At 68.8% G+C, this 57,671-nt stretch carries 45 protein-coding genes and 1 tRNA gene (1 of these 46 cut by a window edge); 25 read left to right on the forward strand and 21 right to left on the reverse strand.

Annotation, left to right across the window (positions count from 1 at the left end; all coding sequences use genetic code 11):
* Window positions 1–1,723: the final stretch of a translocation/assembly module TamB domain-containing protein gene (locus DM480_RS12255; RefSeq protein WP_232833988.1), read on the forward strand. The gene continues 2,405 nt to the left of window position 1, outside the view; 1,723 of the gene's 4,128 nt are visible here — the last part of the coding sequence; the start codon falls outside the window, past its left edge; its stop codon occupies window positions 1,721–1,723.
* On the opposite strand, the gene DM480_RS12260 is transcribed toward DM480_RS12255, so the two are convergent.
* Window positions 1,717–2,256, reverse strand: a complete 540-nt coding sequence (locus tag DM480_RS12260; protein WP_115379410.1) for a TetR/AcrR family transcriptional regulator — start codon at window positions 2,254–2,256, stop codon at window positions 1,717–1,719. The genes DM480_RS12255 and DM480_RS12260 overlap by 7 nt on opposite strands.
* A gap of 63 nt (window positions 2,257–2,319) precedes the next feature.
* Between DM480_RS12260 and DM480_RS12265 the strand changes: the two genes are divergently transcribed.
* A complete protein-coding gene (locus DM480_RS12265; RefSeq protein WP_232833989.1) occupies window positions 2,320–2,772 on the forward strand; it encodes a monooxygenase family protein in 453 nt (150 codons plus the stop codon).
* A gap of 4 nt (window positions 2,773–2,776) precedes the next feature.
* Here DM480_RS12265 and DM480_RS12270 read toward each other — a convergent pair whose 3' ends face one another.
* On the reverse strand, window positions 2,777–4,201 hold the full coding sequence (locus DM480_RS12270; protein ID WP_115379412.1) for an aldehyde dehydrogenase family protein: 1,425 nt from the start codon (window positions 4,199–4,201) through the stop codon (window positions 2,777–2,779).
* A gap of 117 nt (window positions 4,202–4,318) precedes the next feature.
* On the opposite strand from DM480_RS12270, the gene DM480_RS12275 reads away from it, so the two are divergent.
* The 7 genes from DM480_RS12275 to DM480_RS12305 all read left to right on the forward strand — a co-directional run bounded on the left by DM480_RS12275 (window position 4,319) and on the right by DM480_RS12305 (window position 13,923).
* Window positions 4,319–5,293, forward strand: coding sequence for a quinone oxidoreductase family protein (locus DM480_RS12275; protein WP_115379414.1), 975 nt, complete (start codon window positions 4,319–4,321; stop codon window positions 5,291–5,293).
* A gap of 119 nt (window positions 5,294–5,412) precedes the next feature.
* A complete protein-coding gene (locus tag DM480_RS12280; RefSeq protein ID WP_115379416.1) occupies window positions 5,413–8,787 on the forward strand; it encodes a glycosyltransferase in 3,375 nt (1,124 codons plus the stop codon).
* A 92-nt stretch (window positions 8,788–8,879) separates the two neighbouring features.
* Entirely contained in the window at window positions 8,880–9,950 is a 1,071-nt protein-coding gene (locus DM480_RS12285) for an aspartate-semialdehyde dehydrogenase (protein ID WP_115379418.1), read from the forward strand.
* On the forward strand, window positions 9,947–10,393 hold the full coding sequence (locus tag DM480_RS12290; RefSeq protein WP_115379420.1) for a GFA family protein: 447 nt from the start codon (window positions 9,947–9,949) through the stop codon (window positions 10,391–10,393). The genes DM480_RS12285 and DM480_RS12290 overlap by 4 nt, the downstream gene beginning before the upstream one ends.
* Before the next feature lie 44 nt (window positions 10,394–10,437).
* The gene (locus DM480_RS12295) at window positions 10,438–11,199 is read left to right on the forward strand and encodes an alpha/beta fold hydrolase (protein WP_405053296.1); all 762 of its coding nucleotides are present in this window, start codon (window positions 10,438–10,440) and stop codon (window positions 11,197–11,199) included.
* A gap of 56 nt (window positions 11,200–11,255) precedes the next feature.
* On the forward strand, window positions 11,256–13,103 hold the full coding sequence (locus tag DM480_RS12300; protein ID WP_115379422.1) for a M2 family metallopeptidase: 1,848 nt from the start codon (window positions 11,256–11,258) through the stop codon (window positions 13,101–13,103).
* Window positions 13,104–13,149: 46 nt separating this feature from the next.
* Entirely contained in the window at window positions 13,150–13,923 is a 774-nt protein-coding gene (locus tag DM480_RS12305; RefSeq protein WP_115379424.1) for an SIMPL domain-containing protein, read from the forward strand.
* Between the two features lie 312 nt (window positions 13,924–14,235).
* Here DM480_RS12305 and DM480_RS12310 read toward each other — a convergent pair whose 3' ends face one another.
* The 3 genes from DM480_RS12310 to DM480_RS12320 form a co-directional block, all read right to left on the reverse strand.
* The gene (locus tag DM480_RS12310) at window positions 14,236–14,826 is read right to left on the reverse strand and encodes a hypothetical protein (protein ID WP_115381275.1); all 591 of its coding nucleotides are present in this window, start codon (window positions 14,824–14,826) and stop codon (window positions 14,236–14,238) included.
* A gap of 113 nt (window positions 14,827–14,939) precedes the next feature.
* The gene (locus DM480_RS12315) at window positions 14,940–16,391 is read right to left on the reverse strand and encodes an AMP nucleosidase (protein ID WP_115379426.1); all 1,452 of its coding nucleotides are present in this window, start codon (window positions 16,389–16,391) and stop codon (window positions 14,940–14,942) included.
* Window positions 16,392–16,565: 174 nt separating this feature from the next.
* On the reverse strand, window positions 16,566–17,045 hold the full coding sequence (locus DM480_RS12320) for a peroxiredoxin (protein WP_115379428.1): 480 nt from the start codon (window positions 17,043–17,045) through the stop codon (window positions 16,566–16,568).
* 104 nt (window positions 17,046–17,149) lie between these two features.
* Between DM480_RS12320 and DM480_RS12325 the strand changes: the two genes are divergently transcribed.
* The 9 genes from DM480_RS12325 (at window position 17,150) to trxA (ending at window position 30,923) form a co-directional block, all read left to right on the forward strand.
* On the forward strand, window positions 17,150–17,710 hold the full coding sequence (locus DM480_RS12325) for a YqgE/AlgH family protein (protein WP_115381277.1): 561 nt from the start codon (window positions 17,150–17,152) through the stop codon (window positions 17,708–17,710).
* A 137-nt stretch (window positions 17,711–17,847) separates the two neighbouring features.
* Window positions 17,848–19,269 (forward strand): adenosylhomocysteinase, encoded by a 1,422-nt coding sequence (ahcY, locus tag DM480_RS12330; RefSeq protein ID WP_115379431.1) that lies wholly within the window; start codon window positions 17,848–17,850, stop codon window positions 19,267–19,269.
* Between the two features lie 294 nt (window positions 19,270–19,563).
* The gene (locus tag DM480_RS12335; RefSeq protein WP_115379433.1) at window positions 19,564–21,912 is read left to right on the forward strand and encodes a PAS domain-containing sensor histidine kinase; all 2,349 of its coding nucleotides are present in this window, start codon (window positions 19,564–19,566) and stop codon (window positions 21,910–21,912) included.
* A 106-nt stretch (window positions 21,913–22,018) separates the two neighbouring features.
* Entirely contained in the window at window positions 22,019–22,465 is a 447-nt protein-coding gene (gene tsaE / locus DM480_RS12340) for a tRNA (adenosine(37)-N6)-threonylcarbamoyltransferase complex ATPase subunit type 1 TsaE (protein WP_115379435.1), read from the forward strand.
* On the forward strand, window positions 22,462–23,427 hold the full coding sequence (locus DM480_RS12345) for an aminoglycoside phosphotransferase family protein (RefSeq protein ID WP_198665959.1): 966 nt from the start codon (window positions 22,462–22,464) through the stop codon (window positions 23,425–23,427). Before tsaE ends, DM480_RS12345 begins: the two co-directional genes overlap by 4 nt.
* A complete protein-coding gene (locus DM480_RS12350) occupies window positions 23,424–24,179 on the forward strand; it encodes a nucleotidyltransferase family protein (protein WP_115379439.1) in 756 nt (251 codons plus the stop codon). The genes DM480_RS12345 and DM480_RS12350 overlap by 4 nt, the downstream gene beginning before the upstream one ends.
* A complete protein-coding gene (gene addB, locus DM480_RS12355; protein WP_115379441.1) occupies window positions 24,172–27,126 on the forward strand; it encodes a double-strand break repair protein AddB in 2,955 nt (984 codons plus the stop codon). The genes DM480_RS12350 and addB overlap by 8 nt, the downstream gene beginning before the upstream one ends.
* Complete coding sequence (addA, locus tag DM480_RS12360; protein WP_115379443.1) at window positions 27,113–30,538, forward strand: double-strand break repair helicase AddA; 3,426 nt, start codon at window positions 27,113–27,115, stop codon at window positions 30,536–30,538. The genes addB and addA overlap by 14 nt, the downstream gene beginning before the upstream one ends.
* A gap of 61 nt (window positions 30,539–30,599) precedes the next feature.
* Window positions 30,600–30,923 (forward strand): thioredoxin TrxA, encoded by a 324-nt coding sequence (trxA, locus tag DM480_RS12365; RefSeq protein ID WP_115379445.1) that lies wholly within the window; start codon window positions 30,600–30,602, stop codon window positions 30,921–30,923.
* A 151-nt stretch (window positions 30,924–31,074) separates the two neighbouring features.
* On the opposite strand, the gene DM480_RS12370 is transcribed toward trxA, so the two are convergent.
* Window positions 31,075–31,869, reverse strand: coding sequence for an inositol monophosphatase family protein (locus DM480_RS12370; RefSeq protein ID WP_115379447.1), 795 nt, complete (start codon window positions 31,867–31,869; stop codon window positions 31,075–31,077).
* Between the two features lies 1 nt (window position 31,870).
* Window positions 31,871–33,103: a bifunctional glutamate N-acetyltransferase/amino-acid acetyltransferase ArgJ gene (gene argJ / locus DM480_RS12375; protein WP_115381279.1), complete on the reverse strand. Its 1,233-nt coding sequence runs from the start codon at window positions 33,101–33,103 to the stop codon at window positions 31,871–31,873.
* A 62-nt stretch (window positions 33,104–33,165) separates the two neighbouring features.
* On the opposite strand from argJ, the gene DM480_RS12380 reads away from it, so the two are divergent.
* The 3 genes from DM480_RS12380 to secA all read left to right on the forward strand — a co-directional run bounded on the left by DM480_RS12380 (window position 33,166) and on the right by secA (window position 37,105).
* Window positions 33,166–33,831: a TonB family protein gene (locus DM480_RS12380; protein ID WP_115379449.1), complete on the forward strand. Its 666-nt coding sequence runs from the start codon at window positions 33,166–33,168 to the stop codon at window positions 33,829–33,831.
* 111 nt (window positions 33,832–33,942) lie between these two features.
* A complete protein-coding gene (locus DM480_RS12385; protein WP_232833990.1) occupies window positions 33,943–34,233 on the forward strand; it encodes a hypothetical protein in 291 nt (96 codons plus the stop codon).
* Window positions 34,234–34,348: 115 nt separating this feature from the next.
* Window positions 34,349–37,105 (forward strand): preprotein translocase subunit SecA, encoded by a 2,757-nt coding sequence (secA, locus tag DM480_RS12390; protein WP_115379453.1) that lies wholly within the window; start codon window positions 34,349–34,351, stop codon window positions 37,103–37,105.
* 126 nt (window positions 37,106–37,231) lie between these two features.
* Here secA and DM480_RS12395 read toward each other — a convergent pair whose 3' ends face one another.
* The 6 genes from DM480_RS12395 to moaA all read right to left on the reverse strand — a co-directional run bounded on the left by DM480_RS12395 (window position 37,232) and on the right by moaA (window position 41,095).
* Window positions 37,232–37,813: a CC0125/CC1285 family lipoprotein gene (locus DM480_RS12395; RefSeq protein WP_115379455.1), complete on the reverse strand. Its 582-nt coding sequence runs from the start codon at window positions 37,811–37,813 to the stop codon at window positions 37,232–37,234.
* Between the two features lie 113 nt (window positions 37,814–37,926).
* Entirely contained in the window at window positions 37,927–38,343 is a 417-nt protein-coding gene (locus tag DM480_RS12400; protein ID WP_115381281.1) for a secondary thiamine-phosphate synthase enzyme YjbQ, read from the reverse strand.
* Window positions 38,344–38,518: 175 nt separating this feature from the next.
* Window positions 38,519–38,725, reverse strand: coding sequence for a hypothetical protein (locus tag DM480_RS12405; protein ID WP_115379457.1), 207 nt, complete (start codon window positions 38,723–38,725; stop codon window positions 38,519–38,521).
* Window positions 38,726–39,111: 386 nt separating this feature from the next.
* Window positions 39,112–39,186, reverse strand: a tRNA-Asn gene (locus tag DM480_RS12410).
* Between the two features lie 113 nt (window positions 39,187–39,299).
* Window positions 39,300–40,079 (reverse strand): NAD kinase, encoded by a 780-nt coding sequence (locus tag DM480_RS12415; protein WP_115379459.1) that lies wholly within the window; start codon window positions 40,077–40,079, stop codon window positions 39,300–39,302.
* The gene (gene moaA, locus DM480_RS12420) at window positions 40,076–41,095 is read right to left on the reverse strand and encodes a GTP 3',8-cyclase MoaA (RefSeq protein WP_115379461.1); all 1,020 of its coding nucleotides are present in this window, start codon (window positions 41,093–41,095) and stop codon (window positions 40,076–40,078) included. Before moaA ends, DM480_RS12415 begins: the two co-directional genes overlap by 4 nt.
* A gap of 77 nt (window positions 41,096–41,172) precedes the next feature.
* On the opposite strand from moaA, the gene DM480_RS12425 reads away from it, so the two are divergent.
* On the forward strand, window positions 41,173–42,855 hold the full coding sequence (locus DM480_RS12425; RefSeq protein ID WP_115379463.1) for an EAL domain-containing protein: 1,683 nt from the start codon (window positions 41,173–41,175) through the stop codon (window positions 42,853–42,855).
* Window positions 42,852–43,274: a YybH family protein gene (locus tag DM480_RS12430; protein ID WP_115379465.1), complete on the forward strand. Its 423-nt coding sequence runs from the start codon at window positions 42,852–42,854 to the stop codon at window positions 43,272–43,274. The genes DM480_RS12425 and DM480_RS12430 overlap by 4 nt, the downstream gene beginning before the upstream one ends.
* Before the next feature lie 33 nt (window positions 43,275–43,307).
* Here DM480_RS12430 and mfd read toward each other — a convergent pair whose 3' ends face one another.
* Both mfd and DM480_RS12440 read right to left on the reverse strand, forming a co-directional pair.
* Window positions 43,308–46,787, reverse strand: coding sequence for a transcription-repair coupling factor (gene mfd / locus DM480_RS12435; RefSeq protein ID WP_115379467.1), 3,480 nt, complete (start codon window positions 46,785–46,787; stop codon window positions 43,308–43,310).
* A gap of 109 nt (window positions 46,788–46,896) precedes the next feature.
* Window positions 46,897–47,160 carry an FAD assembly factor SdhE gene (locus DM480_RS12440; RefSeq protein WP_115379469.1) on the reverse strand — a complete coding sequence of 88 codons (264 nt, stop codon included), beginning with the start codon at window positions 47,158–47,160 and terminating at the stop codon, window positions 46,897–46,899.
* A gap of 74 nt (window positions 47,161–47,234) precedes the next feature.
* On the opposite strand from DM480_RS12440, the gene recG reads away from it, so the two are divergent.
* A complete protein-coding gene (recG, locus tag DM480_RS12445; protein WP_115379471.1) occupies window positions 47,235–49,286 on the forward strand; it encodes an ATP-dependent DNA helicase RecG in 2,052 nt (683 codons plus the stop codon).
* A gap of 6 nt (window positions 49,287–49,292) precedes the next feature.
* On the opposite strand, the gene DM480_RS17950 is transcribed toward recG, so the two are convergent.
* The 6 genes from DM480_RS17950 to serS all read right to left on the reverse strand — a co-directional run bounded on the left by DM480_RS17950 (window position 49,293) and on the right by serS (window position 56,253).
* Window positions 49,293–50,252 carry a hypothetical protein gene (locus DM480_RS17950; RefSeq protein ID WP_125471525.1) on the reverse strand — a complete coding sequence of 320 codons (960 nt, stop codon included), beginning with the start codon at window positions 50,250–50,252 and terminating at the stop codon, window positions 49,293–49,295.
* Between the two features lie 239 nt (window positions 50,253–50,491).
* Entirely contained in the window at window positions 50,492–51,682 is a 1,191-nt protein-coding gene (locus DM480_RS18310; RefSeq protein WP_198665824.1) for a YXWGXW repeat-containing protein, read from the reverse strand.
* A gap of 406 nt (window positions 51,683–52,088) precedes the next feature.
* Window positions 52,089–52,403: a PilZ domain-containing protein gene (locus DM480_RS12455; protein ID WP_232833992.1), complete on the reverse strand. Its 315-nt coding sequence runs from the start codon at window positions 52,401–52,403 to the stop codon at window positions 52,089–52,091.
* 79 nt (window positions 52,404–52,482) lie between these two features.
* Window positions 52,483–53,712: a tyrosine--tRNA ligase gene (tyrS, locus tag DM480_RS12460; RefSeq protein WP_115379475.1), complete on the reverse strand. Its 1,230-nt coding sequence runs from the start codon at window positions 53,710–53,712 to the stop codon at window positions 52,483–52,485.
* A 53-nt stretch (window positions 53,713–53,765) separates the two neighbouring features.
* On the reverse strand, window positions 53,766–54,971 hold the full coding sequence (locus tag DM480_RS12465) for a M23 family metallopeptidase (RefSeq protein WP_115379477.1): 1,206 nt from the start codon (window positions 54,969–54,971) through the stop codon (window positions 53,766–53,768).
* A gap of 1 nt (window position 54,972) precedes the next feature.
* Complete coding sequence (gene serS, locus DM480_RS12470; protein ID WP_115379479.1) at window positions 54,973–56,253, reverse strand: serine--tRNA ligase; 1,281 nt, start codon at window positions 56,251–56,253, stop codon at window positions 54,973–54,975.
* A 109-nt stretch (window positions 56,254–56,362) separates the two neighbouring features.
* On the opposite strand from serS, the gene DM480_RS12475 reads away from it, so the two are divergent.
* Window positions 56,363–56,794 carry a host attachment family protein gene (locus DM480_RS12475; protein ID WP_115379481.1) on the forward strand — a complete coding sequence of 144 codons (432 nt, stop codon included), beginning with the start codon at window positions 56,363–56,365 and terminating at the stop codon, window positions 56,792–56,794.
* Window positions 56,795–57,671 lie beyond the last annotated feature (877 nt).

The raw sequence follows: 57,671 nt of genomic DNA on the forward strand, positions 1-57,671 counted from the left end.
GGTGCTGACGCGCGACGGCGATGCGTGGCAGCTTGCGCCGACGAAACTCAGTTTCGCGGGCGGCGCCGCGAGCGTCGGCGGCCGTTTCGGCGGCGAAGCGATGGCGATCGACGCGACGCTGGCGGCGATGCCGCTCGCGATCCTCGACATCGGCTATCCCGGGCTGGGGCTCAGCGGGCAGGCGTCGGGGTCGCTGCGCTACGCCTACACCGCAGGCGCACCGCCGACGGGGCGTGCCGACCTGACCATCCGCGGGCTCAGCCGGGCCGGGCTGGTGCTGTCGTCGCGGCCGATCGACGTCGGCCTCGCCGCCGCGTTGTCTGCCGACCGGCTGGGCGTGCGCGCGGTGATGGCGGCGGACGGGCGCACGATCGGGCGGGCGCAGGCGCTGGTCCGGCCGCTCGGCAGCGGCGATCTCGTCACCCGGGTTACCCACGCACCGCTGTTCGCGCAGCTGCGCTATCAGGGACCGGCGGACACCCTGTGGCGGTTGACCGGGGTCGAGCTGTTCGACCTGTCGGGCCCGGTCGCGATCGGCGCGGATCTGGGCGGCAGCCTGGTCGCTCCCGTCATCCGCGGCGCGGTGCAGGCGAACGGCGCGCGGATCGAAAGCGCGACGACAGGCACTGTGCTGTCGGGCGTGCAGGCGAGCGGCCGGTTCGCCGGATCGCAGCTCAACATCGATCGCTTCGCCGCGGATGCCGGCAAGGGCGGCCGCGTGACCGGCACCGGCCGCTTCGATTTCGCGACCGGTCATGGCGTCGGGTTCGACCTTCGGCTGCAGGCGGATCATGCGGTGATGATCGCGCGCGACGACATCGGCGCCACCGTCACCGGGCCGCTGACCTTCGTGTCCGACGGCAAGGGCGGCCGGATCGCCGGCGACGTCGTGCTCAACCGCAGCCGTTATCGCCTGGGCAAGGCGAGCGCCGCCGCCGCGCTGCCGCAGCTCAACGTGCGCGAGATCAACCTGCCCTTTGGCGGCGACGAGGACGAGGCGCCGTCCGTCCCCTGGACGATGGCGGTCAAGGCGCATGCGCCCAACAGCCTGATGGTCAGCGGCCTTGGCCTGTCGAGCGAATGGTCCGCGGACCTGACGCTCGGCGGCCAGCCCAACAATCCCGCGATCCAGGGGCAGGCGACGCTGATCCGCGGCGATTACGAATTTGCCGGGCGCGAATTCAACCTGCAGCGCGGCATCATCCGTTTCGGCGGCGAGGTTCCCGCCAATCCCGCGCTCGACATCGCGGCGGACGCGAACACCACGGGGCTGAACGCGTCCATCCGCGTGACGGGCACCGCGCTGAAGCCGGAGATCGGCTTTACCAGCACGCCTGCGCTGCCGCAGGACGAGCTGTTGTCGCGCCTGCTGTTCGGCACGTCGATCACCAATCTGTCCGCGCCGGAGGCGTTGCAACTCGCCGCCGCGGTCGCGGCGCTGCAGAACGGCGGCAACGGCCTCAACCCGATCAACGCGGTGCGGCGTGCGGCGGGGCTCGACCGGCTGCGCATCCTGCCCGCCGATCGCCAGACGGGGCAGGGTACCTCGATCGCCGCGGGCAAATACGTGACGCGGCGCTTCTATGCGGAAATCGTCACCGACGGGCAGGGCTATTCCGCGACGCAGGTCGAGTTCCAGGTGACGCGCTGGCTGTCGCTACTGTCCAGCATCTCGACGCTCGGCCGCCAGAGCGTTAACGTCCGGGTGTCGAAGGATTATTGATCGAGGCCGGCGACGAGGATGCGCAGCGCCGCCTCGTGCGCGGGCGTATCGGCCATCTCGCGCCCGTCGAGCTCGAGCGTGGCGAGCCCATGGACCAGTCCCCAACAGGCGAGCGCCGCCGCTTCCGGTGCATGCGTAGCGATCCCCGCGACGCGCCGGGACAGGACCGTATAGCCGCTGGCCTTGCACGCCGTGTCGATCGTCGCCTCCGCCGGTCCGGCGAACATGAGGCGGAACAGCGCGGGCCGGCTCCGCGCGAACGCGATATAGGCAAGGCCCTGCGCGACGAGCGCCTCGCGCGGAGGCTCGGCGACATCGGCTTCCATCAGTCGCTCGCGCAGCAGCGCAAAGCCGCGTTCCGCCACCGCGCCGAGCAGCGCCGCCTTGTCCGGAAAGTGACGATAGGGCGCCATCGCCGAGACGCCGGCCGCACGCGCCACCGCGCGCAGGCTGACGTCACCGACGCCATGCTCGAGCAGATCGAGCGCAGCCTCGACCAGGGTCGCGCGCAGGCCGCCATCCGTAACAGACATGTTTACACCGTAAGCAAGGCAGGGTAGATTACGGTGTAAACATGATGGAGATGTGCAGTGCAAGTGCAACGGACGACCGTCGATCTCGCCGCCTATCCGGACATGATGGTGGTGATGCTCGGCTTTCGCCTGCGCGGCTGGCGCGCGATTCCTGCCATGATGGCGATCGGGAAGGGACTGGGCGACATCGCCCGGCGGCGCCCTGACGGCCTGCTCCATCACGAAGGATTCCTGTTCGGCTGGAACCATGTGGGCATCCGCCAATATTGGCGCGACCCGGCGGCGCTCGCGACCTTTACGCGCAGCGAGCCCCACAGCGGCTGGTGGCGCAATTTCCTGCGCGATCCCCGGCAGGCCGGTTTCTGGCACGAGGCCTATAGCATGCGCGGCGGCATGGAGGCGATCTACGTCAACATGCCCGGCGCGCCAGTCGGTATGACGGCCTTCGCGCCCGCACGCGACGCAGCCGGCGCGTTCATGACCGCCGCCGGACGGATGGCGGCGGCCCGGGGGTGAGGCATCAGTCCGGCAAGCCGGTGATCGTCTTCACCTCCATGAAGTCGACGATCCCGTATTTGCCGCCTTCGCGTCCGTTGCCCGACTGTTTGTAGCCGCCGAACGGCGCGCCGGGTGCGGGCGACCAGCCGTTGATCGTGACGAGACCGGCACGCAGCCGCGGTGCGACCCTGGCTGCCGCCGCGGGATCGCCGGAAATCGCGGCGGATAGCCCGTATTCGGTGTCGTTTGCCAGCCGCACGCCCTCGTCGAGGTCGCCATAGCGTGTGATCGTCGCCACCGGGCCGAACGTCTCCTCCCGCGCGATGCGCATGTCGGGCGTCACGTCTGCGAACAGGGTCGGGCGTACGTAGAAGCCCGCGTTGCGGCCGTCGGGCCGGCCGGTGCCGCCGGTGACCAGCGTCGCGCCCTCGTCGATCGCCGACTGGATCAGGCCCTGGATCTTGTCGAACTGGGCCTTGTTGACGACCGGTCCGATGTGCGCGCCGACCTCCGCCGGGTCGCCGACGCCGACTCCTTCGAAGATCGCCCTTGCGACCGCCGTCGCCTCCGCCACCTGGCTGTCATGGACGAGCAGCCGCGTCGGTGCGATGCAGCTTTGTCCCGAATTGGCGATCACCCCCTGCAACGTCGGAGGCAGCGTCGCGGCAAGGTCCGCGCCCTCCAGCACCAGGTTCGGCGCCTTGCCACCCAGTTCCTGATGGACGCGCTTGACCGTCGCGGCGGCAGCCTGCGCCACCGCGATCCCCGCGCGCGTCGATCCGGTGAAGCTGACCATATCGACCTGCGCATGCGCCGACAGCGCCGCGCCCACCCCGGGTCCGTCGCCGTTGACCAGGTTGAAGACGCCCGCCGGCACGCCAGCATCGTGCAGGATGTCGGCAAGGATCATCGCACACCGCGGCGCTTCCTCCGACGGTTTCAGCACCATCGTGTTGCCCGCGGCGATCGCGGGCGCGATCTTCGCGCAGATCTGGTTGAGCGGCCAGTTCCACGGCGTGATCATCGCCACGACGCCCAGCGGCTCATGGACGACGCGCGCCTTGCCGATTCGCTCCTCGAACGTGAACTCGCGCAGCGCCCGGGCGGTGGCGAGGAAATGGCCGATTCCCGCGGGCACCTGCGCGGCCTGCGCGAAGGCGATCGGTGCACCCATTTCCTCGCTGATCGCCTTGGCGAGATCGGCGGCGCGCGCCTTCATGCCGTCCGCGATCCGGTCGAGCAGCGCCGCGCGCTCATCGACGCTGGTCTGCGCGAAGGCGTCGAACGCGCGCCGGGCGGCGGCGACCGCGCGGTCGACGTCCGCCGCGCTGCCCAGCGTGATCTCGGTCACCGGCTGCTCGGTCGCGGGGTCGGTCACCGCATGGGTGCGGCCGCCGTCGCTGTCGACCCAGGCGCCGTCGATGAAATGCTGAAGCTGGCGATGCACGGCGTCTCTCCTTGATCCGGTTTTGCCGCCAGATTGCCCGCGAAGCCCGGCGCGTTGCAACCGGAAACCGGCGCAGGCGTTCGCGGCACGCGATCACGAGAGGAAGGCCCGCAGCATATGGAACGCGCCGCACGCATCACCCGCACCGGCGGGCCCGACGTGATCGAATGGGTCGACGTCGACCTGCCGCCGCCTGCCGCGGGCGAAGTGCGGATGCGCAACCGCGCGGTCGGCCTCAATTACATCGACACCTACCACCGCAGCGGCGTCTATCCGATCGACCTGCCGTCGGGCCTCGGCAGCGAGGCTTCGGGCGTGGTCGAGGCGGTGGGCGAGGGCGTTCAGGGGTTCGCGGTCGGCGACCGTGTCGCGACCTTCGGCCCCGCCCGCGGCGCTTATGCGACAGCGCGCAACCTGCCCGTCGCGCAGCTGGTCCACCTGCCCGACGAGGTCGAGGACTGCACCGCCGCCGCGCTGATGCTCAAGGGCTGCACCGTCGAATGCCTCGTCGAACGCTGCGCAAAGGTGCAGGCGGGGCAGGCCGTTCTCGTCTGGGCGGCCGCAGGCGGCGTCGGCCAGTTGCTCACCGGCTGGCTGAGGGCGATCGGCGCGAAGGTGATCGGCGTCGCCGGATCGCCCGAAAAGATGGAGCATGCCCGCGCGGCGGGCGCGGAGCACGTCATCGACCACATGCAGGAGGATGTCGCCGACCGCGTCCATGCGCTGACCGATGGCACGGGCGTCGCGGTCGTGTTCGACGGCGTCGGCATGGCGAGCTGGAACGCGTCGCTTGCCGCGGCGGCGCGGCGCGGGCTGATCGTCAGTTACGGCAATGCCGGCGGCGCGGTCACCGGCGTGCACCTGGCGACGTTGGCGGCAAAGGGGTCGTTGTTCGTCACGCGGCCGACCTTGTTCGATTATTATGTTACGCCTGAGGAACGGCAGCACGGCGTCGGCCGCGTCTTCGCGATGCTGCGATCCGGCGCGATCCGGCCGCAGATCGGCCAGACATTTCCGCTCGAACGCGCCGCCGATGCGCATCGTGCGCTGGAAGCCGGCGAGACGCGGGGCAGCACCGTCCTGCTACCGTGACGGAGCCTTGCCGGTGCGCTTGTGGCGGGTGATGGGATCATGCTGGTCATTATTGTTGCGCGGCCGTCTTGATCCCGTCCGGGCGAAGCGGGCATGGAGGGAACCGGAGTTCCTGATCGATGTCGCAAAGCCCCGTTTTCTACGACGCCAGCGGCCGGCGCAAGCGTCGCTTCACGTTCGCGATCATCGCGTTCGTGCTGCTGGTCGTGCTGGCGGTGGCGGTGTTCGTGACCTCGATCGGGGCGGTGCCGACCGCCCCGTTGCTGCCCGTGCAGGCCGAACGGGCGACGCTGCGCAAGCTGCCGCCGCCGCACGGCCTGCTCAGGCGTACCGAACGCAGCGTCGATTACTGGGCGCGGCGGCTGTTTGGCCAGACCGGGGGCAAGACGCCCGGCAACGATAACCCATCGCTCGCGATCGGCTTCTACACGCCCTGGGACCAGTCGAGCACCGCCAGCCTGTCGCGCCATATCGACCAGCTCGACTGGGTGATCCCGGGCTGGATTTCGATCACCGGAACCGATCATCACATCACCGTCTTCCGCGATACGGCGGGGCGGGAAGTGATCAACCGCGCCGCCCGCCGTCCGATCGTGACGCCGATGGTGCAGAACGTGCTGAACGGTCAGTGGGACGGGCCGGGCATCGCCGCGATGCTCGCCGACCCCCGGGCGCGGGGCGCATTCCTCGACAAACTGGTGCCGTGGCTGGCGCAGAACAACACGCGCGGCGTCTTCTTCGACTTCGAGGAATTGCCGCCCTCCGCGCACGCCAACTATCGCGCGTTCCTGGCGGAGACGCAGCGTCGCTTCGCCCCGCGCGGCTGGACGGTGTCGATCGCCGCGCAGCTCGGCAATCCCGACTGGGATCTCGCCGCTTATGCGAAGGTCACCGACAAGATCTTCCTGATGGCCTATGACGAGCACGAGACGAGCGGACCGCCGGGCCCGATCGCGTCGCAGCAGTGGTTCGCGCGCATCGTCGCCGATTCGGTGCGCGGCGTGCCCAAGTCGAAGCTCGTCGTCGCCTTCGCCTCCTACGCCTACGATTGGCACGACGGCGGCGGCGATGCGCTCGACGTCGAGGAAGCGTGGCAGGACGCGTCCGACAGCGGTACGAAGCCCGCCTACGACCGGGCGAGCGGCAACACCAGCTTCGCCTATATGGAAGGCAGCAGCCGCCATATCGTGTGGCTCGCCGACGCCGCCTCCGCCTACAACCAGTTGCTGCTGCTTCAGCGTGCCGGCGTGCGCAGCGTCGCGCTGTGGCGGCTGGGCTCGGAAGACCCCGGCGTGTGGTCGATCTTCGGTCGCGAGCATCGCCAATTACCGCCGCCGTCCGCGATCGACGCGGTGCCCGCGGGCACCAACGTCGATATCGAGGGCAATGGCGAAATCCTGAAGATCACCGCCGAACCCGTCACCGGCACCCGCCGCGCGGTCGCCGGGCCGGACGGGCGGATCGCCGACGTCGTCTTCGATCGCATGCCTTCGCCTTATGTGGTCGAACGCACCGGCTATCGCCCTGGCCTGCTCGCGCTGACCTTCGACGACGGGCCGGACCCGACCTGGACGCCGCGCATCCTCGACGTGCTGAAGCGCGAACATGCGCCCGGCACCTTCTTCATGGTAGGCGAGAATGCGCTGACGCAAAGGTCGCTGCTGCTGCGCATGATCGCCGAGGGGCATGAGATCGGCAGCCACACCTACACCCATCCCAATCTCGCGACGGTCGGCCCGGCGCAGGTTCGTTTCGAGCTCAACGCCAACCAGCGCTTGTTCCAGGCGTTCACCGGCCGATCGCTGCGGCTGTTCCGCGCACCCTATTTCGGCGATGCCGAGCCGAGCACCGCGGACGAGATCGCGCCGGCGCTGATGGCGCAGCGGCGCGGCTATATCTCCGTCGGCCTCCACGTCGACCCCGACGACTGGAAGCGGCCGGGGACGCAGGCGATCATCGACCGGACGATCGACAAGATCGTCAACGGACCAAAGGTCTGCGACGACGAATCCGACGCCAATTGCAGCCGCAACATCATCCTGCTGCACGATGCCGGCGGCAACCGGCAGGAGACGGTGGAGGCGCTGCCCGTCATCATCGAGCGGCTGCGCGCGATGGGCTATCACTTCGTGCCGGTGTCGACGCTCGCGGGCCTGTCGCGCAACCAATCGATGCCGCCGATCTCGGCGAGCGACCAGCTGGCGGCGCGCGCCGACCTGGCGCTGTTCTCGACGCTCGGCGGCCTCGTCATAGCGCTACGCTGGCTGTTCGGCATCGCCATCACCGTCGGCATCCTGCGCGCGGTGACGCTGTCCGCGCTCGCGCTGATCCAGGCGCGGCGCGAGGGGCGTGAGGTCTTCCCGCCGATCGATGCCGGCCGCTTCGTGACCGTGATGATCCCCGCGTACAACGAAGAACGCGTGATCGAGCGCGCCGTGCGTGGCGTCCTTGCCTCGACCGATGTCGAGATCGAGGTGATCGTGATCGACGACGGGTCGAAGGACGCGACCAGTGCGGTCGTCGAGCGCGCCTTCGCCGACGATCCGCGCGTCCGCCTGCTGACGCTGGAGAATGGCGGCAAGGCGCGCGCGCTCAACCACGGGCTGGAGCTTGCGCGCGGCGAGATCGTCATCGCGCTCGATGCCGATACGCAGTTCGAACCGACGACGATCGCGCGTCTCGCGCGCTGGTTCGGCGACCCGGAACTCGGCGCGGTCGCGGGCAATGCGAAGGTCGGCAATCGCGTCAACCTCGTCACCAAGTGGCAGGCGCTCGAATATATCACCGCGCAGAATCTCGAACGGCGCGCGCTCGCCCGGCTCGATGCGATCACCGTCGTGCCCGGCGCGGTCGGCGCGTGGCGGCTGGACGCGATCCGCAGCGTCGGCGGCTATCCCGACGACACGCTCGCGGAGGATCAGGATCTGACGATCGCGATTCAGCGCGCCGGCTGGAAGGTGCGCTACGACCAATATGCCGTCGCCTGGACGGAGGCGCCCGAAAGCTTCCGCGCGCTCGCCAAGCAGCGCTTTCGCTGGGCGTTCGGCACGCTGCAATGCCTGTGGAAGCACAGCGGCGCGATCGGCCGCTCGCACCCGCGCGGGCTCGGCTGGATCGGCCTGCCGCAGGCGATCGTCTTCCAGGTGCTGCTCGCCGCGATCTCGCCGATCATCGATCTGGCGCTGCTGGTCAGCTTCGTCGTCACCTGGTTCGACGTGCAGGCGCACGGCTGGGCGCAGACCAGCCACGACATCTACACGATGCTCACCTTCTGGGCGATCTTCACCACGATCGACCTGCTCGCGGCGACAATTGCCTTCGCACTCGAACGGCGCGAGCGGTGGAGCCTGCTGTGGTTGCTGATCCCGCAGCGCGTCGGGTATCGCCAGATCATGTATTACGTCGTGCTGAAGGCGATCGCCCAGGCGCTGCGCGGCCCGATGGTCGGCTGGGGCAAGTTGCAACGGACCGGGCGGGTGCAGGCGACGCGGTGACAGGAGCGCCGCAGCGCGCATCAAACGGAAAGGTGTTGCCCCCTTTGGCGCAATGACGCTACGGGCGCGCTTCGCTTACGGAAGGTTGGGTCATGGGGTATCGGGTCGTCGTCGCGGGTGCGACGGGCAATGTCGGGCGCGAGATGGTCAATATCCTCGCCGAACGCGAATTTCCCGTGGACGAGATCGCGGTGCTCGCCTCCTCGCGCAGCCAGGGCGACGTGATCGATTATGGCGAGACGGGCAAGAAGCTTACCGTCAAGAACATCGAGCATTTCGACCCGACCGGCTGGGACATGGCTTTGTTCGCGATCGGCAGCGAGGCGACCAAGGTCTATGCGCCGAAATTCGCCGCCGCCGGCTGCACCGTGATCGACAATTCGTCGCTGTATCGCATGGACCCCGATGTGCCGCTGATCGTGCCGGAGGTGAATGCCGCCGCGATCGACGGCTACACCCGGAAAAACATCATCGCCAATCCCAATTGCTCGACTGCGCAGATGGTCGTCGCGCTGAAGCCGCTGCACGATGCCGCGACGATCAAGCGCGTCGTCGTCGCAACCTATCAATCGGTGTCGGGCGCGGGCAAGGTCGGCATGGACGAACTGTTCGAACAGAGTCGCAACATCTTCGTCGGCGACCCCGCCGAACCGAAGAAGTTCACCAAGCAGATCGCCTTCAACGTCATCCCGCACATCGACAGCTTCCTCGATGACGGTTCGACGAAGGAAGAGTGGAAGATGGTGGTCGAGACCAAGAAGATCCTCGATCCCAAGATCAAGGTCACCGCGACCTGCGTGCGCGTGCCCGTGTTCGTCGGCCATTCGGAAGCGATCAACATCGAGTTCGCCGAAGAGATCAGCGCCGAACAGGCGAAGAATATCCTGCGCGAGGCGCCGGGCATCATGCTGATCGACAAGCATGAGGACGGCGGATACGTGACGCCGATCGAAAGCGCAGGGGACGACGCCACCTTCGTCAGCCGCGTGCGCGAGGACCCGACCGTCGAGAACGGCCTGTCCTTGTGGTGCGTCAGCGACAATCTGCGCAAAGGCGCCGCGCTCAACGCGGTGCAGATCGCCGAGCTGCTCGGCCGCCGTCACCTCAAGAAGGGCGACAGCGCGCTGATCGGTGCGGACGAGGCGGCGGACGACGAGGCATGATCGCCGGCGGCTGCCGCTGCGGCGCGGTCCGGTACACGATCGCCGGCGACGATCTGCCGCTGAGTTACGCCTGCCATTGCCACGTCTGCCAGCGGTGGACGGGCAGCGCGTTCAGCCAGAGCGTGATCGTGGCGGAGGGGACGCTGACGGTCGACGGCCCGCTCGTCGTCTACGATCAGGTGACCGAGGATCGCGTCTCGACGCAGCGCGTCTGCGCCACCTGCCATGCGCGGATCTACAACACCAATACGCGGCGCCCGGGCTTTGCGGTGGTGCGCGCGGGCACGCTCGACCGGTCGGAAGAACTCGCCTGCGTCGCGCATATCTTCACCGCCTATCGCCAGCGGTGGGTCGCCATACCCGAAGGCGTACCGAACTGGCCCGAAGCCCCGGACTTCGAGGTGTTCGGCCGAGTGCTCGCCGGGCAGACGGCGCTGCGCTGACGCGTTAGGGCGGTGGGATCATCCTCCGACACGGGACGCCGCACGTGACCACGAACGCAATCGAACCCCAGACCTTCGCCAGCTTCGACGGCACCCGCATCGCCTGGCGCGAGATGGGCGAGGGGCGGCCGGTCGTTCTGATCCACGGCTATTTCTCGAATGCGGAGGTCAACTGGATCAAATACGGCCATGCCGCGCGCATCGCCGACCGCGGGTTTCGCGTCATCATGCCCGACCTTCGCGGCCATGGCGCGAGCGACCGGCCGCACGATCCGGCGGCCTATCCGCCCGATGCCTTAATGCGTGACGGGCTGGCGCTGGTCGCGCATCTCGGCCTGACCGACTACGATCTCGGCGGCTATTCGTTGGGCGGGCGCACGACGATGCGGATGCTCGCCAACGGCGCGACGCCGCGCCGGGCGGTGATCGCCGGGATGGGGCTGGACGGTATCGTCCAGACGGCGGGGCGCGGCGGCTACTTCCGACACGTCCTGACCAACCTCGGCAGCTTCGCGCGCGGGACGCCCGAATGGCTGACGGAGGCGTTCCTGAAGACGACTGGTGGCGACCCGGTCGCGCTGCTCGGCGTGCTGGAGACGTTCGTCGACACGCCGATCGACACGGTCCGCGCGATCGCTGTGCCGACCGCGATCGTCACCGGCATCGACGACGACGACAATGGGTCGGGCGCTGCGCTGGCGGCGGCGATGCCGCATGCGACCTTCCACGAAATCCCGGGCAATCACATGAGCGCGGTGACGAAGCCCGAACTGGGCACGGTCATCGCGGACTTTCTCGCGGCTTGACCCGGCGCGGCAAGCGCGGCCATCGTCCGGCAACGAAAATGCCGAAGGGGATGACTATGTTGCGTGCCGCTATCTCGTCCATCGCGCTGGCCGCGGCGCTGAGCGGCGCACCCGCGCGCGCGCAGCAGGCCGCGCCCGCCGTATCGCCCGTCACCCCCGGCGCACAGCCGACCGCGGCGGAGGCCGATGCCTGGGTCGCGGCGGTCGAAAAGGAGGCGGCGGCCATGTCGGTCGACGCCAGCCGTACCGCCTGGGTCAACGCCACCTACATCACCGACGACACCGATGCGCTCGCCGCCCGATCGGGCGCGCAGGTGACGGAAAAGGCGGTGCAATGGGCGAAGGGCGCGGCGCGCTTCAACGGCACGCCCGGCCTGTCGTTCGACACGAAGCGCAAGCTCGATCTGCTCAGGAACGGCGTCGGCCTGCCCGCGCCGACGACGCCGGGCGCGGCGGACGAACTCGCCACGATCACGACGCGGATGTCGTCGCGCTACGGCAAGGGCAAGGGCATGCTCGCCGGCCAGCCGATCAACGGCTCCGACATAGAGGCCGCGATGGGCACGACGCGCGATCCCGCGAAGCTGAAGGAGATGTGGACCAGCTGGCACGACAATGTCGGCGCGCCGCAGCGCCAGGATTATGCGCGGATGACCGCGATCTCCAACGCGGGTGCGAAGGAGCTGGGCTTTGCCGACGTCGGCGCGATGTGGCGCTCGGGCTACGACATGACGCCCGACCAGTTCGCGCAGCTGACCGACAGGATCTGGGCGGAGGTCGAGCCGCTGTACACGTCGCTCCACACCTACGTCCGCTGGAAGCTCAACGCGAAATACGGCGATGCGGTGCAGGCGAAGACGGGGCCGATCCGTGCCGATCTGCTCGGCAACATGTGGGCGCAGGAATGGGGCAATATCTACGACCTCGTCGCGCCGCCGGGGGCGGGCGACCTGGGCTATGACACCGGCGAACTGCTCAAGGCGAAGGGCTATGACCCGACGCGGATGGTGAAGCAGGGCGAGGCTTTCTATTCGTCGCTCGGTTTCGCGCCTTTGCCCGAGACGTTCTGGCAGCGCTCGCAGATCGTCAAGCCGCGCGACCGCGACGTCATCTGCCATGCCAGCGCGTGGGACATCGACAATCTCGACGATATCCGCATCAAGATGTGCACGAAGGTGAATGCCGACGACTTCGTGACGATCCATCACGAACTCGGCCACAATTACTATCAGCGCGCGTACAAGAACCAGCCGTTCCTGTACAAGGGCGGTGCCAACGACGGCTTCCACGAGGCGATCGGCGACACCGTCGCCTTGTCGATCACGCCCGATTATCTGGTTAAGATCGGCCTGCTTCAGCCGGCGCAGGTGCCGAGCGCCGACAAGGACATCGGCCTGCTGCTGCGCCAGGCGATGGACAAGGTCGCCTTCCTGCCGTTCGGCCTGCTCGTCGACAAATGGCGCTGGGGCGTCTTTTCTGGCCAGATCCCGGAGGGGCAGTATCAGGCGGGCTGGGATGCGCTGCGCCTGAAGTATCAGGGTATCGTGCCCCCCGTCGCGCGCGACGAGAGCCGGTTCGATCCGGGCGCGAAATACCACATCCCCGCGACCGTCCCCTACGCCCGCTACTTCCTCGCCCGCGTGCTGCAATTCCAGTTCTACAAGGCCGCCTGCCGGCAGGCAGGATGGAAGGGGCCGCTGCACCGCTGCTCCTTCTATGGCGACAAGGCGGTTGGCACCAAGCTGAACGCCATGCTCGCGATGGGCCAGTCAAAGCCGTGGCCGGATGCGTTGCAGGCGTTCACCGGCAGCCGCGAGATGTCGGGCAAGGCGATGATCGAATATTTCGCGCCATTGAAACAATGGCTGGATAAGCAGAACCAGGGCAAGCCGAGCGGCTGGTGATCCCGGTGCGGCACGCGGCCGTACCCACCGAGAAGGGAGAGGCACGATGATGCGTTCGACGATGGGTATGGCGTCGGGTATGGCGGCGGCGCTGGCGTTGCTGCCCGGGATGGCGGCGGCGCAGGCCGTGCCCGTTCAGTCGACCGCGCTCCAGCCCGGAGAAACCCTGCTCGAGGTGCAGGCGGAGGGCCAGGCGACCTACCGGCCCGACGCCGCCTTCCTCAGCGTCGGCGTCGTGACCACCGGCACGACCGCACGCGAGGCGACCGACGGCAATGCGGCGAAGATGGCGGCGGTGATCGCGTCGCTGAAGGGCGCGGGCGTCGAGGCGCGCTACATCCGCACGCAGCAGATCAACGTCGAGCCGCGCTTCGCCCGCGTCACCGCCGGCGACTGGCAGGGTCAGGCGCAGATCACCGGCTATGTCGCGCGCAACAGCGTCGCGGTGACGGTGACGCGGCTGGCGAGCGCGGGCGACGTCATCGCGGCGGCGTTCGGCGCGGGGGCCAATTCGGTATCGGGCCCCAATCTGGGGTCGAGCGATCCGACGAAGGGCATGGCCGAGGCGCGCGCCGCCGCGCTCGCCAACGCGAAGGCGGAGGCCGAAGGCTACGCCGCCGGGCTCGGCTTACGCGTCGCGCGCGTGCTGCGGGTTAGCGAGCGCGGCAATTTCGCACGGCCGGTCGAATATGTGATGACCGGGCAACTGCGCGCGCCCGCTCCCCCGCCACCGCCGCCACCACCCATGGCCCCGGTCGAAGGCGGCGAGATGCAGCGGTCGGTGACCGTCTGGATCGATTACGCGCTGGCCCCGCGCTGACGCGGAACGGCGCGCGGACCGGTATGACCGTCCGCCTGGAGGTTCGCGGCTGAAGGCGGCCGATGCAGTGGACGCCGGGTAGCTGCGACCGGCAAGTCCCGGGACACTGCCGGGGCTGGCGCGCGTATTCTAAAGCGGCGGTCGTCGTTTGAGCGCCTCTTCGGTGCGCAGCGCTACTGTGACCGCTACGGGTCCAGACCGTAAGACATCGTGTGGCACGTTGGTCTGCCGCATCCGCGAGAGCACGGTTCGTGTCGATACGAGCCGTTTGGTCGCTACCACCCGACACGAAGCCGAACGCGCCGGCTGCGCTCAATCCGGGATCGTATTCTCGTCGGCGATGCCCGCCTTGAACGACCGCGACGCGTCGCTGCCATCGGGCGTATGCGCGCCTTTTCTGTCGGGCTTGCCCTTCGTGTCGGGGGACGCCGATTTCGGCGTACTGCTGCGCAGGGTTAGCAGCGCCGTCGCGGCGACCGCGCCGGCAGCAGCGGCCAGGCCCGCACCGATCGCCGAAACGCCGATTTTGCTCCGCAGCTTGTCCGCGATTCCCGATGGCGTCGGCGTCGTGGCGCTCTTGCGCGTGGCCGGCGGCGTCGGGCGCTTCGCAGCGCGGGGCTTGGCGGCACGCGGCTTGACCGCGGTTGCAGCCGGCGCCTGCTCAGCCTGCGGCTTGGTCGGCGTCGTACGCGCACGGCGCGGCGTCGAGGTGGCGGCGGCCGGCGCTTCGTCGGTTTTGGCCGCCGCGGAAGCCGCCGCCGATTTGGTGGTGGCGCGGCGACGGGGTTTGCCGTCGCCCGCCGTCGTTGCCGGCGTGCTGCGCGTCGTGCTCGATTTCCGCGGCGCGCGGCGGCGGGGCGTGACGCCGGTTTCGGTCTTTGGCGTGTCGGTATCGTCGGCCATGATGTCCATCCCAGCAGCGCGAACGCTTTTCGGTTCGCTGGCGTAACGCATCACCGGCCGATGGTTTCCAGCGGCCGCGTGCGCCGAGCAGAAAACCGTTTCACCGGAAAGGTTTAGCGGAACGGCGGCTCATCGAAGGCGCGCAGCTTGCGGCTGTGCAGGCGGTCGCCCTCGCGGCGCAGCTGCTCGCACGTCTCGATGCCGATCCGCATGTGCTCGCTGATCGCGCGTTCGTAGAACCGATTGGCCTGGCCCGGCAGCTTGAGTTCGCCGTGCAACGGCTTGTCGGACACGCACAGCAACGTGCCGTAGGGGACGCGGAAGCGATAGCCCTGCGCCGCGATCGTCGCCGATTCCATGTCGATGCCGACCGCGCGGCTGAGCGAGAAGCGCAGCGCGGAGGCGGAATAGCGGAGTTCCCAGTTGCGGTCGTCCGTGGTGACGATCGTGCCCGTGCGCAGGCGACGCTTCAGTTCCTCGCCCGACTGGCCCGAGATGATCTCCGACGCCTTGGCGAGCGCCTGCTGCACCTCGGCGATCGCGGGCACGGGGATTTCGGGCGGCAGCACATCGTCCAGCACATGGTCGTCGCGCAGATAGGCGTGGGCGAGCACGTAATCGCCGATCCGCTGCGACGGGCGCAGGCCGCCGCAATGGCCGATCATTAGCCACGCCTCAGGACGCATCACCGCCAGATGATCGCAGATCGTCTTGGCGTTGGACGGACCGACGCCGATGTTGACGAGCGTGATGCCCGTGCCATCCGCGGCCATCAGGTGATAGGCGGGCATCTGGTGCCGCCGCCACGCGCTGTCGCTGACCAGTTTGTCGATGTCGCTGGGGCTGGTGATGACGATATTGCCCGCGCCCGACAGTGCGGTGAAGCGCGACGGCGCGCCGTCTGCGTCCGGCCCCAGCTGCGACGCGCCCCAGCGGACGAATTCGTCGACGTAGCGGTGGTAATTGGTGAACAGCACGAACCGCTGCGTATGTTCGGCGGGCGTGCCCATGTAATGGCGCAGGCGCGCGAGGCTGAAATCGGTGCGCAGCGCGTCGAACAGCGCGAGCGGGCGCGTCTCGCCGTCCGACATCCACAGGCCGTCGGCGATCTCGTCGCCGATATGCGCGAGCTCGGTCGCGGGGAAATGGCGCGACAATTCGGTCGCGGACACGCTGTCGAGGCTGAGCGCATGGCCAGGATCGAGGACGTAGGGGAAGGGGATTTCCTGCCGCCCGGGCAGCGCCTCGACGGTGACGTCGTAATCCTCGATCAGCAAGGTCAGCTGTTCGGTCAGATAGTCGGCGAACAGCCCCGGCTTGGTGACGCTGATCGTATAGGTGCCGGGCGACACGAGCCGGCCGAACGAGCGCGGCGGCGTCGGCCGGTTGAGGTCGCCGGCATAATGCAGGCGGATGACCGGATAGGCGAAGCTGCCGTCGTGCCGGCTTTCCGGCGAGGGCGGCGTACCGTCGGTGAGATAGGCGGTGAGCGCGGCCTGGAGCCGGTCGACCGATGCGCGATAGAGGCGTTCGAGTTCGGAAACGATCTGGGATGCGGTTGACATCCCGGATGGTTACGCGCGGTCCGTGACGCTGGCAAGACGGGGTATCCTCCCCGCTTGCGGGGAGGGGGACCAGCGAAGCTGGTGGAGGGGGCTCGCCACGGGCGTTGCGCTACGCGGAAAGCCCCCCTCAGCGCCGGCGCGCTGCCACCTGCCCGTGCCGGGAAGATTAGGGCGTCATATCTCGCTGAGCAGATGTTCCGCGCTGCTGACCTTGAACTCGCCGGGCGCCTCGACGTGGAGCTGCTTCACCACGCCGTCCTCGACCAGCATCGCATAGCGGGCCGAGCGCGTGCCCATGCCAAACTTGCTCGCGTCGATCGCCAGGCCCAGCGCCTCGGCGAAGGCGGCGTTCCCGTCCGCCAGCATCGTGATGCCCTCCGCGCCCGCGGTCTTGGCCCAGGCGGCCATGACGAAGGCGTCGTTGACGGATGTGCAGGCGATCTCGTCGACGCCCTTCGCCAGGATCGCGTCCTTCTGTTCGACGAAGCCGGGCAGGTGCTTGGCCGAGCAGGTCGGCGTGAACGCGCCGGGCACCGCGAACAGCGCGACGGTGCGGCCAGCGAAATACTCCTCGGACGAGATCGTGTCGGGGCCGTCCGGCGTCACCTTGACGAGCGGAACGGCGGGAATGGTGTCGCCGACGGAAATGGTCATGACGGGCCTCGCGGTGAGAGACGGAAAGGGAGCGCGACTGGTCGGCGAAAGCGCGACGGATTTCAACGTGGGATTTCGCGGCATCGCGCCTTATGGTGGCGATGATGAACGATCTGGCCTTTCTGACGGGGCAGTTCCTGCTCGCGACGCCCGGGATGATGGACCCGCGGTTCGACCATGCGGTGATTGCGATGTGCGCGCATGACGCCGCGGGTGCGCTCGGCATCGGGATCGGCGCGACGATCGACGACCTCGGCCTGCACGATCTGCTCGACCAGTTCGACATCGCGCACGGCGATGCGCCCGACGTGCCGATCCACTTCGGTGGCCCGGTCGAGCCGCGGCGCGGCTTCGTGCTCCATTCCACCGACTGGGGCGGGCAGGACACGATCGACGTCGCCGGCCGCTGGGCGATGTCGAGCACCGTCGACGTGCTGCGTGCGATCGCGGCAGGGACGGGGCCGTCGCGCTACGTCGTCGCGCTCGGCTATGCGGGCTGGGGCGCGGGACAGCTGGAGGGCGAAATGGCGCAGCCGGGCTGGTTCAACGTGGCGGGCGACGACGCCTTGCTGTTCGACACCGCCGCCGACCGCCGCTGGGCAGGCAGCTTCGCTCGGGCGGGGATCGACCCGCGGCTGCTCGTCGCCGACACGGGCACCGCATGATGCGGCAGGACACTCGGCTCGCGCCCAGCATATAAAGATATCTTTATATTTGATCTCGCGCCGCTCCCGACGTACATGCGCGCGCATCCGGCACGGGGACGAGCCCCGCCGAACAACGCACGCTCAGGAGAATCCTCGTGGCAACCGCGCTCGCTACCGAGACCCACGATTACGTCATCAAGGACATCGGCCTCGCCGATTTCGGCCGCGCCGAAATCAAGATCGCCGAAACCGAAATGCCCGGCCTGATGGCACTGCGCAGCGAATTCGGCGCGGCGCAGCCGCTCAAGGGCGCGCGCATCACCGGCTCGCTGCACATGACGATCCAGACCGCGGTGCTGATCGAGACGCTGACCGCGCTCGGCGCCGACGTCCGCTGGGCGACGTGCAACATCTATTCGACGCAGGACCATGCCGCCGCCGCGATCGCCGCGACCGGCGTGCCCGTGTTCGCGGTGAAGGGCGAGAGCCTGGCCGAATATTGGGACTATGTCGGCGACATCTTCTCGTGGGACCATGAGGTCGAGGGCCAGACCGCCAACATCATCCTCGACGACGGCGGCGACGCGACCATGTTCGCGCTGTGGGGCGCGAAGCTGGAAGCCGGCGCGACCTTCGCCGAGCCGGAGAACGAGGAAGAGGTCGAGTTCCAGCGCTCGGTCAAGGCGTTCATCGCCAGGAAGCCGGGCTATCTGACGCAGACCGTCAAGAACCTGAAGGGCGTCAGCGAAGAGACCACCACCGGCGTGCACCGCCTGTACGAGATCGCGAAGAAGGGCGAGCTTCCCTTCCCGGCGATCAACGTCAACGATTCGGTCACCAAGTCGAAGTTCGACAATCTGTACGGCTGCAAGGAATCGCTGGTCGACGCGATCCGTCGCGCCACCGACGTGATGCTCGCGGGCAAGGTCGCGACCGTCGCCGGCTTCGGCGACGTCGGCAAGGGTTCGGCCCAGTCGCTGCGCAACGGCGGCGCGCGCGTGCTCGTCACCGAGATCGACCCGATCTGCGCATTGCAGGCGGCGATGGAGGGCTTCGAGGTCGTGACGATGGACGAGGCGGTGAAGCGCTCGGACATCTTCGTGACCGCGACCGGCAACGCCGACGTCATCACTGCCGATCACATGAAGGCGATGAAGCCGATGTCGATCGTCTGCAACATCGGCCACTTCGACAGCGAGATCCAGATCGCCGCGCTGTCGAACTACAAGTGGACCGAAGTGAAGCCGGGCACCGACCTCGTCGAATTCCCGGACGGCAAGCAGATCATCGTGCTCGCCAAGGGCCGGCTGGTGAACCTGGGCTGCGCCACCGGCCACCCGTCGTTCGTGATGTCCGCCTCGTTCACCAACCAGACGCTCGCGCAGATCGAGCTGTGGACGAAGGGCGAGAACTACAAGAACGAGGTCTACGTCCTGCCCAAGCACCTCGACGAGAAGGTCGCCGCGCTCCACCTCGAAAAGCTGGGCGTCCAGCTGTCGAAGCTGTCGGAGAAGCAGGCGAGCTACATCGGCGTGCCGGTCGAAGGGCCGTTCAAGCCGGATCACTATCGCTACTGATCGTCCGCACGATCGGTAAGGGAAGGGGCGGTGCCGAAAGGCGCCGCCCTTTTTCGTTTCTTCGATCCTCCCCGCTTCGCGGGGAGGGGGACCGCCAGCCGCAGGCTGGTGGTGGAGGGGCAGCCCTAAACGGCGTCGCGTGTGGCTGCCCCTCCACCACGCCTCTGCGAGGCGCGGTCCCCCTCCCCTGCAAAAGCAGGGGAGGACTGGGTTCGATCATTGCCGCCCTCCGGCAATCCGTTCTACAGCTTGGCGGAAACACGCGGCGCAACCGGGCGCCGCAAGGGGTAGGCGTTGATCCAGCTTTCGGTGATGGCGGCGGTCGTGGCGGGGGCGGTGCTGGCGCTGCTGGTCGCGGGCGGCGGCTATGCGCTCTACCTCGGCTGGCGCTGGCGCGGCGAGGCGAGCGCCGCGGTCGCGCGGGTCCGCGAGTGGGAGGCGCTGCGCCAGGTGTCGCCGGCGATGGCGATGCTGGTCCGCGCTGACGGCCGCGTCGAGATGCCGCCGCGCCTCGTCGACTGGTTCGGCCTGTCGAGCGCACCGCGCTTCCTGCAGGACCTCGGCGGCGACGGCGGCCTGCCCGACGACGAGGCGGCGGCGCTGGCGAACGACGTCAAGGCGGCGCAGCGCGCGGGGCGCGCCTTCGTCCGCGCGCTGCATCCGCAAGGGTCGGGGCGCAGCATCACCGTGCGCGGCGCGCGCGCGCCCGGCGATCTGGGCGCGACCGGCGCGGTCGTGTTGTGGACGCTCGACGCCACCGAGACGCAGGGCGAGATCGCGCGGCTGACCGCGGAGGTCGACGAACTGTCGGCCGCGTTCGATGCGCTGACCGGGCTGATCGAGGCGGCGCCGCTGCCGATGTGGTATCGCACGCCCGATTTCCGGCTGGCGATGGTCAACCGTGCCTATGTCCGCGCGGTCGAGGGGAAGGACGCCGCCGACGTCGTCGGGCGCGAACTGGAGCTGGTCGAGGGATCGGGGCGTGGCGGGCCGAAGGCGGGCGCGCGGCTGGCGCGCGAGGAGGGCCGGCCGCAGGTCGCGACCTTGCCCGCGACGATCGGCGGCGAACGACGTGCCTTTTACGTCCACGACATCCCGCTGCCGACCGGCGGCGTCGCGGGCTACGCGGTCGATATCGAGGATCTGGAACAGTCGCGTGCCGACGCCAAGCGGTTCGCGGAGGCGCAGCGCGCGATGCTCGATCGCCTGTCGGCGGGCGTCGCGCAATTCGGGCCCGATCGCGGCCTCGTCTTCTGCAACCAGCCGTTCCGCCGCATGTTCGCGATGCGTGCCGAATGGCTCGCCGACCGACCGGAGTTCGAACGCGTGCTGGAACGCATGCGCGAGGCGAGCCGCCTGCCCGAGGTGCGCGATTTCCCGACGTGGAAGGCGGAGCGGCGGCAATGGTTCGTGCCGGGCGAGGACGCGGTCGAGGAAAACTGGCACCTGTCGGGCGGCACGCATTTGCGCGTTGTCGCGCAGCCGCTGCCCGACGGTGGCCTGCTGCTGATCTTCGAGGATCGTACCGAACAGGTGCAGCTCGCCAGCGCGCGCGACACGTTGCTGCGCGTGCGCACCGCGACCTTCGACAATCTGTTCGAGGCGCTGGCGGTGTTCGCAGCGGACGGCAAGCTGCAGCTGTGGAACAACCGCATGCGCACCGTCTGGGGGTTCGAGGAGGAGTTCCTCGCCGCCCATCCGCGCGTCGACGCTTTTGCCGAAGCCGCCGCCTCGCGCCTCGCCACGCCAAATCGTGCAGCCTTGATCCCCGAACTCGTCCGCTCCGCCACGGCGGAGCGACAGCAGCGCGGCGGCCGTGTCGCCTTCGCCGACGGCCGCCATTTCGAATTCGCCGCGGTGCCGCTGCCCGATGGCAACGCGCTGCTGACGATGCTCGACATCACCGACAGCCGCCGCGCCGAACAGGCACTGCGCGAACGCGCCAACGCGCTGGAGGCGGCGGACAAGGTCAAGACGCAGTTCGTCGCCAACATGAGCTACGAATTGCGCACGCCGCTCACCTCGATCAGCGGCTTTGCCGAGATGCTGCACGGCGGCTATGCCGGCGCGTTATCGCCGGAGGGTGACCAATATGTCCAGGCGATCCTCGATTCGGTCGAGCGGCTGGGGCTGCTGATCGACGACGTGCTCGACCTGACGCAGGGCGGCGACGAGGCGGAGGTGGCGCGCGTCGACGTCGATCTCGCCGCGGTCGCGCGGCAGGCGGCGGACACGATCCAGCCTGCAGCGAAGCGCCGCAAGCTCGACTTCGCGGTCGAACTGGCCCGATCGACGGGCCGCGTCACCGGCGATCCGAAGCGGCTGAAGGAAGTGATCGAGCATCTGCTGCGCCACGCCGTCGCCGCGACACCGGAGGGCGGCCGCATTCTGCTCCACGCCGACGGCAATGCGACGCGCGCGCGGATCGTCGTGTCCGACGACGGATACGGCATGGATGCGGCGGCGGTCGCGCATGCCTTCGACCGATTCGCGGAGCCGGGCATGCAACCGACCGGCGAACGCGCGCTTGGCCTCGGCCTGCCGCTCGCCAAGCAGTTCGTCGAGGCGCATGGCGGGACGATCGAACTGGTGTCCGAACCGGGGCAGGGGACGCTGGTGACGGTGGAGCTGCCGCGGCGATGAGCGCTTGGCCTATCTTCTCCGTTTGCCCTGAGCTTGTCGAAGGGCTGTTCTTTGCTGCCGAAGGAAGGGCAGGGCTTCGACAAGCTCAGCCCGAACGGCGGAAGGCGTGACGCAGGTCCAGCTACCCGACGCCGCCGCCACCGAGGCCTTCGGCGCGCGTCTCGCCGCGGTGCTCGAGCCCGGCGACGTCATCGCGCTGCACGGCGACCTTGGCATGGGCAAGACCAGCCTCGCGCGCGGGCTGCTCGCCGCGCTCGGCCTGGCGGGCGAAGCGCCCAGCCCCAGCTTCGCGATCGTCCAGCCCTATGCCCCGCCCGAAGTGCGTCTGCCCGTGCTGCATGTCGACCTCTACCGGATCGACGATCCCGCCGAGATCGAGGAGCTGGGCCTCGACGAAGCGCTCTATGATTCTGCGCTGGTCGTCGAATGGCCCGAGCGTGGCGGCGCGCGCTGGCCTGATGCGCTCGTCCTGACCCTCTCGCCGGCACCGGATGGCGGACGAATCTTGACAGCGGACGTGCCCACGTCATGGAAGCGGCGATGGCCGATATGACCCCGCCGGGCGCCGCGCCCGCCTTCCTCGAACGGCACGGCTGGGCGGGCGAGATCGTCCCGCTCGCCGGCGACGCCTCGTTCCGCCGCTATTTCCGCATCCATGCCGGCGACCGGCGCGCGATCCTGATGGACGCGCCGCCCCCGCATGAGGATCCGCGCCCGTTCCTGTCGGTCGCGGCGTGGCTCGGCGAGCATGGCTTTGCGGCACCGGCGATCCACGCCGTCGATCTCGACCAGGGGTTCGTCCTGCTCGAGGATTTCGGCGACGATCGCCTGCGCGAGGCCGCGGATGCCAACAGCGAGGCGGCGGTGCCGCTCTACGAAGCGGCGATCGATCTGCTCGTCGCGCTCGCGCAGCATCCCGCCGCGGGGCTTGAGCCCTACGACCGCGTGGTGCTGCACCGCGAGGCGGCGCTGTTCGTCGAATGGTATTGCCCCGCGGTCGGCCTGAACGTCGATGTCGACGGCTATCGCGCGGCGTGGGACTCGGTGTTCGACCATGCGCTCGCTGACCAACCCGTCACGGTGTTGCGTGACTATCATGCCGAAAACCTGATGCTGGTCGGGCCCGACCGCGCGCTCGGCCTGCTCGATTTCCAGGACGCGCTCGCCGGCCACCCCGCCTACGACCTCGTCTCGCTGCTCCAGGATGCGCGCCGCGACGTCGAACCCTCGCTCGAGGAGGCGATGCTCGCCCGCTATCGCGCCGCGACGGGGGCGGGGGATGCGTTCATGAACGCCTATCACGTGCTCGGCGCGCAGCGGAATGCGAAGGTGATCGGCATCTTCACCCGGTTGTGGAAACGCGACGGCAAGCCGCGCTATCCGACGCTCTGCCCGCGCGTCTGGGCCTATCTGGAACGCGATCTGTCGCAGCCGGTGCTGGCGCCCGTCGCCGCCTGGTTCGACGCCAACGTCCCGCCCGAAAAGCGCGGCGATCCCTTGGTGCTCGCCGCATGACGCGCCTTCGCTCGCTGCGCCCCGATCCCGGCGGCCGCGTGCCGGAAACGGCGATGGTGATGGCGGCCGGCCTCGGCAAGCGCATGCGCCCGCTCACCGCGACGCGGCCCAAGCCCTTGGTGGAAGTGGCGGGCAAGCCGTTGATCGACCATGTCTTCGATCGCCTGCGCGCGGCGGGCGTGCGGCGTGCGGTGGTCAACGTCCACTACCTCGCCGACGTGCTTGAGGCGCATCTCGTCAACCGCTTCCCGGATATCGAGATCATCATCTCCGACGAACGCGCGCAGCTGATGGAGACGGGCGGCGGGCTGGTGCAGGCGCGCCACCTGCTGGGCGATGCGCCCGTCCTGGTCGTCAACAGCGACAATCTCTGGCTCGACGGGCCCGTCGACGCGCTGAAGCTGCTCGCGGCGCGATGGGACGGCGACGCGATGGATGCGTTGCTGCAGGTCGTGCCCTATGCGCGCGCCAACAACCACAAGGGGCAGGGCGATTTCCGCCTCGCCGCCGATGGGCGGATCACCGGCCGCCGGCGCGAGGGCGGCACCGCGCCCTTCGTGTATACGGGCGTCCAAATCCTCCACCCGCGGATCATCGCCGACTGGCCGGAGGGGCCGTTTTCCACCAACCTGTTCTGGAACCGCGCGATCGAGGCGGGCCGCGCCTTCGGCCAGGTGCACCAGGGCCTGTGGTTCGACGTCGGCACGCCGCAGGCGATCCCGAAGACGGAAGCGCTGATCGCCGATGGCTGAGCGCCGCCGGCCGCAGCTGTTCACCATCCCCTCGCACAAGGCGTTCGCCGATACGCTCGTCGCGGGATTGCTGCGCCGCGCGGGCGACGATCCGATGGCGCTCGCCCGCGGGCTGGTGCTGCTTCCCAACAACCGCGCCGTCGTCGCGGTCACCAACGCATTCGTGCGCGCGAGCGGCGGCGGCCTGTTGCTGCCGCGCCTCGTGCCGCTCGGCAGCCCGGACCTCGGCGAGGCGGTCGGCGCCGCGCTCGATCCCGCCGACGATGCCGCTCCGCCGCAGCCCGCGGTGCCGGCGATGCGGCGCCGGATGATTCTTGCGCGATTGGTGCAGGAGGAACGCGCACGCGCCGGCCAGCCCGTCGATGCGGCGGAGGCGGTGCGGCTGGCAGGCGACCTGTGCCACACGCTCGACCAGCTGCTTGTCGAAGAGGTGCCGCCGGAGCGTTTGCGCGACATCGATCTCGCGCCCGAGCTCAGCGAGCATTGGCAGCGCGCGCTGTCGACCTTCGCGATCGTCCTCGAACGCTGGCCCGCCGAGCTGGCGCAGGCCGGCATGATCGACGCGGCGACGCGGCGGCGGATGCTGCTCGACCGGTTGGAGGCGCGCTGGCGCGCCGCGCCGCCCGCGGGCTTCGTCTGCGCGGCGGGCATCACCGACCCCGCCCCCGCGGTCGCGCGGCTGCTGCGCTGCGTCGCCGACGCGCCCGCCGGCATGACCGTGTTCGCCGGGCTCGACCTCGCCATGCCCGACGCGGAATGGGACGCGCTCGGGCCGCACGCTCCCGACCCCGTCACCGGCATCGCGCGCCGGTCGATCGAGACGCACCCGCAATTCCACATGAAGCAGCTGATGGACCGGATGGGCGTCGGCCGCGCGGAATTTTCGACCTGGCCCGGCACCGCGGGTCCCGATGCAGGCGCGATCCGCGGGCGCGCTGTCGCCAATGCGCTCGCGCCCGCAATCTTCACCGGCAAATGGACCGCGCTGAAGGCCGAGGAGCGGCGCCTGACCGGCGTCTCCGCCGCCGAATTCGCGACCCCGGCGGAAGAGGCGCAGGGGATCGCGCTCGCGCTGCGTGACGCCTTGGAGGAGGAAGGGCGCACCGCCGCGCTCGTCACTCCGGATCGCGCGCTCGCGCGGCGGGTCGCGGCGCATCTCGAACGCTGGGGCATCACCGCGAACGATTCCGCCGGCCGTCCGCTCTCGCTTTACGCGTCGGGCACGTTGCTGCTCGCGCTGGCGGAGGCGGCGGCGCAACGCTTCGCGCCGCTCGCGTTGCTCGCCCTGCTCAAGCATCCCTTGGTGCGCACCGGCGAAGCGCGGCTGGCGTGGCTCGATGGCGTCCGCCGGCTCGACCGGAGCTTGCGCGGCCCGCGGCCCGCGCCCGGGCTCGACGGCATCGCCGCGCATCTGGAGCGCCACGGCCGCAAGCGCGCGCTGGCATGGTGGCAGGAGGCGGCCGACCTGCTCCGCCCGATCGAAAGCGTGTTTGACGACGGCGCGCAGCCGCTGGCCGCCATGCTTGCCTGCCTGCGCGAGACGGCGCAGAGCCTTTGCGGCGACGATCTGTGGGCGGGGCTTCCCGGCCGCGCCGCCGCGCAGTTCATGGACGATCTGGAGGCGGATGCCGCCGCCGGGCCGCCGCGCATCGACCCCGCCGGTCTCGCGCCGCTGCTGCGCGGATTGCTCGACGAGGTCGCGGTGCGTCTGCCCAGCGGGCGCAACCATCCGCGCATCGCGATCTACGGCCTGCTCGAGGCGCGGTTGCAGACCGCGGACCTGATGGTGCTGGGAGGCCTCAACGAAGGCGTCTGGCCGGGTCGCCCGTCGCCCGATCCGTGGCTTGCACCGCGCATCCGCGCCGCGCTCGGGCTGCCCGGTCTCGAATTCGCGGTCGGTGTCGCCGCGCACGAATTCGGCCAGGCGCTCGGCGCACCGACCGCGCTCGTCACCCGCGCGCGCCGCGACGCCGCCGGGCCGACGCTGGCGTCGCGATTGTGGCTGCGGCTGCAGGCGATGGCGGGCGACCGCTTCACCCGCGCGCGCGATCTGGAACGCTGGGTCCATGCGCTCGACGCGCCGGGCGAGCATCATCCCGCCGATCGCCCCGCACCCGTACCGCCCCCCACGCTCCGTCCCAAGGCGATTTCCGTCACCGAGATCGACCGGCTGAAGGCGGATCCTTATGCCTTCTACGCGCGCCGTGTGCTCGCGCTGATGCCGCTCGACCCGGTCGATGCCGATCCGACCGCGGCGTGGCGGGGCACGGAGGTGCACCGCATCCTCGAGGAATGGTGGCGGCAGGACGGTTGCGCGCCCGCAACGCTGATCGCGCGGGCAGAGGCGATGCTCGCCGACGAGCGGACGCACCCGATGATGCGCGCGCTTTGGCGGCCGCGGCTGATGGAGGCGATCGACTGGATCGCCGGGCAGGTCGCGGCGCAGGCCGCCGAGGGGCGCATCGTCGCCAGCGCAGAAGGATCGGGCAGGATCGAGATCGCCGGCGTCACGCTGACCGGCCGCTACGACCGGATCGACCGCCTCGCGGACGGCGGCCTCGCCATCGTGGATTACAAGACCGGCAAGCCGCCGTCTGCCGCCGCGGTGCGCGCGGGCTACAGCCTGCAACTCGGGCTGCTCGGCGCGATCGCCGAGCGCGGCGGGTTCGCCGACGTCGCGGGCAAAGCTGCGGCGTTCGAATATTGGTCGCTCGGCAAGAAGCGCGACCAGTTCGGCTATATCGAGACGCCGGTCCATCCCGAGGGCGCGCGCGACCGGATCGCGACGAGCGAGTTCACCGGCATCGCCGTTGCCAATTTCGTGGATGCGGCGGGCAAGTGGCTGACCGGCAGCGAACCGTTCACCGCCAAGCTCGTCCCCGAATATGCCCCTTATGCCGAATACGACCAATTGATGCGCCGGGACGAATGGTATGGCCGCGACTGACACGCTCGCGACGCTGCCCCGGCTGAAGGGCGCGCAGGCGGCGGCCAGCGATCCGCAGGCGCACGTCTGGCTGTCGGCGTCGGCGGGCACGGGCAAGACGCAGGTGCTCGCCGCGCGCGTTTTCCGCCTGCTGCTGCGCGGCGTCGATCCGTCCGCGATCCTGTGCCTGACCTTTACCAAGGCCGGCGCGGCCGAAATGGCGCAGCGGATCAACACGCGCCTCGCCGCCTGGGTCCGGATGGCGCCGACGCAGCTCGCGGCCGACCTCGACGCGCTCGGCGAACGCGCGACGCCAGACCTGCAGGAGCGCGCCCGCACGCTGTTCGCACGCGTGCTCGACGCGCCCGGCGGGGGCCTGCGCATCCAGACGATCCATGGCTTCTGCCAGAGCCTGCTCGCCGCCTTCCCCGTGGAAGCGGCGCTGACCCCCGGTTTCCGCCCGCTGGAGGCGCGCGAGGAGGCGGTGCTGGCGCGCGAAACGCTGGCGGCGCTGCTCGCCGATGCCGAGCGTGACGGGCGGCTCGCCCCGATCGACACGATCGGCGCGCTGTCGCTGCGCATGGGGGAAGGGGGCGCGGAAAGCTTCCTGCTCGCCTGCGCGCGGTCGCTGCCCGCGCTGGAGGCGTTGCCGAGCGGCATCGGTCCGTGGCTGCGCCGCACGCTCGACCTGCCGCAGGGCGATATCGGCGAGGCGCTGGCCTCGGGATGCGACCTGATCGACCCGCACGTGATCGAACGGCTGGCGGCGGCGAACCGCGCCTGGGCGACCGCCACCGGCCTCGGCCATGCCGCGCGCTTCGACGCCTGGCTCGCCGCCTCGCCGGAGGATCGCGCGCTGACGCTCGAGGACCTTGCCGGCACCGTGCTCACCGGCAAGGGCGAGCCGCGCAAGGCGTCGAAGAAGCTCGTCGACGCCGATCCCGACTATGAGGAGCTCGCCGCATACCTCGGCGCACATTGCCTCGACCTCCTCTCGCTGACCAGCCGCGCCGCCTACGCCGACCTGCTCGCCGCGGGGCTGGAGGTCGGCCGCGACTATGCGCGCGCCTATGCCGCGGCGAAGCGGCGGATCGGCGCGGTCGATTTCGACGATCTGATCGCGGTCACCGTCCGCCTGCTCGAACAGCCCGGGATCGGCGACTGGGTCCGCTACAAGCTCGACCAGGGCACCGAACATGTGCTGATCGACGAGGCGCAGGACACCAACCTCAACCAGTGGCGGATCGTCACCGCGCTCGCGTCCGAATTCTTCGTCGGCCGCGGCGTCTTCGCGCCGGCGACGCGGACGCTGTTCACCGTCGGCGACTACAAACAGGCGATCTTCGGTTTTCAGGGCACCGATCCGATCAACTTCCGCTGGGCGGAGGGGCATTTCGCGCAGCGCGCCGCCGCGGTCGCGGGCGACCTCGACTGGCCGGAGCCGGAGCGCGGCCTGCCGTTCAACCAATTGTCGCTGACCCATTCCTTCCGCTCGACGCGCCCCGTGCTCGAATTCGTCGATGCCGCGATCGCAGCGATCGGCGATCCGGGCCTCGGCATCGCCGGCGATCTCGAACGCCACGCCAGCGAGGTCGTCGGGCCGGGCCGCGTCGACCTGTGGCCCCCCGTCGCCGCGGGCGGCAGCGAGGAGGACGAGGAAGCCTGGATCGACGACGCCGTGCGCGAACAGGCGGTGCGCATCGCGCGCGCGGTGCGCGACTGGCTGCGCGGCGGGCTGATGCTGGAGAGCAAGGGCCGCGCGCTGAGGCCCGAGGACGTGATGATCCTCGTCAAGCGGCGCGGCGACCTTGCCTCGCTGATCGTCGCGCGGCTCTATGCGGAAGGGGTGCCGGTCGCGGGCGTCGATCGCCTGCGCCTCAACGCGCCGCTCGCGGTGCAGGACCTGCTCGCCGCGGTCCGCTTCGTGTTGCAGCCGGAGGACGACCTGTCGCTTGCCAGCCTGCTCGTCTCGCCGCTGATCGGCTGGACGCAGGAGGAACTGATGACCGCCGCCCCGCGCGACGCGGGCAGCCTGTGGTCGCGGCTCACCGATACGCAGGCCGACGATCGCGTGGCCCCTTTGCGCGACATGCTCGGCCGCGCCGACATCGATACGCCCTATCAGTTCCTCGAGGCGCTGTTGTCCGGCCCGCTCGATGGCCGGCGCAAGCTGATCCGCCGGCTGGGCGAGGAAGCGCGCGATCCGATCGAGGAATTGCTCAACGCCGCCTTGCTGTTCGAGACGACGTCGACCCCGTCGCTGCAACGCTTCCTCGACTGGTTCGACCGCGGCGATGTCGAGATCGTCCGCGACCCCTCCGCGCCGCTCGATGCGGTGCGCGTTATGACCGCGCATGGCGCCAAGGGTCTGCAGGCGCCGCTCGTCATCCTCGCCGACGCGACCGTCGATCCCACCGCCGCGCCGCGCGCTCTGGTGCGCTGGACGCCGGAAGCCGGCGCGCAACCGCTGCCGATTTTCCGCCCGCGCTCCGCCGAGCGCGGCGGGCCGCTGGACGCAGCGATCGCGGAGATCGAGCGGCGCGAGCTGGAGGAGCATTGGCGGCTGTTCTACGTCGCGGCGACGCGCGCGGAGGAACGGCTGGTCATAGGCGGCGCGCTGGGTCCACGCGCGAAGGGCGTCCCGCCCGCGGCGAGTTGGTACGCCGCCGCATCGCGCGCCTTCGACGCCCTCGGCATCGCGGGGGAGGGCGCGCGCAGTTTCATCGGCACCGAACCGCAGCCGCCGGTCAAGCCGCGACCGCGCGCCAAGGCCTTTGCGGAGGAACCCGCCACCGTCCCCGACTGGGCGCGGCGACCTGCGCCGCAGGAAAGCCGCCCGTCGCGCCCGCTCGCCCCGTCCGCGCTCGGCGAGGACGAGGTCAGCGATCCGCCCCCCGGGCCGGCGATGCGCGCCGCCGCCGAGCGCGGCCGGCTGTACCACGCCCTGTTCGAGCGGCTGCCCGCGGTCGCGCCGCCCGATCGCGTCCGCGCGGCCGACCAGTGGCTGGCAAGCGCCGGCGGCCTCGACGATCCTCGCGCGCGTGCGGACATCGTCGACTGCGTGCTATCGATCCTGGACGATGCGCGCTTCATCGACCTGTTCGGCCCGGCGGCGCTGGCCGAAGCGCCGATCGCCGCGACGCTGGACGACGGCACCGTCGTATCGGGCACCGTCGATCGGCTGCTGGTGACCGCGGACGCGGTGCGCGTCGTCGATTTCAAGACGGGGCGCCGCCCGCCTGCGTCGGCGGACGACATCCCGCCCTATCACCTCGCGCAAATCGGCGCTTATGCCGCCGCGCTCGCCGTGGTGTTTCCGGGGCGGCGGGTGGAGGCGGGACTGCTCTACACTGCTGGGCCGCGCCTGTTCGACCTGACCCCGGCGATCCTCGCCGCGCACAAGCCGGGCTTGCGCCGTCCCCAGCAAAGCTAGGCGTCGGGGCATTGAGCCTGCCCACGCGCCACCCTAGATGGGCTGCAAAGGAGATTTTCCCATGGCTACCAAGACGATCACCGACGCCAGCTTCCAGTCCGACGTGCTCAACGCCGACGGCCCCGTGCTGGTCGACTTCTGGGCGGAATGGTGCGGGCCGTGCAAGATGATCGGGCCGAGCCTCGAGGAACTGTCGGACGAACTCGGCGAAAAGGTGACGATCGCCAAGCTCAACATCGACGACAACCCCGACGCGCCCGGCCGTTATGGCGTGCGCGGTATCCCGACGATGATCCTGTTCAAGGGCGGCGCCCCTGCCGCGACCAAGGTCGGTGCGGAGCCCAAGGGCCGTCTGAAGGCATGGCTCGAAGGCGAGCTGGCCTGACCTAACGAGGGGGGACGCGACGCGCTCCCCCCTTCTCATCTCGCAGGTATAGGCCTTGGGCCAATCGGAGAGGCAGTAATGACAGCCGCCCGCTGACCCACGAGCGGTTCCAAGTGGACCCGTGTCCGTCGGGTCGAAGAAGAGATAAGTGCTACGCCAGCACTGCTGCCGCGCGCTCCCACAAATCCGGCGACGCCGCCGCGATCATGCCGCTGCGACCATCGCCGATCCGATAGTCCGCGCCGTCCAGCCGCCGCGCCACGCCGCCCGCCTCGCGCAGGAACAGACTGCCTGCGGCATGATCCCACGGCAACGTCCGGCGAAACAGCGCGGCATCGTCCGTGCCGAGTACCAGACGCGGATATTGCTCCGCGGCGCAGCGCGGCATCGGCTTGATCTCCCAGGCATCCGCGGCGCGCGCGTCGATGTCGGCCAGTTCCTCCGCCGACAGGAAATAGGTCGCGACCCCCGCGACCGGCCGCGCGCCCTGCGACCCCAGCGCCTGCACGCGTTCGCCGTCGACGAACGCGCCGCCGCCTAAGGTCGCATGAACCAGCCGCCCTTCGACCGGATCGAGGATCCAGCCCGCCTCGACCTCGCCGTCCTTCGCCAGCGCGATCATAATACCGAACGGCGTGCGGCCGTTCGCGTAATTGTTGGTGCCGTCGATCGGATCGACGATCCACACCCGCCCGCGGTCGATCCCCTCGAGGATCGTCGGATCCGCCGCGACCGCTTCCTCGCCGACGACGCGCGCATCGCCGTCGATCGCGAGCAGGCCGGCCGTCAACGCCGCCTCGCTGGCGCGGTCCGCGACGGTGACGAGGTCGTCCGCCGCCTTCTCGATCACTTGGTCGGGCGACAGATTGCGGAAATGCGGCATGACGATCTCTGCGCCGACGCGCCGCATCAGCGCGACGACGGCGTCATGGTGGCGATGGTGCATGTCAGCTCCGATAGTCGGCGTTGATCGAGATGTAACCGTGCGTCAGATCGCACGTCCAAACCGTCGCGCGCCCGTCGCCCAGGCCCAGGTCGACGCCGACCTCGATCTCCTGGCCCTTCAGGTGCGCGGCGACCGGCGCTTCGTCATAGCCCGCGACCGCCAGCCCGCCCTCGGCGACCTGCGTCGCGCCGAAGCGGATCGCCAGCCTGTCGCGCTCGGCCGGCTCGCCCGCCTTGCCCACCGCCATCACGATCCGACCCCAGTTCGCATCCTCGCCCGCGATCGCGGTCTTCACCAGCGGCGAATTGGCGATCGACATCGCGATGCGATGCGCGCTGCGGTCGCTCTCCGCGCCCTCGACGGTGATTTCGATCAATTTCTGTGCGCCCTCGCCGTCGCGCACGACGAGCAGCGCGAGCTGGCGGCACAGATCGGCGAGCGCCGCGGCGAAGGCGTCCGCGCCGTCGCTGTCGGCATCGACCAGCGGCGCATTGCCCGCCTTGCCCGTCGCGAACGCGAGCACCGTGTCGCTGGTCGACGTATCGCCATCGACGGTGATGCACGAGAAGGTACGCGTGTTGGCGGCGGCGAGCGCGCCCTGCAGGAACGCGGGGTCGACCGCCGCATCGGTGAAGATGAAGCCGAGCATCGTCGCCATGTCGGGCGCGATCATCCCCGAACCCTTGATGATCCCGACCAGCGTAACCGTGCGTCCGTCGACCACCGCCGTCGTCGTCGCGCCCTTGGGATAGGTGTCGGTCGTCCCGATCGTCTGCGCCGCCGCCTGCCAGTCGCAGGCTTGCGCGGCGAAGGCCGCGTCGAGCCCCGCTTCCGCCTTGTCGATCGGCAGCGGCACGCCGATCACGCCGGTCGATGCGACAAAGACGTCGGATGGCTGGCAGCCGAGATGCTGCGCGGTCCGCGCCGCGATCGCCTCGACGGCGGTGCGCCCGCGATTGCCGGTGAAGGCGTTGGAATTGCCCGCATTGACCACCAAAGCGCGCGCATGGCCCAGCGTCAGCGCCTTGCGGCACCATTCCACCTCGGGCGAAGGACATTTGCTCTGCGTCAGCACCCCCGCCACCGCCGTGCCCGGATCGAGCGCGACGAAGGTCAGGTCGCACCGGTCCCACGCCTTGTACCGCGCCCGCGCGACATGCGGCACGACGCCGGCGATCGCGGGCAGGGCGGGGAAGGCGGCGGGGGCTAGCGGGGAGCGGGCGTGATCTGTCATGATGCCGCTATAGGGAGTGTTGGTCGTGCGATCCACGACGGGATGACGACGGTGGGGACGACATGATGATCACTATAAGTGTGGCGATGATGATTGCGACGACGGCGGGGCAAAGTGAACCGCCCAAGGTCACCCCGATCGAAGCGATTTCCGATAAGGCTTTAGCGGCAGGTGACGAACCTGTCCGGGCACTCGGGGATCAGGGCGCTTGGTTTCCGCTATCGGCCTATCCGCCCGAAGCCCGGCGGCGAAATGAACAGGGGCGTGTTTCCGTCATGCTGACTATCGACCCGAAGGGACGGCCTAGCGCGTGTTCCGTGACGTCGTCGAGCGGGTCGGAGACCCTCGACAAGGTAACGTGTGATCTGGCAAAGCGAAATGCCCGTTTCCGTCCCGCCCGAAAAAATGGTGCGCCGGTCGAAAGCACATACGCGTTGCGTGGTATCCGATGGATGCTTAATCCCACCGCAGAGCAGACGGTCGAGGTAGGTGAGAAACCCCTCATCGTCTCGGACAACATGGTGGAGGTTGAGCTTACGCCGAACGGAGAAGTCGTCGGATGCAAGGTCGTTCGACAATCGAGCGACACCAGCCCATGCGCACAAATGTTGGTGGGCAAGCGCGTCTTCCCTCCTATTACCCGCGCTGGCCATCCCGTGGCGGCAAGGGCGCAGTTCGCGACCACGGTCACGCTGCTGCCGATGGACCCGACTTCGGCGCCGAAGTGATCGAGGCGGGGCAATCGAGCGGTTCCCGCGCTGTTGCGATCGTTATGCGATGGCGTGGGACACGCTCCAGCGACTGTACGCTCCTCGATTAGCGTGGCATACGGAAGTCAGGTGGACGCCCGCCGCCGCAGGCTCTATGCCGGCCGCGCAATGAACCTGTTGCTGCTCTTCTCCGCATTGCTGTCGGCCCTGACCGGGGTCGGCTCCGCGGCGCGTGCGCCGGCGGCGGCGCAGGCGGTGAGCGCGCAGGTCACGGCCCGCGCGGCAAAGGTCGCCGCGGTGCGCATCGCGCAGCGGCCGCAGCAGGCGGTCGCGCGGCTGGTCGCCGTCGCCACCGCATCGGCGCTGCCCACGCCCGCCTTCGCCGAAACCCCGCTTTACGCGAGCCGCCGGCGCGAATAGCGCGCGGCTTTTCGCGAACCTTCCGACGGCTCCGGCCGTTTGCGCCACGATCCATGCCCCTTTCGGCAGCGCCGCTCCACGTTGCGCGCGCGCCTTTCATATCAGGAAAACGCTTATGCTCGGCGGCCTCGCCAAATCTTTGTTCGGTTCGTCCAACGACCGGTACGTCAAATCCCTGAACCCGATCATCGCGAAGATCGCCGCGTTCGAACCGCAGCTCCAGGCGCTTTCGGACGACGAACTCGCCGGCCAGACCGCGAAATTCCGGGAGCAACTCGCCAACGGTGCCAAGCTCGACGACCTCCTTCCCGAAGCCTTCGCGACGGTGCGCGAGGCGGCGGTGCGCGTGCTCGGCATGCGCCATTTCGACGTGCAGATGATCGGCGGCATCGTGCTTCATCGCGGCGAGATCGCCGAGATGCGCACGGGTGAGGGCAAGACGCTGGTCGCGACGCTCGCCACCTATCTCAACGCGCTGCCGGGAGAGGGCGTCCACGTCATCACCGTCAACGACTATCTCGCCGCGCGCGATGCCGACTGGATGGGCCAGGTCTATCGCTTCCTCGGCCTGACCGTCGGCACGATCATCCCCAACCTGACCGACGAACAGCGCCGCACGGCGTACAACAGCGACATCACCTACGGCACGAACAACGAATTCGGCTTCGACTATCTGCGCGACAACATGAAGTACGAGCGTAGCAGCATGGTCCAGCGCGCCTTCAGCATGGCGATCGTCGACGAGGTCGATTCGGTGCTGATCGACGAGGCGCGCACCCCGCTCATCATCTCGGGGCCGACCGACGACAAGTCGGAACTGTACATGAGCGTCGATGCGATCGTGAAGCAATTGTCCGAAGAGGATTACGAGAAGGACGAGAAGCAGAAGTCGATCATCCTGACCGAGGACGGCACCGAAAAGGCCGAGCGCCTGCTCGAGAACGCCGGGCTGCTGCAGGGCGCGAACCTCTACGATTTCGAGAATACGCAGGTGGTGCACCACCTCAACCAGGCGCTCCGCGCGAACATGATGTTCAAGGCGGACACCGACTATATCGTCAAGGACGGCAAGGTCGTCATCATCGACGAATTCACCGGTCGCATGATGGACGGGCGCCGCTGGTCCGACGGCCTGCACCAGGCGGTCGAGGCAAAGGAAGGCGTCAATATCGAGCCCGAGAACCAGACGATGGCCTCGATCACCTTCCAGAATTATTTCCGCATGTATCCCAAGCTGTCGGGCATGACCGGCACCGCCGCGACCGAGGCGGCCGAATTTTATGACATCTACAAGATGAACGTCGTGACCATCCCGACCAACGTGCCGGTGCAGCGCGTCGACGAGGAAGACGAATTCTACAAGGACACCAACGACAAGTTCCGCGCGATCGCCAAGAAGATCCGCGAGCACGCCGCCAAGGGCCAACCGGTGCTGGTCGGCACGGTGTCGATCGAAAAGTCCGAACTGCTCAGCGAATTCCTGATGCAGGAGGGCGTCGAGCACAAGGTGCTGAACGCGCGCTATCACGAGATGGAGGCGCACATCGTCGCGCAGGCGGGACGCAAGTCCGCCGTCACGATCGCGACCAACATGGCAGGCCGCGGCACCGACATCAAACTGGGCGGCAACCTCGAATTCCGGATGCTCGACGAGCATCCGGACCTCGCCGAGGGCACGCCCGAATACGATGCGGCCGCCGCGCGCATCCGCGACGAGATCGAGGCGGAAAAGCAGGAGGTGCTCGCCGCGGGCGGTCTGTTCGTGCTCGGCACCGAACGGCACGAGAGCCGGCGCATCGACAACCAGCTGCGCGGCCGTTCGGGGCGGCAGGGCGATCCCGGCCTGTCGCGCTTCTACCTCAGCCTCGACGACGATCTGCTCCGCATCTTCGGGCCGGATACGCTGTTCGCGCGCATGATGCGCTCGAACATCGAGGATGGCGAGGCGATCGGATCGAAGTGGCTGACCAAGGCGATCGAGACCGCGCAGAAAAAGGTCGAGGCGCGCAACTACGACATCCGCAAGCAGGTCGTCGAGTACGACGACGTGATGAACGACCAGCGCAAGGTCATCTACGAACAGCGCGCCGACATCATGGACGCCGAGACGGTGGGCGACGTCGTCAGCGACATGCGTGCCGAGACGGTCAACGTCATCGTCGGTGAAGCGTGCCCGGTCGGTTCCTATCCAGAGCAATGGGACGTCGCGGGCATGAAGACCCGACTTCAGGAGGTGATGAACCTCGACCTGCCGGTCGAAGACTGGCTGAAGGAAGACGCGATCGACCCCGAGATCGTCGAGGAGCGCGTGCGCGAGGCGGCCGACGCGATGGTCGCCGAAAAGGCGGCGCAGCTCGAGCCGGAAACGTGGCAGCAGGTCGAAAAGTCGATCCTGCTCCAGGCGCTCGACCATCACTGGAAGGAGCATCTCGCGACGCTCGACGCGTTGCGCCAGGTCGTCCACCTGCGCGCCTATGCACAAAAGACGCCGATCAACGAGTATAAGCAGGAGGCGTTCAGCCTGTTCCAGCGGATGCTCGACGCGATCCGCGAGGATGTCAGCCGCACGATCGGCTATGCGCAATTCCAGATGCAGGCGCCGCCGCCGCTGCCCGAACTGCCCGACTTCATCACGACGCATTTCGACCCGTTCACGGGCGAGGACAATTCGGCCGATATCGACGCGGGCACGATGGGCCGCGTCACGCCGCAGCTGCCGCCGATGCAGATGGTCCAGCCCGAGGCGCCGAACCTCGGCCCCGACCTGGGCGACGACCCCGCCGCCTGGGAAGGCCGCGTCAACCGCAACGCGCCATGCCCGTGCGGCTCGGGCCGCAAGTACAAGCATTGCCACGGCGCGGTGACCGCCTGATTCCTTGCGATCGTCATCCCGGATCACGTCCGGGGTGACGGGTTGGTAAGCGTCCGCACGATAAAAAAGGGCCGGTCGCGCATCCCGCGACCGGCCCTTTTGTTTTCGCTACGTCACGCCCCGGCGTCAGTTCGCCTTGGGCAGCACCACGCTCGGTCCGATCGAGTCGATCACCGCGCGGGCGTTGAACGCCCGCAGGTTGTCGCGCGGGATCGGGCCCTTGCGCATCACGATCTCGGCGGTCGCTTCGTACCGGTCGATCTGGCGGATATCGAAACCATTGTCCCACGGGCCGAAGCCGCCGAACCACGGGTCCCACGTGCGCCACCCGAACCCGCGCCCGTAATAGCGCCACGCCGGACCCCAATAACCGCCGAAGCCGCCATAGCCGAAGCCCGGCGTCGTATAGGTGCGCGTCTGGCGATCGGTGTCGCGGTCGGCCATCACGAAATAATCGTAGCCGTTCTGCAGCGTCAGCTCGGCCGCGCGGAAAAACAGATAGCGTTCGACGGTGTCGCGCGACGTCACGCTGTTGCCGGCGAAGCTGACGATGAAGCGGTCCGGCTCGATCCGGCGCTCGCTGTAACCGGTGCGATTGAAGCCCTGCCCGGTGGCGGGGCGGTATGTGGTCTCGGTCGCGCAACCCGCGACCATCAGCGTGCTCGCGGCCAATGCCGCAACCATCGCCTTACGGCCAAGATGCATCATGTTTCCCATACTCCATTCGCGCGCGGGTGCGGCGAACCCGCCGCTCCTAGCGTATCCCAGTCGAACGAGCGATGAACGACTTGGCTCCACGACGGCACGGTCCATCGCGGCGTTCACGCGCCGATCAGGTGCAGCGCGATGTTGCGCCGGTGCGGACGGCGGCGGTGCTCGAACAGATAGATGCCCTGCCATGTCCCCAGCATCAGCGCGCCGTCCGTCATCGGCACGGCCAGCTGCACGCCGGTCAACGCGGTGCGCAGATGCGCGGGCATGTCGTCCGGCCCCTCGTCGTCATGCGCATAATGGTCGCCTTCGGGCGCGAGCGCGTCGAAATAGGCCTCCATATCGCGGCGCACCGCCGGCGCGGCATTCTCCTGGATGACGAGCGAGGCGGACGTGTGCCGGCAGAACAGCGTCAGCAGCCCGTCGGCGATCCCTTGGTTGGCCACCCAGTCCGCGACGCGGTCGGTGATCTCCACCAGCCCCTTGCCGTGCGTGTCGATGGTGAGCGTGCCGAGGGCCTGGCGCATGACGAGTCTTTCGAAGGAATCGTGGCAGAAGTCCCGCATCTGGGGGCGCCAGCCGACCGAGGCAATGACGCGCCACGACTGCAACGTCGCACGTTGGCGGGGCGGCGATCTCTCGCCCCATGATTTCCCGAACGACGACCCGTGTCGGCTCGTGCGGTCTTGATGCGTGGCGGCGTCAGTGCGCGATCAGAGCGGCGATGGCGGCCGCGTTCAGCGTTCGGCGCGCATTGGGCTCCGGCCCCTCCAACACCAGATAGGCATGTGAACGCGTCGCATCGTCCAGCCCGCGCCAGCGGTCCAGGCATTCGCTGAGCGAGGCGCGCAACGGGCGGTGCAGCGAGGCGACGAGTTGTGCGGCGGTCGCATGATGCAAACGGTCCATGGCGGCGATCCTGTACGAACGGCAAATCGATGCCGTCCGTTAACCTAGCGCGCCGCCGTTGCCGATGCGTTAAACGGGATCAATCCGTGCAGGATCGGTCGAAATTCCGTGTCGTTCGCCCTCGGAGAAGCGGGGCTCAGCCGGGCAGCGTATCCTCGGACTTGGTCGCCGCCTTCGCCGTCACCGCGAGCAGGACGGGCACCGCGAGCACCGCTGCGGCCATCGCGCCGATCGCCAGTTCCAGATAGATCATGTCATCGCCTCTCCCGCGGGCGCGTTGTGCGCCTCGCCATCGGCGATCATGCCCAGCGGGCGGGGGCTTGGCAACCGATAATCGGGGGGGCAGACACAGCGACGGCGGGTCGGCTTCGCGCGGGGCGAAGCGATGGCTCCCTGAGTTGGATTCGAACCAACGGCCGCTCGATTAACAGTCGAGAGCTCTACCGCTGAGCTATCAGGGACCGTTACCGTCGCTGTGTGGAGGGGGTCTATAAACGCGAAATCGCGGCGCGCAAGCCCGTTTTCGCGGCTTGTCCACAACTTCGCACGCCCGCCGCGGTCCGGCGGCATCGGCTCAGGCGATGAACTGCTCCATCGTGATCCGGTCGTCCAGCGCATGCTCTGGATCGAACAGCAACGTCAGCTCGCGCGCCCGGTCCATGCCGATCGCCACCTCCGCGACGTCGCGGAATTCGCGCTGGTCTGCGACCGCGGAGACGGGGCGCTTGCCGGGGTCGAGCACGCGGATCGCGATCCGCGCCTTGTCGGGCAGGATCGCACCGCGCCAGCGCCGCGGGCGGAACGGGCTGATCGGGGTCAGCGCCAGCATGTTGGAACCGAGCGGCAGGATCGGTCCCTGCGCCGACAGATTGTACGCGGTCGATCCCGCCGGCGTCGCGACCAGGATGCCGTCGCAAGCAAGCTCGTCCAGCACGATCCGGTCATTGACCGTCACCTCCAGCTTCGCGGTCTGGCGCGTCTCGCGCAGCAGCGACACTTCGTTGATCGCCGGCGCCTGATGGATGCGGCCGTCCATGCCCGTCACGCTCGCCTGCAGGGGTGTCACCTTGAACGCCTTGGCGCGCGCCAGCCGTTCCGACAGGTCGAACCGCCGCCATTCGTTCATCAGGAAGCCGACCGTGCCCAGGTTCATGCCGAACACCGGCACCACGGGGCGGCGCTGGTCGAGCTGCGTGTGCAGCGTCTGGAGCAGGAAGCCGTCGCCGCCCAGCGCGATGATGACGTCCGCCTCGGCCGGGTCGACCCAGTCGTGCGCGTCCGCCAGCTCGGCGGCGGCGGCCTGCGCCGGCGGCGTGGGCGAGGCGACCAGCGCCCGCCGTTCGTACCCGCTCATCCGCCGGTGACGCTCATATGCCGCCGCGTCGCGGGTGCTTCGCCCGCACCGATCGTAAAATCGTGCCGCGCCGGCTTGTGCGCCAGCGCATGGTCAATCGCCGCGTCCAGCGTAGGAATGCCGCCATCGCGCAGCGCCGCCTTCAGGTCGACCTTATCCTCATGCCCCAGGCACATGTACAACGCCCCCTCCGTCGTCAGCCGCACCCGGTTGCAGCCGTCGCAGAAATTGGCGGTCAGCGGCGAGATCAGGCCCAGCCGCGTCCCGCCATCGCCGACACGCCAATAGCGCGCGGGACCGCCGGTGCGATGCGTATCACGCGCCAGCGCGAAACGCGCGGACAATCGCTCGAACACGCGGGTCAGCGGCACGAACCGGTCGACGCGATCCTCGTCGATCGCGCCCAGCGGCATCGTCTCGATCAGCGACAGGTCGTGCCCCTCGTCGACGCACCATTGCAGCATGTCGCCGATCTCATCCTCGTTCAGCCCGGCGAGCGCGACCATGTTGATCTTCACCGCCAGCCCCGCCGCTTTCGCCGCGGCGATGCCGTGCAGCACCTCGGCCAGATCGCCGTGCCGCGTGATGAAGCGGAACCGGTCGGCATCGAGACTGTCGAGGCTGACGTTGATCCGGCGGATGCCGGCCGCCGCCATCTCTTCGGCATAGCGCGCCAGCCGCGTGCCGTTGGTCGTCATCGTCAGTTCGTCGAGCCCGTGGCCGACATGCCGCCCCAGCCGCCGCATCAGATCGCCGACGTCGCGCCGCACCAGCGGCTCGCCGCCCGACAGCCGGATCTTCGTCACCCCGCGCGCCATGAAACGTTCGGCGATGATCGCGATCTCGTCCAGGCTGAGCAGCGCCGCGCGCGGCAGGAACGTCATCTGCTCCGCCATGCAATAGCGGCAGCGCAGGTCGCATCGGTCGGTCACGGAAATGCGCAGATAGCGGATCGCCCGGCCATGCGCATCGACCAGCCGCCGATCGAGAGAGGGGGATGCGGTGGCCATGGTCATCGAGCTAGGGGCTCAACCCGGCGCGAACAAGTCCGTTCCACATTGCCCGTTACGGCCGCACCGCCTAGGCAGTTGCGATGGGGTCGCGGGACGCGCGGGGCACGCTGTTGATCGTGTCGTCGCAGGATCATGAACGATTGGCGACGCTGGCGCGCGAGGACGGCTGGACCGTCGCGGCGGCGCGGCGCGCCGATCCGCATGCGGCGCTTGCCGCCGGCGCGGCCGTCGCGCTGATCGATGCGCGCGGCGAGGCGGCGGGCAGCGACGGCGCCGGCATCGCCGCGGTGCGCGCGCTCGGCGGGTTCGCCGCCGCGACCGGGGGCGCGCTCGTCGCGCTGATCGACCGCGCCGGCCGCGCCCGGCTCGATGCGCTCCACGCCGCGGGCGCGACGCATTTCCTCGCCGGCGACACGGATGACGAGACTCTGCGCCAGACGCTGCGCTTCGCCCGCCGCCACGCCTATCGCGCCCGCCTGCTTGGCGGCGGGGATCGCCGCCTGCCCGCCGAGCGCGACGGCGAATTGTTCGTCGCGGCGGAGGCGTGGATCGCCGCGCGCCTCGCCGCGGGCGCGCATGTCGGCGTGCTGATGATCGCGCTGTCGCGGCTCGACATCCTCAACGCCGCGCGCGGCCGGGCGACGGGCGACGTCCTGATCGCCGAGGCGCGGCGCCAGGTCGAGGCGATCGTCGCCGATCTGCTCGGCGATGCCGCGATCGTCATCGCGCCCGGCGGCGGCGAACTGATCGTCGCGGCGGCGGCGGATGCCGCGGCGCTCGACCGGCTCGCCGCCCGGCTCGACGCCGCGCTCGCGCAGCCGCTGGCGGTGGCGGGGCGCCAGGCGGTGCTCGGCAGCCGCTGGGCGATGGCCGAAAGCTCGGCGGGCGACGAGGCCGCCCGGCTCCTCCACCGCGCCGAAGAGGCGCTGGCTGCGGCCAAGGCGAGCGACAGCGGCATGGTGCGCGTCGTCGGTCCCGGCGGTGCCGCGCCGCTCGATGCGATGGCGGTCGACCTGCATTACGCGATCGAACAGGGCGAGATCGATATCCTGTTCCAGCCGCAGGCGCGGATCGACACCGGCGAGATCGTCGGCGTCGAGGCGCTGGCGCGCTGGCGCCACGGCCGGCTCGGCGCGCTCGGCGCGGACGTTTTGTTCGCCGCGGCGGACCGCGCGGACCTCGGCCTCGCGCTGTCCGACCATATCCAGTCACTGGTGCTGACGCGCAGCGCGGCGTGGCGGGGGCGCCGCGCCGCGCTGCGCGTCGCGCTCAACCTGACGCCTGCCGACCTCGGTCGTCCCGGCTTTGCCGATGCCTTCCTCGGCCGCGTCGCCGCCAGCGGCTTCGCGCCGGAGCGCTTGACCGTTGAGATCACCGAATCGAGCGCGATCCGCGATCTGGAAGCCGCGGCGGGCGTGCTCGACGCGTTGCGGGCCGCGGGTATCCGCGTCGCGCTCGACGATTTCGGCACCGGCTATTCCAGCCTCGCCTATCTTACCGCGCTGCCGCTCGATTACCTGAAACTCGACAAGGCGCTGGCGGTCGGCGAGACCGCGCGCCACCGTGGCGTCGTGCGCGCGGTGATGACGCTGGCGCGCTCGCTCGCGCTGCCGGTGATCGCCGAAGGGGTGGAGACGCCAGCCCAGCGCGACCAGCTCGCCGCCGAGGGCTGCGCCGTCTATCAGGGGTTCCTGCTCGCGCCGCCGCTCGACGCGGTGCGGCTCGCCGCGATGCTCGATACGCAAAAGGACGAGGTGCGATGAAGACGATCCTGTTCGCCGCCGCCATGATGGCGCCCGCAACCGCGCTTGCCGCCGACGATCCGCAGCCCGCGATCGAGGCGGCGATGACCGCGAGTGCCGCCGGCTGGACCAGCGGCGACATCGCGAAATTTCTCAACATCTACGCGCCCGACGCGGTGTTCGTGACGAAGGACGGCCTCGTCCGCGGCAAGGCGGCGATCGCCGCGCGCTACGACAAGGGCTATGGCACCGATGCCACGAAGCGCGGCGCGCTCAGCTTCCAGATGCTCGGCCACCGCCAGATCAGCAACGTCCACCAGATGCTCTGGGCGCGCTGGACGTTGCGCTACCCCGGCGGCCGCACCGATACCGGCGTCACGTCGCTGCTGTTCGAACGCCGCCCGGACGGGTGGAAGATCATATCCGATCACAGCAGTTGAAGGCATGGCGCTGATAAATCAGCGCCTTATTTCTCAACCCGCCGCCTTCGCCAGCCCCTTCGACAGCTGCAATGCGCCGTGCAGCCGCGCCTTGGCATCGGGCCACGCCCGTTGCAGCACCAGCTTGCTGTCGGGCCGAAGCTTCGCGACGCCGTTCAGCCGGTCGACATAGGCGATAAGGCCCTGGACGTTCGGCGGCTTGTCGTCGTGGAACGCCACGAGCACGCCGCGCGGGCCCACGTCCATCTTCGCGATGCACGCCTTCCGGGCGTTGAGCTTGATCTCGATGACGCGAATCAGATTCTCGGTCGCGTCGGGCAGGGGGCCGAACCGGTCGATCATCTCCGCGGCGAACGCCTCGATCTCCTGCGCCTCGTCCAGGTCGTTGAGCCGGCGGTACAGCCCCATGCGCAGGTCGAGGTCGGGGACGTAATCGTCCGGGATCAGGATCGGCGCGTCGACCGTGATCTGGGGTGAGAAGTCGCGCGGACGATCGCTGGCGAGCCCGCCAGCTTTCGCGTCCATGATCGCCTCTTCTAGCATCGACTGGTAGAGTTCGTAGCCAACCTCCTTGATATGCCCCGATTGTTCGTCGCCGAGCAGATTGCCCGCGCCGCGGATGTCGAGGTCGTGGCTGGCGAGCTGGAAGCCCGCGCCCAGGCTGTCGAGATCGCTCAGCACCTTGAGGCGCTTCTCGGCGGTGTCGGTCATCTGCCGCTCCGGCGGCGTCACCAGATAGGCGTAGGCGCGCGTCTTCGACCGTCCCACGCGCCCGCGCAGCTGATATAGCTGCGCCAGGCCGAACCGGTCGGCGCGGTTGACGATCATCGTATTGGCCGACGCGATGTCGATGCCGCTCTCGATGATCGTCGTCGAAATCAGCACCTCGAACTTCCGGTCGTAGAAGGCGCTCATCCGCTCCTCCACCTCGGTCGCGCTCATCTGGCCGTGCGCGACGACGTAGCGGACCTCTGGCACCTCGTTGCGCAGGTATTCCTCCAGGTCGGGCAGGTCGGCGATCCGCGGCGTGACGAGGAAGCTCTGCCCGCCGCGATAATGTTCGCGCAGCAACGCCTCGCGCAGCACCACCGGATCCCACGGCATCACATAGGTGCGCACCGCCAGCCGGTCGACCGGCGGCGTCTGGATCACCGACAGTTCGCGCAGGCCGCTCATCGCCATCTGCAGCGTGCGCGGGATCGGCGTCGCGGTCAGCGTCAGCATGTGCACGTCCGCGCGCAGTGCCTTCAGCCGTTCCTTGTGCGTCACGCCGAAACGCTGTTCCTCATCGACGATGACGAGGCCGAGGCGCTTGAAGTCGATGCTTTTGGCGAGCAGCGCGTGCGTGCCGACGACGATGTCGATGCCGCCGCTCGCCAGCCCCTCCTTCGTCTTCTTCGCCTCGGCGGCGGGGACGAGGCGCGACAGCCGGCCGATCTCGATCGGAAAGCCTTCGAACCGCTGCGTGAAGTTGTTGAAATGCTGGCGCGCGAGCAGGGTGGTCGGACAGATCACTGCGACCTGCATCCCCGCCATCGCCGCAACGAAGGCGGCGCGCAGCGCCACCTCGGTCTTGCCGAAGCCGACGTCGCCGACGATCAGCCGGTCCATCGGCTTTCCCGCGGCAAGGTCGGCGAGCACGTCCTCGATCGCGCGATCCTGGTCGTCCGTCTCGTCGTACGGGAAGCGGTCGACGAAGCTCGGATAGCCGCTGGGATCGGGTTCGGCGATCTCGCCGGGGCGCAAGGCGCGTTCCGCGGCGACCTTGATGAGCTCGCCCGCGATCTCGCGGATCCGCTCCTTCATCTTCGACTTGCGCCGCTGCCACGCCTCGCCGCCTAGACGGTCGAGCGCCGTCGCCTCCTCGCTGCTGCCATAGCGTGACAGCACCTCGAGATTCTCGACCGGCACGAAGAGCTTGTCGCCGCCGGCATATTCGACCGCGACGCAATCGTGCGGGCTCTGCCCGACCGGGATCGACGTCAGTCCCAGATATTTGCCGATGCCATGGTCGCTGTGGACGACGAGGTCGCCCGGCGTCAGCGTCGCCAGTTCGGCAAGGAACGCGTCCGCTGACTTCTTGCGCTTCGCCCGCCGCACCAGCCGGTCGCCCAGCATGTCCTGTTCGGTCAGCACCGCGACGTCGGGCGCGGTGAAGCCGTGGTCGAGCGGCAGCACGACGAGCGCGACGCCCGCGCTCTTGCTCGTGTCGGCGACGCCCAGCGCCTCCTGCCACGTCTCCGCCGCCTTCGCGCCGTTCAGCCCATGGTCCTTGAGCAGCGCGCCGAGCCGCTCGCGCGCGCCGTTTGAATAGCTGGCGAGGACGGGTTTCTTCCCCTCCTTGCGCAACCGGCCGAGGTGCTGGACGACCGCGTCATAGACGTTGGCGCCGCTCGACCGCTCGGGCGCGAAATCGCGCGCGCCGTCCACGCCGAAATCGAGCACGGTCTTGCTCTCCGGCTCGTGGAACGGCGTCGTCGTATGGACGTGCCGCGCGTCCAGCGCGTCGCGCCACTCGCGCTCGCCAAGGTAGAGCGCGGTCGCGCCGAGCGGGCGATAGCTGCCCGGCTGCGACCCTTCCGCCCGCTGCCGGTTCTCGTAATAATCGGCGATCGCCTCCAGCCGGCCCTCCACCGCGCCGGCGACCCCCGCGTCGCGCACGACGACGTCGGCATCGCCCAGATGATCGAAGACGGTCGCCAATTTCTCCTCGAACAGGGGCAGCCAATGCTCCATCCCCGCCAGCCGCCGGCTCTCGCTGATCGCCTGGTAGAGGGGGTCGCCCGTCGCGGTCGCGCCGAACTTGTCGCGATAGCGGGTGCGAAAGCGCTTGATCGACTCCTCGTCCAGCAACGCCTCCGACGCGGGCAGCAGGATGAAACCGTCGATCCGCCCGGTGGTGCGCTGGTCGCCGGGGTCGAAGGTGCGCACGCTTTCGATCTCGTCGCCGAAGAAATCGAGGCGCAGCGCTTGTTCCTCGCCGCTCGGGAACAGATCGACGATGCCGCCGCGCACGGCATATTCGCCATGGTCGTGCACCGTGTCGGTGCGGACATAGCCGTTCGCCTGAAGCAGGGCGGCAAGCTTCTCGCGATCGATCCGCTCGCCGGGCGCCAGCCGCGCCACCAGCTGGCGGATGCGGAACGGCGTCAGCACGCGCTGCGTCGCGGCATTGGCGGTGGTCAGCAGCAATTGCGGGGCCTTCACCGGCCGTTGCAGCCGGTGCAGCGCCGCGACCCGCTCCGCCATGATGCGCAGCGTCGGCGACGCGCGATCATAGGGCAGGCAGTCCCACGCCGGCAGGCCGATCACCTCAAGGTCGGGCGCGAAGAACGCCGCGGTGCCGGCGATCGCGCGCATCGCGCCTTCGTCCGCCGCGACGAACACCGCCCGCCCGCCCTGCCGCGCCGCCGCGCGCGCGAGGTCGGCGAGGAACGCTGGCTGGAACCCCGCCGGCACCCCGGATAGGGTCAGCGGCGTCTTGGCGGAGAGGATCGTCTTGAGGTCGGGCATCGATACTCTTCTCCCCTCCCGCTTGCGGGAGGGGCTGGGTGAGGGCAGTCGCGCGGAAAGCGGCGGGGAGACTTCCCTCCCCAAACCCCTCCCGCAAGCAAGAGGGGCTCTAGAACGTCGGCACGTAGGTGATCGCCCGCATCCGGTCCATCATCGGCCCCTGCCAGCGCTCCGGGCACGGCATCGATCCGATCGCCCACGCCATGATGTCGACGTCCTGTTCCTCCAGAAGCATCTCGAACCAGTCGAGTTCCGCCGGCGTCAGGCTGGCCCCGTGCGCGTCGAAGAACCCGCCGATCATCAGGTCCGCCTCCTTGGTGCCGCGGTGCCAGGCGCGGAACTTCAGGCGTTTGAGGCGGGTGGCGTGATCCATGCGGCGTTCCAATAGCAGGACGCCCGGCGGGTGCTGGCGGCACGCGTCGGGTCGGGTATAGCCGCCATGTAGTCATGCGCCCGCTTATCCTCAATCCGCTGTTCGCCGAAGTCACCGCGCTGAAGGGCGTCGGCCCCGCGCTTGCGAAGCCGCTCGAACGACTCGGCCTTGCGCGCGTCGTCGACGTCGCCTTCCATCTGCCCAGCGGCTGGGTCGACCGGGTGGCGCGCGACGAACTGGACGAGGCGGACGTCGGCCGCATCATCGCGATCCAGCTGACGCCCACCGACTATCGGGTGTCCAGCGGCCGCGGACCGACGCGCGTGCAGGCGGTCGACGCGCGTGGCAACCACGTCAGCCTCGTCTATTTCGGCGGATCGTCGGGCTGGGTGAAGAAGCTGCTGCCGCTGGGTGAGCCGCGTCGCGTATCCGGCAAGCTCGAGCAATACGGCCAGACGCTGCAGATCATCCACCCCGACCTCGCCGAACCCGACGAGCCGTTTCGCGCGCGTGAGCCCATCTATCCGCTGTCCGAAGGGCTGACGTCGCGCCGGCTCGGCGCGCTCGCGCAGCAGGCGGTCGAGCGCGCGCCGGCGCTCCCCGAATGGATCGAACCCGGCCTCAAGGCGAAGCGCGGCTGGCCCGACTGGCGCGACGCACTCGCGCGCGTTCACGACGACCCCGCCGACAAGGCCGCGCGCGAACGCCTCGCCTATGACGAAGTCTTCGCCAACCAGCTCGCGATGACGTTGGTGCGCGCCGACACGCGCAAGCGTCGCGGCCGCGCGCTGCACGGCGACGGCCGGCTGCGCGATCTCTTGCAATTACCCTACACGCTGACCGGCGCGCAGAGCCGCACGATCGCGGAGATCGAGGGCGATCTCGCCCAGACCGCGCCGATGCTGCGCCTGCTCCAGGGCGATGTCGGCGCCGGCAAGACGCTCGTCGCCGCCTTCGCGATGCTGATCGCGGTGGAGGCGGGCGCGCAGGCGGCGATGCTCGCGCCCACCGAAATCCTCGCGCGCCAGCATTACGAGGTTCTGCGCCGCACGCTCGCCGGCCTGCCGATCGCAATCGCCGTGCTGACCGGCCGCGACAAGGGCCGCGCGCGCGAGGCGACGCTGATGGCGCTCGCCGCGGGCGAGATCGACATCCTCGTCGGCACGCACGCGATCTTCCAGGATGCGGTCGGCTACAAGGACCTGGCGCTCGTGGTGGTCGACGAACAGCATCGCTTCGGCGTCGCCGAACGGATGATGCTGCAGGCGAAGGGCCGCACCCCGCCGCACCTGCTCGCGATGACCGCCACGCCGATCCCGCGCACGCTGACGCTGGCGCAATATGGCGAAATGGACGTCAGCCGCCTCGACGAGATGCCGCCCGGCCGCCAGCCGATCGAAACGCGCGTCGTCAGCGAGGATCGGCTGGACGAGGTGGTCGAGGCGCTGGGCAGGCATATCGCCGACGGTGGCCAGGCCTATTGGGTCTGCCCGCTGGTCGAGGAGAGCGAAAAGAGCGACCTCGCCGCCGCGGAGATGCGCGCCGAACAGCTGCGGATGCGGTTCGGGGAACGGATCGGCGTCGTCCACGGCCGCATGAAGGGGCCGGAGAAAGACGCGGTGATGGAGGCGTTCGCGGGCAACCGCCTCTCCGTCCTTGTCGCGACGACGGTGATCGAGGTCGGCGTCGATGTGCCCAATGCGACGCTGATCGTCATCGAACATGCCGATCGTTTCGGTCTTGCGCAACTCCACCAGCTGCGCGGTCGGGTCGGGCGGGGCGGGGGGCTGTCGCGCTGCCTGCTGCTGCGCGGTGCCGCGCTCAGCGAGACCGCGCGTGCCCGCCTCGCGCTGATGCGTGAAACCAACGACGGCTTCCGCATCGCCGAGGAGGATCTGCGCCTGCGCGGCAGCGGCGAATTGCTCGGCACGCGTCAGTCGGGGGAGATGGCCTTCCGCCTCGCCACGCCCGACATGCTCGCCGACCTCCTCCAATGCGCGCAGGACGACGCCCGCCTGCTCATCGACCGCGACGGCGGCCTCGAAAGGGCACGCGGCGAGGCGGCCCGCACCGCGCTCTATCTGTTCGATCGCGACGCCGGCGTCGCGCTGCTCCGGTCGGGGTGATTCAAATCAGCTTAGTTTTTTGAACGAATCGAGCTCTTCTCCAAGAAGTTCGATCTGTGGCGGATAATCGTCGGCGATCAGGAAAACCGTCTTGTTGCGAAGTTTTCCTGAATAACTTTCATAATCATCATTTCCTAATGATGATCGCTGGATGACAAGCGCCCCGTGAACGCCGCTCTGGTCGAGTAATAGCTCGTATATCCGGGCGCCTGTCAGGCGATTTTCGGACGTTTTTGACGGAGAGACTTGAGCAAATATCGAAAGGTGACCCTCAGGAGTATCTACGCGAACATCACATAGTTCGTTCGATTTGCTGTCTTTGCTGTTCTTGGCGACGACAGCTTTATGGCCTGCAGCATTCAGTGTGGCCGCAAGCCCCTGCTCGAATTCGAACCATTTAACGCCTGCACTCTCGCGCGTGTACGCCAAGCTCAACGCAACAATTTGTTCGAGAGCGGTCTCATTTTCATGCGCGGGTGTAGTATTAGCTTTCGCTTCCACCCGTGCCTGCGCAGCGTTTGCGGCCAAACGTGATGCGATCTGATTTGTGAGAAGCGTCGCAAAGGCGCAGACGGAAACGATCGCAAGCAACGCTTCGTCTTCGTCAAAGTCGAGTTTGTAATCGTGCGTCGAAGGATTACGATAATCCTGTCGATATCGCGTCAACTGAGTGAGAACGCGTGGTCGAACAACGTTGTGCGTCTCGAGATAGTTTTCAATTTGCGACGGTGTCTTCCCGGCGGGATCTTTGTCCGCTAGGACGCGATACGCCTCTTTCAGTGAACCCTCGTACGCTTGGTTCATGCGATAGATTGCGTCTGTACAGGTGTCCGGATCATGCGCCTTGTCGCGTTCCAGATGACGAATCGCCGCTTTTACGTGACGGGCGATCGCATTTAGCCCGGTGGAATAATCTCCCGCCGGGAGCCGGCCAACGGCGTCTTCCAGCAACATGACGATATCCATGCTTCCCCCGCATCCATCGAACGATATTTAACGTAAGGGACGGGCGTTGCATTGCGAGGGAAACTTGACCCAGAGCGGAGCAGATGTTCGAAGTTGGGTCGTTGGCAATACTCACCAGCATCTGCATCCCCTGACGCTCCAATCGTTGCTGGTGCTGGACTCTCGATCCAGCATGCCACTCTCGGTGTTCGGTCTGGCCGCGAAATACCTTTGCTCGAGGCTCTTGCTTTAAGTGCCGACTACCCATGATGCTCATGATGATTGCCGCCCTCGTCATGCGGCGGATGCGGTGGCCCCATCGGGCGCGGCGGCGGCGGAGCGTGGAAGGTGACGCGTGGCGGCGGCGCGGCATGTGGCGGCGCGCCCCAGCCATGGCCGCCCATCGCCATCGCGTTCATGCGTGGCGTCGGTTGCGGATGGCCCCAGCCGCCATTGCCGTTCCACCGCACCGGCGCCGGGGCGGCGCGCGGCGGCGGCGGCGCATCGCGCCACGGTTGCCGCGCAGGGTGCGCGTCCATCGCCGCGTCGTGCTGCCACGGCGCCGGCCCGCCGCGGTGAACGATGGGCATCGGCGCGCCGTCGAAGGCGCGGGCCGGGTCCGGCGCGCCGTGCGGCATACCACCCGCGCCCGGCGCGTGCGGCGAGCGATATCCGGCCGCGGCGATCATCGCCGCACCCGCCGGGGGCGGTGCGCCATGCGGCTGCCAGCCGCCCCGACGCGGATCGCCCCCGGGCACGCGTCCCGTCGCCATCGGCCGCGCGGTGGCGACGATCGGTGGGCGGCCGTGATTGGCGGTTGCGAACAGCCGCGGGTCACTGCGCGCCGCGGCGAAATGCGCGAACTGGTTGGGCGTCGGCGCGACATGCGCCTCGTGCGCGGCGATCCAGTCCTGCCGGCTCGGCCGCGCCTGCACGCCGCCCGGCCCGCCATTGTAGCTGACGCGCGTGATATGGTTCACCACGATATTCTGCTGATAGACGTTGGTGACGTGGACGTTCGTGATGGTGTTGACGACGCGGTTGTAGAATAGGTGGCCGCCGTTCCAGTATCCGCCCTGATAGCCGAACCCGGTATAGCCGAAGCCGTAAGGCACGCCGCCGTAAAAGCCGACGTGCGGCCCCCAATAGCCGGCGTGGAAGATATAGGCGCCGTCGCTCCATCCCCACCAGGGCGGGGTCCACAGCAAGCCCGGCCGCGGCGCCATCACCCAGGTGCCCGGCACCCAGTAATACGCCTCCTCGATATCGTCCCACGCCCAATACCCGGGGGTCCAGACATAGTCCGGGCCGGGCAGCGGCGGCTGCGCATAGACGGGCAGGGGTGGCGGTGCGATGCCGACGCTGACGTTGATCGAAACCTGCGCCGACGCCGCCGACGCCAGGAGCAGGCCGCCACCAATCGCCAGCAATAGTCCGATCCGCCGTATCATGAAGCCGCTCCGTCCCAACAGATAACGCCGGATATATCGGATCGGTCGACTGAATGAATACTGACGAATATCAGTATGACGAAGATGTCATGGCGATTTCATCTGCCGGTATCGGTAGTTAGGATCGCATAAAGGAAATTGTATTTGACTGATGCTCGAAAGTACAGATTGGTCTGTATCGAATATAGATTCGCTGTACTTTACGGCCCACGTATGCTAGCCCATATGTAAGTCGCTCTTTCGCATCCGCCGACGAGGCGCTCGTCCGCGCCACCCCCAAACACTGCGACTTTTGCGACCTTTGGATTTATCGAACGCGAACACGCAACGATCTGACTCTACTGCGTAGTATAATTCTTCGTCTACGCATGCATGCGTCGATTGTTGGAAATGGTGTGAGCAGCGCTCAGCCCTGCATCGCGCCCAGTACGGCATGATAGCGGTTGGCCGGGACGCCGCGTTCCAGCTGGCAGCCGATCCGGCCGCCCAGCGCCCATCGCACCGCGGCCTGGACCTCGCCGATCACGGGTAACTGCACGCGCACCCATTCGCCGACGCTGACGGCCGCATCGCTGCGAAGCATCAGCCCGCCGGGCGACAGGTTGACGACCAATACCGATATCGTCCGCCCGTCGACCAACCGCGCGCGCGTGCGGTGGTGCACCTCGTCGCGTGGTTCTGCCCGCTCTTGGGAATAGGCCATGAAAGCAGCATCCGCCACGCCGGTTTCCCTTGAGGTCGGGCAACCCATCGCCCGACCATTTCGGACAAGGTCTAAAGCGGTGCAGGTTTACAAAGGCTTATTTCGCCGAAATGAGTAGGCCGTGATGCTTCTTTCCGGCGGACAGGCGCACCGGTTCATCGCCCACCGCGATCACCTGCGTCTCGTCGGTCACCTTGTCCGCGCCGATCCGCGCGCCGCCGCCCGCGATCAGCCGCCGCGCCTCGCCCTTCGACTTGGCGAAGCCCAGCGCGGTCAGCGCATCGACCACGCCGATCGACCCGCCCGTCACCGCGAACGTCGGCAACGCCCCGCCGCTCGCGCCTTCCTCGAACGTGCGCCGCGCCGTCTCGGCGGCCTCCTCGGCGGCGGCACGGCCGCGGCACATCGCGGTCGCCTCGTTGGCCAGCACCTTCTTCGCCTCGTTTATGCCGGCGCCCTCCAGCGCTTCCAGCCGGGCGATCTCGTCCAGCGGCAGGTCGGTGAACAGCCGCAGGAAACGGCCGACGTCGCGGTCGTCGGTGTTGCGCCAGAACTGCCAGTAATCGAAATGCGGCAACTGGTCCTCGTGCAGCCAGACCGCACCCGCCATCGTCTTGCCCATCTTGCCGCCGTCCGCGGTGGTGATCAGCGGCGTGGTGACGCCAAACACCTCGGTCCCGTCCATGCGGCGGGCGAGCTCGATGCCGTTGACGATATTGCCCCACTGGTCGCTGCCGCCCATCTGCAACCGGCAGCCGTGGCGGTGCGCCAGTTCGCGGAAGTCGTAGGCCTGGAGGATCATGTAGTTGAATTCGAGGAAACTCAGCGACTGTTCGCGGTCGAGGCGCAGTTTCACCGAATCGAAGCTGAGCATCCGGTTGACGCTGAAATGCTGACCGACCTCGCGCAGGAAGGGGATATATTCGAGCGCGTCGAGCCATTCGGCATTGTCGAGCATCACCGCATCGGTCGGCCCGTCGCCGAAGGTCAGAAAGCGTTCGAAGATCCGCTTGATCGACGCGACGTTCGCCTTGATCCCGTCCTCGCCGAGCAGCTTCCTCGCCTCGTCCTTGAAACTCGGGTCGCCGATCTTGCCGGTGCCGCCGCCCATCAACACGATCGGCTTGTGGCCCGTCTGCTGTAAACGGCGCAGCAGCATGATCTGCACCAGGCTGCCGACGTGCAGCGAGGGCGCGGTCGGATCGAAGCCGATATAGCCGGGCACGACCTGCTTGGCGGCGAGTGCATCGAGCGCGCCCGCGTCGGTCATCTGGTGGACGTAGCCGCGCGTCGAGAGCGTGTTGAGCAGGTCGGAAGCGTAGGTCATGGCATCAGCCGTTACACAGCCGTTGCGGCCGCGTCACGGGGGTTGGTGCGGTGTCACCGCCGCGGCAACTGCCCCTGCGGATCGACCGGCGTGCGGCCCTTGCGCAATTCGAAGTGCAGTTCGGGCCGGTCGGCAAAGCCGGTGTCGCCCGACAGCGCGATCGTCTGGCCGCGCCTGACGCTTTGTCCACGCTGGACGAGCAGCTTGCTGGCATAGCCATAGACGCTGGTCCAGCCACCGCCGTGCTTGACGATGACGAGACCGCCGAGCGCAGCGATGCCGTCGCCGGCATAGGCGACGACGCCGTCCGCGGTCGCGCGGATCGGCGTGCCGATCGGTGCGGCGATGGTAATGCCGTCGTTGCGCTCGCCGCTGCGCCCGGGGCCGAAGCGGCCGACGACCGCGCCATCGACGGGCCAGGCGAAGCCGCCGCCCGCCAGCCGTACCGGCGCCTCGACCACTGCGGTCGGCGGCAGCACGCGGCGCGCGCTGGCGACCGGCTTGGCGGGCGCCTGCCGCGGTGCGGGCGCGGGTTCGCCACCGGTCAGGATGTCGTCGATTTCGAGCGAAAAGGCGGCGGCGCGCTCGGCCGCGGAGGCGGGGCGCGCAGCATCGCCGGGGATCAGGATGCGCTGGCCCGCGCGCAGGATATACGGCTCGTCCAGCGCATTGGCCGCGACGATCCGCGACCATTCGATGCCATAGGCGCGTGCGATCGCGATGCCGCTCTCACCCTGGCGGACCAGATGGTACCGGCCGCCCGGGATCGTCAGGCGCTCGCCCGCCTGCACCGTAAAGGGCGGCGCAAGGTCGTTGGCGCGGGCGATCGCTTCCGATCCTGCCCCCGTCCGATCGGCGATCGCGCGCAACGTGTCACCGGGCCGGACGAGGTACCGCTGCTCGGCCACCACCTGGGCATCGGGCGTGACGGGGCGCGCTTCCCACACCGGCCGCGCGGTCCGCGGCATCGCCACGGGCTGGTCGACTTGCGGTGATGACCGCTCGTCGCTGTCATAGGGCGCCGGGCGTGGAATGGGCCTTTGCGCCGGGCGTGACGAGACGCGGGGATAGGTTGGCGGATCGTCGCGCTGCTGCTCGTCGCGGGGTGGGTCGTATCGGGGCCGGTCGTCCCGTGCCGGATCGTACCGGGGAGACGCGTGCGGCATGGGCGGGGGCGCCGTATCCTGAACGGGCATGTCGACGCTCGGGATACATCCTCCCAGCATCAGCAGCGCGAGCGGGGCGACGGCGCGCTTCATGTCAGCGCGCGGGCTCCAGCCGGTCGAGCCCGCCCAGATACGGTCGCAGCACCGCCGGTACCGCGACCGACCCGTCCGCCTGCTGATAATTTTCCAGCACCGCCACCAGCGTCCGCCCGACCGCAAGGCCAGAGCCGTTGAGCGTATGGACGAAACGCGGCGTCTTCTCGCCCTCGACGCGGTAGCGCGCGTTCATCCGCCGGGCCTGGAAATCGGTGCAGGTCGAACAGCTTGAAATCTCGCGATAGCGCGCCTGGCCGGGCAGCCAGACCTCGAGGTCATACGTCCGCGCGGCGGCGAAGCCCATGTCGCCCGCGCACAGCAGCATCCGACGATAGGGCAGTTCCAGTGCGTCGAGCACGCCCTCGGCGCACGCGGTCATCCGCTCGTGCTCCGCCTCCGACGCATCGGGGGTGACGATCGACACCATCTCGACCTTATCGAACTGATGCTGGCGGATATAGCCGCGCGTATCGCGCCCCGCCGCGCCGGCCTCTGACCGAAAGCAGGGCGTGAGCGCGGCGAAGCGCAGCGGCAGCTCGCTCTCCGGCAGGATCGACTCGCGCACGATGTTGGTCAGCGACACCTCGGCGGTCGGGATCAGCCAGCGGCCATCGGTCGTGCGGAACAGGTCCTCGGCGAACTTGGGGAGCTGGCCGGTGCCGAACATCGCCTCGTCGCGGACGAGCAGGGGCGGGCACACCTCCTCATAGCCATGGTCGCGCGTCAGCCGGTCGATCATGAACTGGCCGAGCGCGCGTTGCAGCCGGGCGGCGGCCCCGCGCACCAGCGTGAAGCGCGCCCCCGCCAGCGCGACGCCCGTCTCGAAATCGAGGCCGATCGCCGCGCCGATCGCGTCATGCTCGCGCGCCGGAAAGGCAAAGGCGGGGGGCGTGCCGCGGGTGTGCACGACGACATTGTCGTCCTCGTCGGCGCCCTCGGGCACGTCGACGGTGGGCCGGTTGGGCAGTGCGGCGAGCGCATCGTCGAGCGCCGCGGCGGCTTGCGCTTCGGCTGCCTCGAGCGCAGGCAGCGCATCCTTCAGCGCCGCGACCTCTGCCATCAGCGCCTGCGCGCGTGCCTCGTCCTTCTGCGCCTTGGCCTGGCCGATACCCTTCGACAGTTCGTTTCGGCGGGTCTGAGCGTCCTGCGCCGCCGCGATCGCCGCGCGCCGGCTGTCGTCGAGCGCGATCAGCCGCGCGGACTGGGGCTCGGCGCCGCGGCGGGCAAGGGCGGCATCGAAGGCGGCGGGGTCGTCGCGAAGGCTGCGGATGTCGTGCATAGGCGCATGGCTATGGCCGCGCCCCTCGCACGGTGCAAGCGGGCAAGCGGGCAACCGCATGGCGGGCGCGGCGTTACCTCTTCGACGATCAATGATGAGGAGATGTCCGATGCAGGTCCCGCACAATGCGTTCGTGCTCGTCGCCGACGGGCGCAAGGCGCTGTTCTTCCGTAACGAGGGCGATGCCGACTATCCCAACCTCCAGGTCGAGCACGCCGAAGAGCATGTGAACCCCGCCGATCGCGACCAGAAGACCGACGCCGCGGGCCAGGCATCCTCGACGCAAAGCGGATCGATGGGCGAAACCGACTTCCACCAGCAGGAAGAGGATCGCTTCGCCGCCGAAACCGCCGACATGCTGAAGCGTCGTGCGCTGGCCAACGATTTCGAATCGCTCGTCATCATCGCGCCGCCCCGGACGCTGGGCGAGCTCCGCAAGCATTATCACAAGGAAGTCAGCGACCGGTTGAAGGGTGAACTGGCGAAGGACCTTACCGGTCATCCCGTCGCCGACATCGAGAAGGCGCTGCAATCCGCCTGAACGTCCGCCCAAAGCAAAAAGGGCTGCCGGAGGCGATCCGGCAGCCCTTTTTCGTGGCGGCGTCGCGCGGGTCAGGCCGTGGTGGCGCGCGCCATGCGACGGCGGGCGACGAGCGCGGCCGCGGCGGCGCCGAACAGCAGCACCATCGGCGGCGCCGGCACCGGAGCCGGGGGCCCGCCCGACGAGCCGGTCGACCCCGACGAGCCGGTCGACCCGCTGGAGCCGGTCGACCCGCTCGACGTCCAGCCGCCGCTGGTGCTCCACCCCTTCGAGCTCGATCCGCCGGACGAGCCGCTCGACGAACTGGACGAGGATGTCGACGACGAGCCGCTGCTGCTGGACGAGGACGAGACATTGCCGCTCGACGAGGACGAACCGCTAGTGCTGGACGAGGAGGACACGTTGCCGCTCGACGAGGAGGACGACGACACGTTGCCGCTGGAAGAGCCCGACGACGTGCTGCTGACGTTGCCGCTCGAGGTCGACGACGTGCTGCTCACCCCGCCGGTCGAGCTCGACGTGGACGAGCCGCCAGACGAGGTCGAACTGGAGGACCCGCCAGTCGAGGTCGATGACCCGCCAGTCGAGGTCGAGGAACCGCCGGTCGAGGTCGAGGAACCGCCGGTCGAGGTCGAAGAACCGCCGGTGGACGAACCGCCCGTCGAGGTGCTGCTCGACGTCGAACCGCCGCTAGACGTCGAGGAGATGACGATGCTGCCGCTCGATCCCGAGCTGCCGCCGCCGAAGAAACCGCCACCGAAGAAACCGCCACCGCCGCCGGCCCAGCCGCCGCTGCCGCCGACGACCACCGGAACTGCGCCGCCGCCACCGCTGACGAAGCCCTCGCCGCGGGGCAGGGGCAGCGGCACGGGTGCAG

Source organism: Sphingomonas sp. FARSPH, from assembly GCF_003355005.1.
GTDB lineage: Bacteria > Pseudomonadota > Alphaproteobacteria > Sphingomonadales > Sphingomonadaceae > Sphingomonas.

Coding starts and splice junctions, on each gene's coding strand:
- recG (WP_115379471.1), top strand. CDS start 47,235: ATGCGCCCGCTTATCCTCAATCCGCTGTTCGCCGAAGTCACCGCGCTG.
- DM480_RS12300 (WP_115379422.1), top strand. CDS start 11,256: ATGTTGCGTGCCGCTATCTCGTCCATCGCGCTGGCCGCGGCGCTGAGC.
- DM480_RS12415 (WP_115379459.1), bottom strand. CDS start 40,079: ATGAGCGGGTACGAACGGCGGGCGCTGGTCGCCTCGCCCACGCCGCCG.
- DM480_RS12305 (WP_115379424.1), top strand. CDS start 13,150: ATGATGCGTTCGACGATGGGTATGGCGTCGGGTATGGCGGCGGCGCTG.
- argJ (WP_115381279.1), bottom strand. CDS start 33,103: ATGACAGATCACGCCCGCTCCCCGCTAGCCCCCGCCGCCTTCCCCGCC.
- DM480_RS12400 (WP_115381281.1), bottom strand. CDS start 38,343: ATGCGCCAGGCCCTCGGCACGCTCACCATCGACACGCACGGCAAGGGG.
- DM480_RS12440 (WP_115379469.1), bottom strand. CDS start 47,160: ATGGATCACGCCACCCGCCTCAAACGCCTGAAGTTCCGCGCCTGGCAC.
- secA (WP_115379453.1), top strand. CDS start 34,349: ATGCTCGGCGGCCTCGCCAAATCTTTGTTCGGTTCGTCCAACGACCGG.
- DM480_RS12325 (WP_115381277.1), top strand. CDS start 17,150: ATGAACGATCTGGCCTTTCTGACGGGGCAGTTCCTGCTCGCGACGCCC.
- DM480_RS12430 (WP_115379465.1), top strand. CDS start 42,852: ATGAAGACGATCCTGTTCGCCGCCGCCATGATGGCGCCCGCAACCGCG.
- serS (WP_115379479.1), bottom strand. CDS start 56,253: ATGCACGACATCCGCAGCCTTCGCGACGACCCCGCCGCCTTCGATGCC.
- DM480_RS12320 (WP_115379428.1), bottom strand. CDS start 17,045: ATGACCATTTCCGTCGGCGACACCATTCCCGCCGTTCCGCTCGTCAAG.
- trxA (WP_115379445.1), top strand. CDS start 30,600: ATGGCTACCAAGACGATCACCGACGCCAGCTTCCAGTCCGACGTGCTC.
- addA (WP_115379443.1), top strand. CDS start 27,113: ATGGCCGCGACTGACACGCTCGCGACGCTGCCCCGGCTGAAGGGCGCG.
- DM480_RS12425 (WP_115379463.1), top strand. CDS start 41,173: ATGGGGTCGCGGGACGCGCGGGGCACGCTGTTGATCGTGTCGTCGCAG.
- DM480_RS12315 (WP_115379426.1), bottom strand. CDS start 16,391: ATGTCAACCGCATCCCAGATCGTTTCCGAACTCGAACGCCTCTATCGC.
- DM480_RS12260 (WP_115379410.1), bottom strand. CDS start 2,256: ATGTCTGTTACGGATGGCGGCCTGCGCGCGACCCTGGTCGAGGCTGCG.
- DM480_RS12350 (WP_115379439.1), top strand. CDS start 23,424: ATGACGCGCCTTCGCTCGCTGCGCCCCGATCCCGGCGGCCGCGTGCCG.
- DM480_RS12345 (WP_198665959.1), top strand. CDS start 22,462: ATGACCCCGCCGGGCGCCGCGCCCGCCTTCCTCGAACGGCACGGCTGG.
- mfd (WP_115379467.1), bottom strand. CDS start 46,787: ATGCCCGACCTCAAGACGATCCTCTCCGCCAAGACGCCGCTGACCCTA.
- DM480_RS12280 (WP_115379416.1), top strand. CDS start 5,413: ATGTCGCAAAGCCCCGTTTTCTACGACGCCAGCGGCCGGCGCAAGCGT.
- DM480_RS12275 (WP_115379414.1), top strand. CDS start 4,319: ATGGAACGCGCCGCACGCATCACCCGCACCGGCGGGCCCGACGTGATC.
- DM480_RS12380 (WP_115379449.1), top strand. CDS start 33,166: ATGATGATCACTATAAGTGTGGCGATGATGATTGCGACGACGGCGGGG.
- DM480_RS12370 (WP_115379447.1), bottom strand. CDS start 31,869: ATGCACCATCGCCACCATGACGCCGTCGTCGCGCTGATGCGGCGCGTC.
- addB (WP_115379441.1), top strand. CDS start 24,172: ATGGCTGAGCGCCGCCGGCCGCAGCTGTTCACCATCCCCTCGCACAAG.
- DM480_RS17950 (WP_125471525.1), bottom strand. CDS start 50,252: ATGGATATCGTCATGTTGCTGGAAGACGCCGTTGGCCGGCTCCCGGCG.
- DM480_RS18310 (WP_198665824.1), bottom strand. CDS start 51,682: ATGATACGGCGGATCGGACTATTGCTGGCGATTGGTGGCGGCCTGCTC.
- DM480_RS12475 (WP_115379481.1), top strand. CDS start 56,363: ATGCAGGTCCCGCACAATGCGTTCGTGCTCGTCGCCGACGGGCGCAAG.
- DM480_RS12285 (WP_115379418.1), top strand. CDS start 8,880: ATGGGGTATCGGGTCGTCGTCGCGGGTGCGACGGGCAATGTCGGGCGC.
- DM480_RS12290 (WP_115379420.1), top strand. CDS start 9,947: ATGATCGCCGGCGGCTGCCGCTGCGGCGCGGTCCGGTACACGATCGCC.
- DM480_RS12395 (WP_115379455.1), bottom strand. CDS start 37,813: ATGATGCATCTTGGCCGTAAGGCGATGGTTGCGGCATTGGCCGCGAGC.
- DM480_RS12310 (WP_115381275.1), bottom strand. CDS start 14,826: ATGGCCGACGATACCGACACGCCAAAGACCGAAACCGGCGTCACGCCC.
- tyrS (WP_115379475.1), bottom strand. CDS start 53,712: ATGACCTACGCTTCCGACCTGCTCAACACGCTCTCGACGCGCGGCTAC.
- DM480_RS12465 (WP_115379477.1), bottom strand. CDS start 54,971: ATGAAGCGCGCCGTCGCCCCGCTCGCGCTGCTGATGCTGGGAGGATGT.
- moaA (WP_115379461.1), bottom strand. CDS start 41,095: ATGACCATGGCCACCGCATCCCCCTCTCTCGATCGGCGGCTGGTCGAT.
- DM480_RS12405 (WP_115379457.1), bottom strand. CDS start 38,725: ATGGACCGTTTGCATCATGCGACCGCCGCACAACTCGTCGCCTCGCTG.